56 protein-coding genes and 1 tRNA gene (2 of these 57 running past the window's edge) are annotated in these 56,669 nt (G+C 61.2%); 31 read left to right on the top strand and 26 right to left on the bottom strand.

The genetic code is table 11. The annotated features are described in order from the left end of the window. On the bottom strand, positions 1-159 hold the start of the coding sequence (locus E4S61_RS14070) for a DUF7527 domain-containing protein (RefSeq protein ID WP_135304559.1). It extends 2,241 nt beyond the left edge of the window; only the first 159 of its 2,400 coding nucleotides appear in the window; its start codon is at positions 157-159; its stop codon lies beyond the left edge, outside the window. Between the two features lie 143 nt (positions 160-302). Between E4S61_RS14070 and E4S61_RS14065 the strand changes: the two genes are divergently transcribed. The 4 genes from E4S61_RS14065 to E4S61_RS14050 all read left to right on the top strand — a co-directional run bounded on the left by E4S61_RS14065 (position 303) and on the right by E4S61_RS14050 (position 3,444). Next, positions 303-698 (top strand): DUF7541 family protein, encoded by a 396-nt coding sequence (locus E4S61_RS14065; protein WP_135304558.1) that lies wholly within the window; start codon positions 303-305, stop codon positions 696-698. 48 nt (positions 699-746) lie between these two features. Then, positions 747-1,091, top strand: coding sequence for a DUF6684 family protein (locus E4S61_RS14060; RefSeq protein ID WP_135304557.1), 345 nt, complete (start codon positions 747-749; stop codon positions 1,089-1,091). A gap of 68 nt (positions 1,092-1,159) precedes the next feature. Next, complete coding sequence (locus E4S61_RS14055; RefSeq protein WP_135304556.1) at positions 1,160-2,959, top strand: cbb3-type cytochrome c oxidase subunit I; 1,800 nt, start codon at positions 1,160-1,162, stop codon at positions 2,957-2,959. A 203-nt stretch (positions 2,960-3,162) separates the two neighbouring features. Further along, positions 3,163-3,444 carry a DUF7520 family protein gene (locus E4S61_RS14050; RefSeq protein ID WP_135304555.1) on the top strand — a complete coding sequence of 94 codons (282 nt, stop codon included), beginning with the start codon at positions 3,163-3,165 and terminating at the stop codon, positions 3,442-3,444. Position 3,445: 1 nt separating this feature from the next. Here E4S61_RS14050 and E4S61_RS14045 read toward each other — a convergent pair whose 3' ends face one another. The 8 genes from E4S61_RS14045 to E4S61_RS14010 form a co-directional block, all read right to left on the bottom strand. Beyond that, the gene (locus tag E4S61_RS14045; RefSeq protein ID WP_135304554.1) at positions 3,446-5,149 is read right to left on the bottom strand and encodes a methylmalonyl-CoA mutase family protein; all 1,704 of its coding nucleotides are present in this window, start codon (positions 5,147-5,149) and stop codon (positions 3,446-3,448) included. A gap of 72 nt (positions 5,150-5,221) precedes the next feature. Beyond that, positions 5,222-6,019, bottom strand: a complete 798-nt coding sequence (locus E4S61_RS14040; protein WP_135304553.1) for a CBS domain-containing protein — start codon at positions 6,017-6,019, stop codon at positions 5,222-5,224. Positions 6,020-6,056: 37 nt separating this feature from the next. After that, the gene (locus tag E4S61_RS14035; protein ID WP_135304552.1) at positions 6,057-7,586 is read right to left on the bottom strand and encodes a DHH family phosphoesterase; all 1,530 of its coding nucleotides are present in this window, start codon (positions 7,584-7,586) and stop codon (positions 6,057-6,059) included. Positions 7,587-7,621: 35 nt separating this feature from the next. Further along, positions 7,622-8,050, bottom strand: coding sequence for an HTH-type transcriptional regulator LrpA1 (lrpA1, locus tag E4S61_RS14030; RefSeq protein WP_135304551.1), 429 nt, complete (start codon positions 8,048-8,050; stop codon positions 7,622-7,624). A 93-nt stretch (positions 8,051-8,143) separates the two neighbouring features. Next, the gene (locus E4S61_RS14025; protein ID WP_135304550.1) at positions 8,144-9,082 is read right to left on the bottom strand and encodes a thiamine pyrophosphate-dependent enzyme; all 939 of its coding nucleotides are present in this window, start codon (positions 9,080-9,082) and stop codon (positions 8,144-8,146) included. A gap of 2 nt (positions 9,083-9,084) precedes the next feature. Then, on the bottom strand, positions 9,085-10,983 hold the full coding sequence (locus tag E4S61_RS14020) for a 2-oxoacid:acceptor oxidoreductase subunit alpha (protein ID WP_135304549.1): 1,899 nt from the start codon (positions 10,981-10,983) through the stop codon (positions 9,085-9,087). A gap of 207 nt (positions 10,984-11,190) precedes the next feature. Then, a complete protein-coding gene (locus E4S61_RS14015; RefSeq protein ID WP_135304548.1) occupies positions 11,191-11,979 on the bottom strand; it encodes an N-acyl homoserine lactonase family protein in 789 nt (262 codons plus the stop codon). 92 nt (positions 11,980-12,071) lie between these two features. Further along, a complete protein-coding gene (locus E4S61_RS14010) occupies positions 12,072-13,226 on the bottom strand; it encodes an acyl-CoA dehydrogenase family protein (RefSeq protein ID WP_135304547.1) in 1,155 nt (384 codons plus the stop codon). Positions 13,227-13,353: 127 nt separating this feature from the next. Between E4S61_RS14010 and E4S61_RS14005 the strand changes: the two genes are divergently transcribed. After that, positions 13,354-14,130: a hypothetical protein gene (locus E4S61_RS14005; protein WP_135304546.1), complete on the top strand. Its 777-nt coding sequence runs from the start codon at positions 13,354-13,356 to the stop codon at positions 14,128-14,130. A gap of 20 nt (positions 14,131-14,150) precedes the next feature. Here E4S61_RS14005 and E4S61_RS14000 read toward each other — a convergent pair whose 3' ends face one another. The 5 genes from E4S61_RS14000 to E4S61_RS13980 form a co-directional block, all read right to left on the bottom strand. Continuing rightward, positions 14,151-15,803, bottom strand: coding sequence for a long-chain fatty acid--CoA ligase (locus E4S61_RS14000; protein WP_135304545.1), 1,653 nt, complete (start codon positions 15,801-15,803; stop codon positions 14,151-14,153). Positions 15,804-15,876: 73 nt separating this feature from the next. Then, on the bottom strand, positions 15,877-16,479 hold the full coding sequence (locus E4S61_RS13995) for a chemotaxis protein CheC (RefSeq protein ID WP_135304544.1): 603 nt from the start codon (positions 16,477-16,479) through the stop codon (positions 15,877-15,879). 80 nt (positions 16,480-16,559) lie between these two features. Next, entirely contained in the window at positions 16,560-16,943 is a 384-nt protein-coding gene (locus E4S61_RS13990) for a hypothetical protein (protein ID WP_135304543.1), read from the bottom strand. 66 nt (positions 16,944-17,009) lie between these two features. After that, positions 17,010-17,678, bottom strand: coding sequence for an O-methyltransferase (locus E4S61_RS13985; protein WP_135304542.1), 669 nt, complete (start codon positions 17,676-17,678; stop codon positions 17,010-17,012). A 44-nt stretch (positions 17,679-17,722) separates the two neighbouring features. Then, positions 17,723-18,673 carry a mechanosensitive ion channel family protein gene (locus tag E4S61_RS13980; RefSeq protein ID WP_135304541.1) on the bottom strand — a complete coding sequence of 317 codons (951 nt, stop codon included), beginning with the start codon at positions 18,671-18,673 and terminating at the stop codon, positions 17,723-17,725. A gap of 79 nt (positions 18,674-18,752) precedes the next feature. Between E4S61_RS13980 and E4S61_RS13975 the strand changes: the two genes are divergently transcribed. The 3 genes from E4S61_RS13975 to E4S61_RS13965 are packed head-to-tail and all read left to right on the top strand — an operon-like array spanning position 18,753 to position 21,259. Continuing rightward, positions 18,753-19,091, top strand: coding sequence for an HPr family phosphocarrier protein (locus E4S61_RS13975; protein WP_135304540.1), 339 nt, complete (start codon positions 18,753-18,755; stop codon positions 19,089-19,091). Then, entirely contained in the window at positions 19,088-20,785 is a 1,698-nt protein-coding gene (gene ptsP, locus E4S61_RS13970; RefSeq protein WP_135304539.1) for a phosphoenolpyruvate--protein phosphotransferase, read from the top strand. Before E4S61_RS13975 ends, ptsP begins: the two co-directional genes overlap by 4 nt. 33 nt (positions 20,786-20,818) lie before the next feature. Continuing rightward, on the top strand, positions 20,819-21,259 hold the full coding sequence (locus E4S61_RS13965) for a pyridoxamine 5'-phosphate oxidase family protein (protein ID WP_135304538.1): 441 nt from the start codon (positions 20,819-20,821) through the stop codon (positions 21,257-21,259). A gap of 6 nt (positions 21,260-21,265) precedes the next feature. Here the strand turns inward: E4S61_RS13965 and dhaM are convergent, their stop codons facing one another. From dhaM to E4S61_RS13935, 6 genes are all read right to left on the bottom strand, one after another. Then, positions 21,266-21,646, bottom strand: a complete 381-nt coding sequence (dhaM, locus tag E4S61_RS13960) for a dihydroxyacetone kinase phosphoryl donor subunit DhaM (protein ID WP_135304537.1) — start codon at positions 21,644-21,646, stop codon at positions 21,266-21,268. Then, positions 21,646-22,350, bottom strand: a complete 705-nt coding sequence (dhaL, locus tag E4S61_RS13955) for a dihydroxyacetone kinase subunit DhaL (protein WP_135304536.1) — start codon at positions 22,348-22,350, stop codon at positions 21,646-21,648. The genes dhaM and dhaL overlap by 1 nt, the downstream gene beginning before the upstream one ends. Continuing rightward, positions 22,347-23,345 (bottom strand): dihydroxyacetone kinase subunit DhaK, encoded by a 999-nt coding sequence (gene dhaK, locus E4S61_RS13950; RefSeq protein WP_135304535.1) that lies wholly within the window; start codon positions 23,343-23,345, stop codon positions 22,347-22,349. The genes dhaL and dhaK overlap by 4 nt, the downstream gene beginning before the upstream one ends. A gap of 77 nt (positions 23,346-23,422) precedes the next feature. Beyond that, positions 23,423-24,013: a thioredoxin family protein gene (locus E4S61_RS13945; RefSeq protein ID WP_135304534.1), complete on the bottom strand. Its 591-nt coding sequence runs from the start codon at positions 24,011-24,013 to the stop codon at positions 23,423-23,425. 128 nt (positions 24,014-24,141) lie between these two features. Beyond that, the gene (locus E4S61_RS13940) at positions 24,142-25,434 is read right to left on the bottom strand and encodes an MFS transporter (RefSeq protein ID WP_209309491.1); all 1,293 of its coding nucleotides are present in this window, start codon (positions 25,432-25,434) and stop codon (positions 24,142-24,144) included. Between the two features lie 54 nt (positions 25,435-25,488). Beyond that, positions 25,489-25,821 (bottom strand): hypothetical protein, encoded by a 333-nt coding sequence (locus E4S61_RS13935; protein ID WP_135304533.1) that lies wholly within the window; start codon positions 25,819-25,821, stop codon positions 25,489-25,491. A gap of 118 nt (positions 25,822-25,939) precedes the next feature. On the opposite strand from E4S61_RS13935, the gene E4S61_RS13930 reads away from it, so the two are divergent. The 9 genes from E4S61_RS13930 (at position 25,940) to E4S61_RS13890 (ending at position 35,665) form a co-directional block, all read left to right on the top strand. Beyond that, positions 25,940-26,434: an Lrp/AsnC family transcriptional regulator gene (locus tag E4S61_RS13930; RefSeq protein ID WP_135304532.1), complete on the top strand. Its 495-nt coding sequence runs from the start codon at positions 25,940-25,942 to the stop codon at positions 26,432-26,434. Next, complete coding sequence (locus E4S61_RS13925) at positions 26,431-27,576, top strand: pyridoxal phosphate-dependent aminotransferase (protein ID WP_135304531.1); 1,146 nt, start codon at positions 26,431-26,433, stop codon at positions 27,574-27,576. The genes E4S61_RS13930 and E4S61_RS13925 overlap by 4 nt, the downstream gene beginning before the upstream one ends. A 187-nt stretch (positions 27,577-27,763) precedes the next feature. After that, a complete protein-coding gene (locus E4S61_RS13920; RefSeq protein WP_135304530.1) occupies positions 27,764-30,283 on the top strand; it encodes a type II/IV secretion system ATPase subunit in 2,520 nt (839 codons plus the stop codon). Further along, positions 30,280-32,319 carry a type II secretion system F family protein gene (locus E4S61_RS13915; RefSeq protein WP_135304529.1) on the top strand — a complete coding sequence of 680 codons (2,040 nt, stop codon included), beginning with the start codon at positions 30,280-30,282 and terminating at the stop codon, positions 32,317-32,319. Before E4S61_RS13920 ends, E4S61_RS13915 begins: the two co-directional genes overlap by 4 nt. Positions 32,320-32,438: 119 nt before the next feature. Further along, positions 32,439-32,984: a DUF7287 family protein gene (locus E4S61_RS13910; protein WP_245180730.1), complete on the top strand. Its 546-nt coding sequence runs from the start codon at positions 32,439-32,441 to the stop codon at positions 32,982-32,984. Then, entirely contained in the window at positions 32,978-33,580 is a 603-nt protein-coding gene (locus tag E4S61_RS13905) for a DUF7288 family protein (RefSeq protein ID WP_135304528.1), read from the top strand. Before E4S61_RS13910 ends, E4S61_RS13905 begins: the two co-directional genes overlap by 7 nt. After that, the gene (locus E4S61_RS13900; RefSeq protein WP_135304527.1) at positions 33,574-34,473 is read left to right on the top strand and encodes a DUF7261 family protein; all 900 of its coding nucleotides are present in this window, start codon (positions 33,574-33,576) and stop codon (positions 34,471-34,473) included. Before E4S61_RS13905 ends, E4S61_RS13900 begins: the two co-directional genes overlap by 7 nt. Further along, positions 34,470-34,925 (top strand): DUF7266 family protein, encoded by a 456-nt coding sequence (locus E4S61_RS13895; RefSeq protein ID WP_135304526.1) that lies wholly within the window; start codon positions 34,470-34,472, stop codon positions 34,923-34,925. The genes E4S61_RS13900 and E4S61_RS13895 overlap by 4 nt, the downstream gene beginning before the upstream one ends. After that, positions 34,922-35,665 (top strand): DUF7289 family protein, encoded by a 744-nt coding sequence (locus E4S61_RS13890; protein WP_135304525.1) that lies wholly within the window; start codon positions 34,922-34,924, stop codon positions 35,663-35,665. The genes E4S61_RS13895 and E4S61_RS13890 overlap by 4 nt, the downstream gene beginning before the upstream one ends. Positions 35,666-35,747: 82 nt before the next feature. Here E4S61_RS13890 and E4S61_RS13885 read toward each other — a convergent pair whose 3' ends face one another. After that, entirely contained in the window at positions 35,748-39,581 is a 3,834-nt protein-coding gene (locus E4S61_RS13885) for a DUF7289 family protein (protein ID WP_135304524.1), read from the bottom strand. A 299-nt stretch (positions 39,582-39,880) separates the two neighbouring features. Then, positions 39,881-40,012 carry a hypothetical protein gene (locus E4S61_RS26545; RefSeq protein WP_280663810.1) on the bottom strand — a complete coding sequence of 44 codons (132 nt, stop codon included), beginning with the start codon at positions 40,010-40,012 and terminating at the stop codon, positions 39,881-39,883. Between the two features lie 285 nt (positions 40,013-40,297). Here E4S61_RS26545 and E4S61_RS13880 point away from each other — a divergent pair, with 285 nt between their 5' ends. The 8 genes from E4S61_RS13880 (at position 40,298) to E4S61_RS13845 (ending at position 47,987) form a co-directional block, all read left to right on the top strand. Continuing rightward, positions 40,298-41,299, top strand: coding sequence for a tyrosine-type recombinase/integrase (locus E4S61_RS13880; RefSeq protein ID WP_135304523.1), 1,002 nt, complete (start codon positions 40,298-40,300; stop codon positions 41,297-41,299). Positions 41,300-41,392: 93 nt separating this feature from the next. Then, positions 41,393-41,980, top strand: coding sequence for a hypothetical protein (locus E4S61_RS13875; RefSeq protein ID WP_135304522.1), 588 nt, complete (start codon positions 41,393-41,395; stop codon positions 41,978-41,980). Positions 41,981-42,020: 40 nt separating this feature from the next. Then, positions 42,021-42,656 carry an IS6 family transposase gene (locus tag E4S61_RS13870; protein WP_135304521.1) on the top strand — a complete coding sequence of 212 codons (636 nt, stop codon included), beginning with the start codon at positions 42,021-42,023 and terminating at the stop codon, positions 42,654-42,656. A gap of 115 nt (positions 42,657-42,771) precedes the next feature. Then, positions 42,772-43,215, top strand: a complete 444-nt coding sequence (locus E4S61_RS13865) for a hypothetical protein (protein ID WP_209309490.1) — start codon at positions 42,772-42,774, stop codon at positions 43,213-43,215. Between the two features lie 720 nt (positions 43,216-43,935). After that, the gene (locus E4S61_RS13860) at positions 43,936-44,943 is read left to right on the top strand and encodes a tyrosine-type recombinase/integrase (RefSeq protein ID WP_167768503.1); all 1,008 of its coding nucleotides are present in this window, start codon (positions 43,936-43,938) and stop codon (positions 44,941-44,943) included. A gap of 188 nt (positions 44,944-45,131) precedes the next feature. After that, complete coding sequence (locus E4S61_RS13855) at positions 45,132-46,988, top strand: helix-turn-helix domain-containing protein (protein WP_209309489.1); 1,857 nt, start codon at positions 45,132-45,134, stop codon at positions 46,986-46,988. Beyond that, positions 46,940-47,434 (top strand): AAA-associated domain-containing protein, encoded by a 495-nt coding sequence (locus tag E4S61_RS26650; protein ID WP_135304518.1) that lies wholly within the window; start codon positions 46,940-46,942, stop codon positions 47,432-47,434. The genes E4S61_RS13855 and E4S61_RS26650 overlap by 49 nt, the downstream gene beginning before the upstream one ends. Positions 47,435-47,495: 61 nt before the next feature. After that, complete coding sequence (locus tag E4S61_RS13845; RefSeq protein WP_167768501.1) at positions 47,496-47,987, top strand: hypothetical protein; 492 nt, start codon at positions 47,496-47,498, stop codon at positions 47,985-47,987. Between the two features lie 402 nt (positions 47,988-48,389). Here E4S61_RS13845 and E4S61_RS13840 read toward each other — a convergent pair. Continuing rightward, positions 48,390-48,461, bottom strand: a tRNA-Ala gene (locus E4S61_RS13840). A gap of 245 nt (positions 48,462-48,706) precedes the next feature. On the opposite strand from E4S61_RS13840, the gene E4S61_RS13835 reads away from it, so the two are divergent. Genes E4S61_RS13835 through E4S61_RS13815 form a run of 5 tightly spaced genes read left to right on the top strand, consistent with a single transcriptional unit; the run spans position 48,707 to position 52,032 of the window. Then, positions 48,707-49,252: a DUF7287 family protein gene (locus tag E4S61_RS13835; protein ID WP_135304516.1), complete on the top strand. Its 546-nt coding sequence runs from the start codon at positions 48,707-48,709 to the stop codon at positions 49,250-49,252. 1 nt (position 49,253) lies between these two features. Beyond that, complete coding sequence (locus E4S61_RS13830; protein ID WP_135304515.1) at positions 49,254-49,841, top strand: DUF7288 family protein; 588 nt, start codon at positions 49,254-49,256, stop codon at positions 49,839-49,841. Further along, on the top strand, positions 49,829-50,860 hold the full coding sequence (locus tag E4S61_RS13825; RefSeq protein ID WP_135304514.1) for a DUF7261 family protein: 1,032 nt from the start codon (positions 49,829-49,831) through the stop codon (positions 50,858-50,860). Before E4S61_RS13830 ends, E4S61_RS13825 begins: the two co-directional genes overlap by 13 nt. Then, on the top strand, positions 50,853-51,296 hold the full coding sequence (locus E4S61_RS13820) for a DUF7266 family protein (protein ID WP_135304513.1): 444 nt from the start codon (positions 50,853-50,855) through the stop codon (positions 51,294-51,296). The genes E4S61_RS13825 and E4S61_RS13820 overlap by 8 nt, the downstream gene beginning before the upstream one ends. Next, positions 51,289-52,032 carry a DUF7289 family protein gene (locus E4S61_RS13815; RefSeq protein WP_135304512.1) on the top strand — a complete coding sequence of 248 codons (744 nt, stop codon included), beginning with the start codon at positions 51,289-51,291 and terminating at the stop codon, positions 52,030-52,032. The genes E4S61_RS13820 and E4S61_RS13815 overlap by 8 nt, the downstream gene beginning before the upstream one ends. A gap of 29 nt (positions 52,033-52,061) precedes the next feature. On the opposite strand, the gene E4S61_RS13810 is transcribed toward E4S61_RS13815, so the two are convergent. The 3 genes from E4S61_RS13810 to E4S61_RS13800 all read right to left on the bottom strand — a co-directional run bounded on the left by E4S61_RS13810 (position 52,062) and on the right by E4S61_RS13800 (position 56,389). Then, positions 52,062-53,900, bottom strand: a complete 1,839-nt coding sequence (locus E4S61_RS13810; RefSeq protein ID WP_135304511.1) for a DUF7289 family protein — start codon at positions 53,898-53,900, stop codon at positions 52,062-52,064. Between the two features lie 111 nt (positions 53,901-54,011). After that, positions 54,012-55,757, bottom strand: a complete 1,746-nt coding sequence (locus E4S61_RS13805) for a DUF7289 family protein (protein ID WP_135304510.1) — start codon at positions 55,755-55,757, stop codon at positions 54,012-54,014. Between the two features lie 89 nt (positions 55,758-55,846). Continuing rightward, positions 55,847-56,389: a DUF4382 domain-containing protein gene (locus E4S61_RS13800; protein ID WP_135304509.1), complete on the bottom strand. Its 543-nt coding sequence runs from the start codon at positions 56,387-56,389 to the stop codon at positions 55,847-55,849. 224 nt (positions 56,390-56,613) lie between these two features. Between E4S61_RS13800 and E4S61_RS13795 the strand changes: the two genes are divergently transcribed. Next, positions 56,614-56,669, top strand: partial view of a 30S ribosomal protein S15 gene (locus E4S61_RS13795; protein WP_135304508.1) — the beginning only. The gene runs 415 nt beyond the window's last position; 56 of the gene's 471 nt are visible here — the first part of the coding sequence; the start codon lies at positions 56,614-56,616; its stop codon lies beyond the right edge, outside the window.

The raw sequence follows: 56,669 nt of genomic DNA, 5'->3' as shown, positions 1-56,669 counted from the left end.
GATGCCGACGACCGTGCCGCGCAACATGAACAGCCGTGTCGGCCCGCTGATGACGGCACCGGAGAACTCCTCGTCGGCGAGAGCCTGAAGCCCCGCGTACCCGCCCTCGAAGGGCACCGACTCCCACTCTGAAACCAGTTCTACCGTGCGCGTGCTCATTACCTTCATCAAACCGTATGGCAGACAAATAGTTTGTGCCCCTGTCAGACACGTGGCAAGGGGCGACCGCTCCGCTGGCTCGCGCTCGTCCCGTGGTCGCAGGACTCCGATGGGCATATGTCGCCGCGTTTCCAATCTCGGGTATGGAAGAGCAACCGGGGTTGAGCGACCAGTATCGGACGGCCAGTCCGTGGCCGGTGTTCGTCGCCCTCGGACTGACACTCTCGGAGATCGGCGTCTTCATCGGCCTGTTCCCGGTCGCGGTGTTCGGTCTCATCCTCTTCGGCGGAAGTATCGCCGGCATCCTCACCGAGTCGGGCTACGCCGCACGACCGTGGCCGACACTGCTTGCCGTCGGCGGGATTCTGGCCGTCCTCGCGCTCGTGATCGGCGTCCTCCAACTGCCGATGTCGGCGTTCACGGTGGCGAACATCGGCGAAGGACCGCTGTTCACCCGACTCGTGGCCGTCGTCGTCGCCGGCGTCGTGATGGTGGCGATGGGCGGCGTCGGGTCGGTCCTCGAACAGACCAAAGTCTGAGCGAAACCAACAGTCTATTTACCGGCCTGCGCTAACCCGGAGACATACATGGCACTGTTCGGGTTCGAAAAGGACACCCTGCTTGACCTCACTGTCAACGTCATCCCGCTGGGCATCCTCCTCTTCTTCGTGGGGGTATTCGCAGTCGTGCCCGCGTTCGGTACCGATCCGGTTTTCACCGGACTCCAGTTCACGCTGATGCTCTCGACGTTCTTCCTGCTAGCCGTCCTGACCTACTACGCCGGTCGGGCCATCGAGAACGCCGAGAAACAAGAGAGAAACGCCCAGCAAGCCAGTGCGACCAACGAACCGGAAGGCGAAGTGACGGGTCTCGACGACACCGGCGTCGAGGACGAACGCGCCCTCGAAGACGGCAAGAGCGACGACAACTAATCGAGGGCAGTCGAGCGAACCGCGGCGGAACCGCCCCTTTCATTATCGCCCAGTTCTGAGGTGCCATTATGGCAGCAGGAGATCTAGTGTTGACGGGGTTGATGGCCTTCCTCCTCGTCGCCGTCGCCGCGCTACTCACGCGCATCGAGAACTGGCGGTCCTATACGCCACTCGCGGGCGGCGGAACCGCGACGGGTGAAACCGTCGTGCATCGGGAGAAACCCACAGGAATCATTCGCTGGCTAACCACGGTCGACCACAAGGACATCGGACTGCTGTACGGACTGTACGGCATCATCGCCTTCTCGGTCGGTGGCATTATGGCGATGGCGATTCGCCTCCAACTGGTCACGCCGGGTGGTGCGCTACTGGGGACGAGCGCGTACAACTCCATTATGACCAGTCACGGCATCACGATGCTGTTCCTGTTCGGGACGCCGATTATCGCGGCGTTCGCGAACTACTTCATCCCGCTACTCATCGGGGCCGACGACATGGCGTTCCCGCGCATTAACGCCATCGCGTTCTGGTTGCTCCCCCCGGCGGCACTCCTCATCTGGGCCGGGTTCTTCCTCGCACCGGTCACCGAGAACATGATAGAGCCCGCCCAGACCGCCTGGACGATGTACACGCCGCTATCCGCCGAGCAGGCAAACCCTGGCGTGGACCTGATGTTGCTCGGGCTGCACCTCTCCGGTGTCGCCGCCACGATGGGTGCGATCAACTTCATCGCCACTATCTTCACCGAGCGTGATACCGAGGTGAGCTGGGCGACCCTCGATATCTTCTCGTGGACCATCCTGACCCAGTCGGCGCTCATCCTCTTTGCGTTCCCGCTGCTCGGAAGCGCCATCGTCATGCTGTTGCTCGACCGGAACCTCGGGACGGCGTTCTTCGCCGTCGAGGGTGGCGGTCCGCTACTGTGGCAACACCTGTTCTGGTTCTTCGGCCATCCCGAGGTGTACATCCTCGTCCTCCCGCCGATGGGACTGGTGAGCCTCATCCTGCCGAAGTTCTCGGGCCGGAAACTGTTCGGCTTCAAGTTCGTCGTCTACTCGACGCTCGCAATCGGCGTCCTCTCCTTCGGCGTCTGGGCCCACCACATGTTCTCGACGGGCATGGACCCGCGCCTGCGAGCCTCGTTCATGGCCGTCTCGCTGGCGATCGCCATACCGAGCGCGGTCAAGACGTTCAACTGGATCACGACGATGTGGAACGGCCGCCTCCGCCTGAACACGCCGATGCTGTTCTGTATCGGGTTCGTCTCTAACTTCATCATCGGCGGCGTCACCGGCATCTTCCTCGCCGCCATCCCCGTCGATATGGTGCTTCACGACACCTACTACGTCGTCGGCCACTTCCACTACATCGTGATGGGCGCTATCGGCTTTGCAGCCTTCGCCGGCATCTACTACTGGTTCCCCATCTTCACCGGCCGGATGTACCAGCGCACCCTCGGGAAAGCGCACTTCTGGCTCTCGATGATCGGAACTAACCTTACGTTCTTCGCCATGCTGGCGCTGGGTTACCTCGGAATGCCGCGCCGGTACGCGACCTACGAGTTCAACGGTGCAATCGCGCCGCTGGCACAGGTCGAGACGTTCCACATCCTGGCCTCTGTCGGCGCGGTGATCCTCTTCATCGGCCAGCTGTTCTTCGTCTGGAACGTCGTTCAGTCCTGGCTCGAAGCGCCGAAAGTCCAGGACGGCGACCCGTGGAACCTCGAACGCGACGACATGCTCGACCGCGAGTTCCAGTGGTTCGACCGGAAGCTCCAGACCGCCGTCACGGACGGCGGTGAAGACGAAGAAGAGCAGTCGATGCTGACCGACGGCGGGCAGCCGGAAGACGACGGCGACGACAACTGACGACAGCGACGCTCGACGATTTTTTCGCGTACGATCGTTCGACCGGTGAGGTCACGCCGCACCCGAGACGAGGACGATCGCCGTCACGAACATCATCAACGCGATCCCGGCGAGAACGACGAACAGCAGTTCCTTCTGTGACATAGCGGGACTACGGGACCGAAGTGAAAAAGGCTAATCGTCTCGCTCGCCTACGAACCGATATGACTGAACAGCCTGCGGGGACGCCCGGCGAGAAGGTCGTCGCCCAGTTGTACGTCATCATCGTCGCGCTGGCTGGCGTGATGGGATTCGTGCTGGGAACCATCCGGCCCGCGGACCTCGACCCGCAACTGTTCGGAGTCATCCAACTCCCGCCGACGCCGTTCGGCGTCGCGCTCTACGGCGTCGGAACTGTCGGGGCCGGTCTGGGAATACTGTTGGCACTGGTCGTCTACGTTTCCCGTCACACCGAGGGAACGTCCCGGGAACGCGACCCGCAGTAACTCACGCCACGCCTGCCGTCTCGCGATAGCTCCCGTACTTCGCTTCGAACACCGCCATTATCTCGCCCATTGTCGCGTACGCTTTGACGGCCTCGACGACGGCGGGCATCACGTTCTCGTCCGCCTCGACCCGGGCTCTGAGGCCGTCGAGCGCGGCCTCGACCTCGCTCTCGTCCCGGTCGGCTTTGACCTCGGCTAACCGTTCGCGCTGGTGGTCCTGTACCGCTTCGTCCACTTTCAGTACCTCGGGTTCGGTCTCCTCCTCGACCGCGTAGGCGTTGACGCCGACGACGACTTCCGCCTCACGTTCGACGCGTTCCTGGTACTCGTAGGCCGAGTCCTGTATCTCCCGCTGGAAGTAGCCTTCTTCGATGCCCGCTAGGACACCCTCTCTCACTGACCCATCGCCCAGTTCTTCGCGGACGTGGTCGATGTGGGCCATCGCCTTCTCCTCCATCTCGTCGGTCAGCGCCTCGACGGCGAAACTGCCGCCAAGCGGGTCGACGATGTCGGCCGCACCCGACTCCTCACCGATTATCTGCTGGGTGCGGAGCGCGACCCGAACGGCCTCCTCGCTCGGGAGTGCCAGCGCCTCGTCGAAGCTGTTGGTGTGGAGGCTCTGTGTGCCGCCCAGTACGCCAGCGAGCGCCTGAATCGTCACGCGAACGATATTGTTGAGCGGTTGTTGGGCGGTCAGCGACTGACCGGCGGTCTGAGTGTGGAACTTCAGTTGCTTGCTCGCGTCGGTCTCAGCCCCGTACCACTCGTCCATCGCGCGCGCGTAGATGCGCCGGGCCGCGCGGAACTTCGCCACTTCCTCGAAGATGGAGTTGTGCGAGTTGAAGAAAAAGGAGAGCTGGGGCGCGAACGCGTCGACGTCGAGGCCGCGCTCGATGCAGTCTTCGACGTAGGCGAAGCCGTCCGCAAGCGTAAAAGCGAGTTCCTCGACGGCGGTCGATCCGGCCTCGCGGATGTGATAGCCCGAGACGGAGACGGGCTTGAACTTCGGCGTCTCCCGACAGGCGAACTCGATGACGTCCGTGACGAGTTTCAGCGAGGGTTCCGGCGGGACAACCCACTCCTTCTGGGCGATGAACTCCTTGAACATGTCGTTCTGGAGTGTGCCCCGGAGTTCCTCGCGCGGGACGTCTTGCTGGTCGGCCAGCGCGAGGTACATCGCGTAGATGACTGGGGCACTCGGATTGATGGTGAACGAGGTGGAGACCTCGCCCACGTCGATTCCGTCGAAGAGGCGCTCCATATCCGCGAGCGTATCGACGGCGACCCCTTCCTTGCCCACCTCGCCGTCGGCCATCGCGTCGTCGGAGTCGATTCCCATCAGGGTCGGCATGTCGAAAGCCGTCGAGAGCCCCGTCTGCCCCTCGTCGATGAGGTAGTGAAACCGCTCGTTAGTTTCGGCAGCGGTGCCGAACCCGGCGAACTGACGCATCGTCCACTGGCGACCACGGTGCATCGTCGGGTAGACGCCGCGCGTGTACGGTTCCTCGCCTGGGAACCCGATGTCGTCCTCGTAGTCGATACTGCTTACGTCCAGTGGGGTGTACAGGCGGTCTACTTCGAGGTTGGAGACGGTGGCGAACCGGTCACTTCGTTCGCCGTAGGCTGAGAGGGCAGGGTCGAGCGTCTCGGCTTCCCACTCGGCCTTCGACTCTCGAATCGACTGGAGGTCCTCCTCGTCGAACATACCACGCAATTTGTCACCAGTTAGCAAGAGTGTTCGGGCGACCGAGACTGCACGCACGCGCCGCCGGGGAGTTCACTCCTCGTCCTGTAACCGCTGTGTCGTCTCGACGAGCGGATGTCTTGCGTAATCGACCACTTCGATGTCGTCGATGCGTTCGAGGTCTGAGTCGGCGGCCGTCTCGGCCATCCCCAGTTCGACCGGTTCGTCGAGGACGATGACGTAGGCGTCCATCTCCTCGACATCTAGCCGGGCCGCCGCCTTCACGCGGTGGTGTCCGTCGGCCAACAGAAGGTCCCCGTCGTTGTCGATGACGACGAGCGGTTCGGCCAGTCCGCGTTCGAGTTCGTAGACTCGTCCCTCTAGTTCGTCCGCGTACACGGTCGTCTGCGTCGGCGTCAGGTCCGAAAGTGTCACCTTCCGGTGGTCTTCGTGGGACGTGATATCGTGGATGTTCTCTAAGGTTCGGCCGAGTTTGTCGACTTTGTCCGGCGTGGCTCGCTCGATGTGTGACCGAATCACGTCGGCGTTCGAGATGATGCCGACGAGATGGCCCGCGTCGTCGACCACCGGAAGCTTCTGGATGCCCGACCGGAGGATGACCCGGGCGGCGTCTTGAACGGCCATGTCCGGGTGGGCAACGAGGATATTCTCGCTCATCACTCGAAACATTGGCTCGTGGTCGGCCGCGAGCAAGAGGTCACGGGCGCTGACGAACCCCTCGACGCGTCGGCCGTCCGTGACCGGAAAGCCGCTGAAGTCATCACTCTCGGCGATTCGTTTCGCCACCTCGGCGACGGTGTCGTCGAGTTCGACAGTCGCCACGTCACGGGTCATGTACTCCCCGACTGTCGGACGACTCGGTTCTTCCATCGCTCCGAGTACTCCACCGAGCGAGAAAAAGCCTCGGCTACTCCTCTTCGGTGTCGGCATCCTCGATCAGCGTCGCGTCCACGTCGCTCGTGACCTCCGCGTACGTCTCCGGACCGAACTCCGCGGCGGTGTAGACGCTCCCGAGCAGGCGGTGTGACCGGGACTGCACGGCGTCGAGGAACCGGTCGTTGACGACCGAGCGGACGATATCTTCGAGCGACTCCTCGCGGTCCTCGACGGAATCGAGGACGCCGAGCGTGATCTGTGCCCCGGCCATGTCTGCGTGGCCGCCCGCCGACCCGATCTGGCCGAACGCGTCGCGCATCGCCTCGCCGAGGTCGATGTCGGCCCCGCGCGCCCGAGCAGAGGCGAAGATGGTACCGTCGAGGACGCCATACACCATCGTCGCCTGTACGTCTTCGAGGTCGAGCAATCGGTCTGCGGCCTGTGCCAGCGCGTCCCGATCGGAGAGTTCGCCGACGCAACTCAACAGCACCGACCCCTCCTGTTCGCGGTTGTCGATGGCACGACCGATTATCGAGAGCGTCTCGGCGCTGACGCTCGGGTCTTCGATGCGCTGGAGCGCTCCCATGTCGGCCCGCGAGACCAGGTGAGCGGCGGCCTCGAAGTCCTCGGCCGAGACCTCTCGCCGGAAGTCCTTGGTGTCGACCCGGATACCAAAGAGTAGTCCCGTGGCGATGGGTTCTGGAATCTCGATCTCGAAGCGTTGAAAGTAATCCACGAGGAGGGTACTCGTCGCTCCGGCCGCGCTCCGCAAATCGACGTACCGGGCTTCGACGGGGAACCGGGGCGGATGGTGGTCGATGACGACATCGACGTCTAAGTCCTCCGGTAACTGATCGTTGACGCCGGGGCGGGAATGGTCGACGAGCGCAAACCCGTCGTAGGGGTCGAGAACGTCGGGGTCCTCGGCATCTAGGTTCACGAGGTCGTACTCCAGGAGGTTGACGAACGCGCGGTTCTCCTGGTGAGAGATCGAACCGTAGTAACAGACCGAGACGGTACAGCCGACCCGTTCGGCCAGCTTCCCGAGGGCAACGGCACTGGCGATGGCGTCGGGGTCCGGGTTGTCGTGCGTGACGATAGCGAGGTGACCCTCGACGTCTCGGAGCGCGCGCTGGAGCTGTCGGGCGCGGGTCCCGTCGGTCCCGACCGTCCGACTGAGTCGCTCGGTAATGATACTCGACGGATCGACGACCCTGTCGGCGTTCGCCTCGATCTCGGCCCGCTGTTCCAGTGATACGTCGTAGCCGGTATAACACAGGCAGAAGGCCTCGGAGAATAGGTCGCCGACGACGACCGATGCGGCGGCGTTGTCCGCGGCGTCCTCGGTGGCGACGATGACCGTCTCCGGGACGACGTCGAGTCCGTCGAGGACAGCACGGTCTGCAGTGTCGCCGACGGTGACGGCGGTCCCCTCGGTTCGCAGTGTCTCGGCACGGTGCTCGTCGGCGGTCACGACGTGAATCGATCCGTTGTCGTCACTGAGAGCGTCGACGAGGGCGAGTGCGGTGGATCCGGCTCCCAGTACCAACCGAGACGGCATAGCTCTCTGTCGGCGTTGGAGTCCCTAAAAACCCGTTACTTCAATCGCTCCTGCAGGAACGATGGATGCGCGGCGGTAACACCGTCTAGCGTGAGTATCTCTTCTTCGATGACGGCGGCCAGGGAATCACCGTCGTCTGCCCGGACCTCCGCCATCAGCATGTGGTCACCACTCGACGTGTACAGCGCCTCGACGGCGGGAACGTCTTTGAGCTTGCGCGTCGCCTCCACATAGCGTTCGCTGGCGACGTCCATGCCGACCATCGCGATCGACTGTCCGGCGAGTTTCTTCGGGTCGATATCTGCAGAGTACCCGACGATGACGCCCTCGTCTTCGAGTTTCTTGATGTACTTTCGGACCGTCGGCTTCGAGACGTTGGCCCGGTCGGCGATCTCCGCGTATGATGCCTGTGCGTCCTCTTCGAGGACAGACAGGATCCGACGCTCCGTAGACTCGGCACTCATGGACCAATATTTACGATGCAAGAAAAAATATCTTCCGAACCAGAAACCGGGATTCTGGCCGCCGAAGATGCGTCGTTCTGACCGCGACAGCGCTTACTTGTGGTGTTCGAGCAGGTTGTCGTAGGTCCGCTCCCACTCGGCGTCCTCGTCGAAGTACCGCTCTGCGAGCGGTTCATCGGGCATTTCACCGATCTGGCGCTTCTCCTGTCCGTAGGAGGGGCGGCCGTCCTCGACGTAGTAGCGGCCGGTCAGCACTTCGCCCTCGTGGAGCTTGTTCTCCGTCTCGAACATCATCTCGGAGGCCTCCTTCCGATTGGAGACGTCGAAGTCGTAGTCGTCGGACTGCTGAATGTCCGTGTAAGGGACGTACTGCTTGGCGTCCTTGTTCCAGGTCGGACACTGGGTCAGGAAGTCGATGTGCGCGAAGCCGTCGTGTTCGATGGCTTCGGCGATGATCTCCTTCGCCTGGTTCGGGTTGACGGCGGCGGTGCGGGCGATGTAGGTCGCGCCCGCGTTGAGCGACTGCGACAGCGGCCGGATCGGCGTCTTGGCCGACCCGTGGGGCTGCGTCTTGGACTTGTGGCCCTTCGGCGACGTCGGAGACGTCTGTCCCTTCGTCAGGCCGAAGATCTCGTTGTTGAACACGATGTACGTCATGTCGTGGTTCTCACGAGCGGTGTGGATGAAGTGGTTCCCACCGATACCGTAGCCGTCACCGTCGCCGCCGGCGGCGATGACTTCGACTTCGGGGTTGGCCAGTTTCGCGGCCCGGGCGACGGGCAGCGACCGGCCGTGGATGGTGTGGAAGCCGTAGCTGTTGAAGTAGCTGTTCAGTTTGCCCGAACAGCCGATACCGGTAAACAGCGCGACCTCGTCGGGGTTGCGCCCGACTTCCGGCATGGCCTGTTTCAGCGCCTTGAGGACGCCGAAGTCGCCACAGCCCGGACACCAGGTCGCCTGCGGTTCGATTCCCGGTGTGAACTCGTCTCTATCGATCTCGCGGTCGTCGCCGATTGCGCTGAATGCACTCATAGTTAGTCACCCGCTGCGGGGAGGTACTTCATGTTGCTCGCGGCGAGGTCCTCGCCGTTGATGCTGGTCTCGAAGCCCTCGACGATCTCTTCGGGTTCGAAGGGGTTGCCGTTGTACTTGAGCAAGCTCGACAGCTTGTCGCCGTACTTGCCGATCTCCTTCTGCGTGAGCCCGCGGAACTGCGCCGAGGCGTTCATCTCGACGACCAGCGCCTCGTCGACGGAGTCGAGCCAGTCGCTGACTTCCTCGACGGGGTAGGGCATCATGTCGGAGACGCCCAGCGCCTTCACGGAGTGACCGTTCTCGTTGAGTCGGTCGACCGACTCGAAGACGGTGTCCTGCTGGCTCCCCCAGACGAGGATACCGTGGTCGGCGTCTTCCGGCCCGTGGTAGGTCTGGTGGCTCGTGTTCTCGTCGAGGTCAGACCGGATGTCGTCGAGTTTGTTCATCCGACGCTCCATCTGGGCGATGCGGTTCTCGGGGTCCTCGCTGATGTGGCCCGACGGGTTGTGCTCGTTCCCGGTCGCGAGATAGCGGCCGTCCTTCTGGCCGGGGACCGAGCGCGGACTGACGTTCGAGCCGTCCGCCGGTTCGTGGAGGAACCGCTGGAACTTGCCCGAGGCGTGGTGGGCCGCGTCCTGAATCTCGTCTTCGGTCAGCACGGACCCAGGGTCGGCGTTTGGCTCCTCGTCGAAGTGACTGGCCGGCATGTTCCGGAGCTCGCCCTGGATCTTCTGGTCGTAGACGACGATGACCGGAATCTGGTACTCGTAGGCGATTCGGAACGCCGAGCGCGTCTGCGTGTAACACTCACGGATGTTCGCAGGCGCGAAGACGACGCGCGCGGAGTCACCCTGTGAAGTGTACAGGACGTGCTCTAAGTCGGCCTGTTCGGGCTTGGTCGGCATCCCGGTCGAGGGACCGGCACGCATCGCTTCGACCAGCACGAGCGGCGTCTCGGTCATCTCTGCGAGACCGAGCGGTTCTGACATCAGTGCGAAGCCACCGCCGGACGACCCGGACATGGACTTGACGCCCATGTGCGAGGCCCCCAGTGCCAGCGCTGCCGCGGCGATCTCGTCCTCGACCTGTTCGGAGATTCCGCCGAACTCCGGCAGGTGCTGGGACATGATGGTGAAGACGTCGGTCCACGGGGTCATCGGGTACCCGGAGATGAACCGACAGCCCTCGTCGAGCGCACCGTAGGAGATGGCGTTCGAACCGGAGAGGATGACCTGTTCCTCGTCGTGAGAGTTCTCGGGGACCTCGATATCGTGGTCGATGTCGAGTTCCGAGGCCGCTTCGTAGGCGTCCTCCAGGACGTTGAGATTGGCCTCCTGCATGTCCCCGCTCATGTTCTGCTCGATGAGTTGCTCGAACTCCGAGGTGTCGATGTCGAGGATAGCGGCGGTCGCACCGATACCCGCCGTGTTCCGCATGATCTCGCGTCCGTGTTCCTTGGCGAGGCCACGGAGGTCCATCGGGACGAGGTGCCAGCCGTTCTCCTCGGCGTGTTCTTCGAGTTCTATCTCCTCGACGTCCGACTCGTCGAGCAGCCCCTCGTCGTAGAGCAGAACGCCGCCCTCTCGGAGTTCGTCGAAGTTCTCGTACAGGGGTTTCAGTTCCTCTTTGCCGTAGTAGGCTTCGTCCTGCGGGTTCCGGGCGAAGGAGTCGCCCAGCGCCAGCAGGAAGTTATAGCCGTCGCCGCGCGACTGGACGGGTTCGTCCTTTGCGCGTACCTCTACGTACGTGTGGCCGCCCCGGATGCGCGACGGGTAGTGACGATGTGTGAAAACGTGAAGTCCCGAACGCATCAGGGCCTTCGCGAAGTTCTGGCTGGTCGAGTCGATTCCGTCACCGGAACCGCCAGCGATTCGCCAGATTAGTTCGTTGTCTGTCATGGTGAAATCCTCGGCCCCAGCTGTGGTGCCGTACCGGGAGATTGGGGGGCCACGACTAAAGATTTTCCACTATATTAGGGTCCATTAATTGTTATCAATAGCCCGAGGGCTCCTGATTTAACGATTTTAAGAGTGGGGTGTGCTTACTCTTCGCATAGCGGCCGTCGAGCGGTGCTACCGCTGAAGACTTACGACCGAGTCGGGCGATTAGTCTGTCAACCGTTCGAAGACAGTGAGGTCGTGACCCAGTATAATTTCGGCGTCAGTCTCTCGCTGGACGTCCCGACAGCGCTCCAGGCTCTCCTTCCACGCGCCATTGTTCCAGAGGAGACTGGTCGCCATCGGCTGTCCCTCGTAGTTGGTTTCGACATAGGCTTCGTCGCCGACCACTAACAGCGGTGAATCCGGTCGATCGACGAGCGCACCGAGCAGTCCCGGCGTGTGTCCGGGCAAATGAAGCAGCTCGACGCCGGGAGCGAGATGATACTCGTCGCCGTGGACGACCTGCCAGTTCAGGTCTCGGTCGAAGTCGCGCTGGAGGTACGCGATAGACCCCTCGTCCGTGTTCGCGCTGAAGTACGCGAAAGGGAGTTCCTCGCGGTGGACGTATATCGGCACATCGGTACCCTCGAAGGCATAGAGACCGCCGGCGTGGTCGAGGTGGAGGTGGCTCATCACCACGGCGTCGATGTCGTCGAGCCTGTAGCCGGCGGCTTCGAGGTCTGTTTCGAGGGGGTGGTCGGCCGCGTCGACATGAGCGAACGCCTCGTACAGCGGGTCAGGCCAGTAGCCGTCGCCGGCGTCCGGATGGGAGCCAGTGTCCCAGAGAATCGTCAGTTCGGGCGTTTCGATCACGAGGTTCCAGACGACGTACGTCTCGTAGTCGTGGGTCGGCTCCCGGTTCGACGCCGTCGCGACGCTGTGCCCGTCGACGACGAAGTTCCGGTCGGCTTTCACGCGCCCGCGGTCGACGAACGTGACAGTGAGGTCGTCCATGCGCAGTGTAGGTCGGCTGACGAGAAAAGCGCGGCGTGCGGGTAGTTCGCATGGTTAGCTGGGGCCGCTCCGAGCGGAGAGAACGCTCGGGTCTACTGCGGGGCCTGTCGGTAGATGAGGTTGCGCTGGATGTCGTTCGCTCCCTCGTAGATGACCGGGATGCGAACGTCTCGATAGACGCGGGCGATGCGGTTCTCGGTCAGGACCGACCGACCGCCGTGAAGTTGCATCCCCTTCTCGGCGCAGTCGGTCGCGGCCTCGGTCGCCTTCGTTTTAGCGAGGGCCGCCCAGTAGCCCGCGTTCTCCTGATTTGCGACGCGGTCCGCGGCGTCCCACGTGAGCGACCGAGCGGACTGGAAAGCCATCTGCATGTCGGCGAGTTTGTGCTGGACCGCCTGGAACTCGTCGACCGTCTTCCCGAACGCCTCGCGGTCGTGGACGAACTCCCAGGCCTCCTCGATGGCCGCCGCAGCCATCCCGAGGCCATGTCCGGCGACGATGACGCGCCCGTGGTTGAAGAACTCCGCGAGCATGTAGAAGCCAGCGCCCTCGACGCCGACGAGGTTCTCCTCGGGGATGCGGCAGTCGTCGAAGACGATGTGACCCTGTTTGGAGGCACGGAAGCCCATCTTCTCGGGGATGTGCTCGGCGTCGTAGCCGTCGGTGTCCGTCGGGACGATGAACATCGAGAAGTTGCCGTACCGGTTGTTCGGGTCGTCGCCGGTCTTGGCATAGACGGTGAGCCAGTCGGCCTCGACGGCGTTGCCGACCCAGTACTTCTCCCCGTTCAGGACCCACTCGTCGCCGTCTTTCTCGGCGCTGGTAGTCATCCCGGCGAGGTCGCTGCCAGTCTGCGGTTCGGAGACGGCGAGGCCGGTGATCTGCTCGTTTTCGGCGACCGGACGGAGGTACTCCTCGTGCTGGTCCTCGCTTCCGTGTTCTTCGACGATCTCCGCGCCGAAACTCGCCAGTTGCAGTGTGAGCGCGATACCGGCGTCGGCCCGATAGAACTCCTCTGCGATGGCGAGCACCTGGTGTAAGTCCAGGCCGCGCCCGCCCAGTTCCTCGCCGAGGTCCTGTGCAACGAGGTTCGCGTCCATCCCCGCTTCGAGAATCTCCCACGGATACTCTCCGGAAGCGTAGTACTCGGCGGCGTTGGGCGCGATATGCTCTTGGGCGAACTCACGGGCCTCCTGTTTGACCTCGTGGGCACGTTCGGGCACGGGATACTCAGACAGTAACTCCATGAAGGCAATGATGAATTGTGACAACATATACCTCGTGAAACTCGCAAAAACACCGGACGAGTTGTTTTCTCGAAAACTCTGATAATTAGAACAGTACGTTTTTCTGAGATACCACCAACCGAAGCGTATGAATCGTCGTGACTACCTCACAGCGGGATTAGGCGTCGGCGCTGCCACACTGAGTGGCTGTTCATCCTTCTTGGCGGCCGCGGAGACACCGCGACCCGTCGTCCCGGAAAAGCGCCTCGACGCTGCTGGCTGGGAAGAGACCGGAGACGACAGCGGAACGGTCCTAGACGAGAGCTACGGGCCGGTGACGCTCGAAGCGGTCCAGCACACGCTCCAGTTTCAGGACGCCGCGCTCAGGAAGAGCGTCAGCGAGCGCACGCTCGGGCAGGTTGACACCGCGCTATCGATATTTTTCGCGTCCCGGGTCGACTTCAGTCCGAACCTCGACAACCTCCCGGCGGGTGTCGGGCAGGCCGAAATCGTCGATCAGGTGCAGGCCAACGCCCGCGAGCAGTTCGAACAGCAGATGGAAAACCAGGGACTGACGAACATCGAGGAGGCCGGCACAGGCACCATTGACGTCGACACCGGCGAAACGGCCGAAACGGTGAATCTCTCCGCAGTCTTTCCCTTCGAGGGTATCAGCTTCGACGTGAGCGAGGGTCAGAGCGTCGAGGTGCCACCGAAAGACATCGCCATCGACGCCTTCCTCGCGGTGTGGCATCACGGGGACTACGTCCTCATCTCCGGCGGGGCACACCCCGCGGAGAACTTCAAGCAGACCATCGAGAACGACCTGAGTGCGGGTATCAGCGTCTCGGTCGATATCGATCTCGGGCTCCAACCCGAGGCGTACCGAACGGAGACTCGCTCGCTCGTCGCGGGCGTCCAGTAACGACGGTCACTCGGGGACGGCTACTCGGGTGCCGCGTCTTCCGGGACGCGGCCCTCGACCATCGATTTATCGCCGTACTCCTCCCGGAGCGTCTGTTTGTCGAACTTGCCGGTCGCCGTCTTCGGCACTTCGTCGATGACGACGACGCTGTCGGGGACCCACCACTTCGGATACGAGTCGAGGACGTGTTCGCGCAGTTCCTCGGCCAACGAGTCGGTGTCGGCATCCTCGGTCGGGACGACGAGCGCGAGCGGTCGTTCCTGCCAGCGCTCGTGGGGAACGCCGATGACCGCCGCCTCCGAGACGTTCTCGTGGGCCATCAGTTCGTTCTCCAGTTCCTGTGAGGAGATCCACTCGCCGCCGCTCTTGATGACATCTTTCGAGCGGTCGACGATCTTGATATAGCCGTCTTCGTCGACCGAGACCACGTCGCCGGTCTTGAGATAGCCGTCGGTGAACTCGTGTTCGGTCGCTTCCGGACGGGCGAAGTACTCCGTCGTCACCCACGGCCCGCGGACGAGGAGTTCGCCGTAGGCCTCGCCGTCGTGGGGGACCGCCTCGCCCTCGTCGTCTACGACTTCGAACTCCAGGCCGGGGACGATGAGTCCCTGTTTCGAGCGCTTTTCCAGTTGCGTCTCGTAGTCGGCGTCTTCGAGGCTGTGCTTGAGATGCGAGACAGCGCCGACCGGGGCCGTCTCGGTCATCCCCCACGCGTGGGTGAGTTCGACGTCGTGGTCGTCGAAGAAGCGAATCATCGCCTCCGGCGCGGCGCTCCCGCCGACGACGAGGCGCTCTAACTGCGAGAGGTCCACGTCGTTCTCCTTGACGTAGTCCATCAGCCCCAGCCACACTGTTGGGACGCCCGCGGTGATGGTGACGCCCTCCGACTCGATGAGGTGAGCGAGGTCCGCGGGTTCCGGTTGCGGGCCGGGGTAGACGTGTTTTGCCCCGCCCGCCGTCGCGGAGAACGGCAGACCCCACGCGTTGACGTGGAACATCGGGACGACGGGCATCACCACGTCGTCCTCGGCCAGCGGGAGGCCCTGTGGTGTCTGGAGCGCCATCGTGTGTGACCAGAGCATCTGCTGGGTGTACTCGACACCCTTCGGTCGGCCGGTCGTTCCCGACGTATAACAGAGGCCAGCGGGCCGCTCTTCCTCTAGTTCGGGCCAGTCGTATGTCGTCGAGTGGCCCTCGATGAACGAGTCGTAGGCGACGGCGTCGAGGTCAGTCTCAGGCACCGACTCGCCCATGACCACGAACCGCTCGACGGCATCGAACGGGTCGGGGTCGTCCGCGACCGCGCCCTCCAGTTTCGGGAGGAGCGACTGGTCGACGAAGATGGTCTGGTCCTGTGCGTTCTCGACGATGTACTGGACGTGTTTATCGGGTAGTAAGGGGTTGATCGTGTGGAGTTGTGCGCCTACCCCTGGGACGCCGAAGTACGTCTCGAAGTGCCGATGGTGGTTCCAGCAGAAGGTCCCGAGGCGCTCGCCGTCGCCGTACCCCGCCGCATCGAGGGCGTTGGCGAGTTGGGCTACCCGGTCGGCGTAGGTGCCGTAATCGTATCGAGTAATTCCTTCGTGGGTGCGGGAGACGACTTCGGTCTCCGGGTACAGTTGGGCCGCACGCCACAGGAACGGTCGAAGCGTCTGGGGTGAACCTCCCGGCATACCTTGTGACTAGTGCCCACCCTACAAGAGGCTATTTGAATTAATCGTGAAGGAACTACAGTTTCCGCCTGGCTCAAACCTCTATTTGTTGCATGAGACTGACGAGTTCTTCGAGCTCCGGGAACGTATAGACCTTCACGTTGATGTCCGAGTCCAGTGCGTGGACCCGCGAGTCGAACATCAGCGCCATCTCGTTACCGCGGTCGCCGACCAGTTTGTCGACCATCCCGCTGCCCGGCCCGAACGTAAAGTTCGGCGTCGAGATGTCGATGGTCGTATCCAGCACGTTCGCCCACCCGTCGATGAATCCGCTGGTCATGATGTTGCCAATCTCCTGAATGGCAGAGCGCTCCATGTCGGTAAAGCCCTCGCCGTCGGGGTTCGTCTCGCCCATGTCGCCGATCATGCCCTGTGCGAGGTCCTTCGCGCTCCGAGCGTTGAACAGAAAGAGGATGTAGCCGTGGGGTTTCTCGACCATCTCGATGCTGATGCCGATCTGCTTCTCGTCGCCGATGTGGGTCTTGATGTCCGGGATGTCGATGAAGTTGATCTTCGTGATCTCCATCTCCGTCTCCATCCCCGTCATCTGGCTCAGGTGGTCGGCCACGGTGTTTCCCCCCTCCTTGGCCATCTGGTTGAACAGGCCGAGTTTCCGGATATCTATCATCAGACTCATGCGTAGTCAGTCGGACCCGACTTGCCGGCCCTCCCACATAAGCTATGCACCCCCATTTTCGCAGGCGAGAATCGGGCGCTCTAGAACTGTTCGGCGGTATCGATGCCGACGACGAGGCCGCACTCGTCGGTGTCGAAGTCGTCGTCGCCCTGGACGGCGTCGGCAAAGAGCAGCTCAGCCTGTTCGGTGTGTGCGAGTTTGACCGCTGCCGTGACCTCCTCGCCGAAGTCGAAATCGGCGAGCAACTCATCGACGGCAGACTCCGAAACTCGGTAGGCTCGCGTCCCGTCGACGGTGACGTACGGTTCGCTCTCGAACTCGGAGTGTCGCCCGAGTAACTCGGGATGGAAGACGACGAGCGCGTCCGCCAGCGCTCCTCGGTCGACGCCAACCGTCTCGGCCGCGTGGTCGATTCTTGCCTCGTTGATGGCAACTTCGTTCGCGGTCGTATCGTCGGGAGTCATCGTTCGCTTCCGAGTTCGTCGCCGCCCCCTTTCGTTCTTCTGGCAGGCACCTCGGGCTGAGCGCACTCACGCAATGCGGACGCTGACGGCGACGCCCTCACCGAGGGGGAGGAGTCCGGTCTCGAAGTCGGGGTCGTCCCGAACGCGTTCGAGGTACGCGGCGATGCCGCGACTCATCTCGTTGGCGTCTACGTCCTCGCCATCGAGCAACGCCCGAACGTCGTCGAAATCAAGCGGGCCGGCCTCGATGGCGTTGTCCGCGGCGACGACGCCACCGACGGGCACCTTCTCGCGGACTGCCTCGAACGCCTCGGCGTAGCGGTCCTTCTCGTTGTCGATGAGCACCACGTCGAAGGGGCCGTCGTACTCACTGACGATTTCGATGGCGTCGCCGTGTTCGAACGCCGCCCGGTCGGCGTAGTCGCCCCGTGAGAGGAACTCGCGGGCCTCGTCGAGTTCGTCGGCGTCGATCTCGGTCAGCACGATTTCGCCGTCCTCGGGGAGCGCCGGGGCCATCCAGTACGCCGAATAGCCGAATCCCGACCCGAACTCGAAGACGCGCTCGGCGTCGGTCAGGCGCGCGAGCATTCGTAGCCACCCGCCGACGGCGGGTCCGACCGTCGGGAACCCCTCCCGGTCGGCCTTGTCGTCCATCTCTTCGATGACGTCGTCTGGGTCCGGCGAGAGTGTCCGGGCGAACTGTTCGGTGACATCGGGCAGCGGGTCCTCGCTCATGTATCGAGCGGTCGAGGGGCGCGGACAAAAAGCACCCGCGTCGGTCACCGGTTCCGGCTGACCGGGAACTTCACCTGGTCGGGGTGCTCGTTGAACGCGGCGAGGATGCGTCGGTACAGTTCGTTTCGCACCCGCTGTCCCCGCCGTGGATGGACGAGGTAGCGCAGGCGGAAGGCGACCCACGACTCCTCCTGAACGACGTTGACCGTCGGTCGGTCCTGCACTTCGAGTTCCACTGGCGTCTCTGCGAGTCGCTCACGGTAGCGCTCGATACGGGCGGCCATCTCGTCGCCGAGATAGTCGTCGGCGACGGTTCGCATCGTCCCCGTGGCGAACTCGAAGTCCGTCTCGTAGGCCACCTGTACCGTCAGTTCGTTCCAGACGTAGGGGAACTCCTCGCGGGTGTAGTTCTTGACGTGCGAGGAGAGGACGACGCTATTGGGGAGCGTGATGCTGCGGCCCGAGGGCTGGTTCGAGGAGACGAGGTCGCCGTTTATCTCCCACAGCGTCGTCACGAGAAAGGAGACTGCCACGACGTCGCCCTTCGAGTCCTCGATGGCGACACGGTCGCCCACCTGGTAGGGTCGCTTGACCATGATGTAGAGCCACCCGATGAGCGAGAACAGCGGTTGCTGGAGCGCAAAGGTCACCGCGAACCCGACGACGCCGAGCGAGAACAGGAGGCCGACCCACTGTTCGGTGAGGACGCCGAGGGCGGCGACGGTCCCGGCCACGCCGAAACTGAGGCGAAAGAGGTTCTTCGCGTCGTGGCGGCGGCGCTTGTCCGCCGTCCGCTGGTCATAGACGCCGAGGGCGATTCGATAACAGCCGTAGGTGGCGAACGCGACGGCGAGCAGGGAGAGAGACTTGACGAGGAGGAACCAGACGGCGACTCCCTGCACTGACCCCTCGATGGTCACTCGCTGGACGAGTGCGACCCCACCGGCACAGACGAACGCGAACACGAGCGACAGATACCCGACTGGACGGCTCACACCGTGGTCGATGTGAGGCGACCACTAAACCATTGTGAGTACCCCACACGGTGATGGTTGTCCCGACCCATGATTCGGCATGGATCGAACTGTCGAAATCGTCCCGGAAGCGGGACTCCACGCCCGTCCCGCCTCGAAGCTCGTACAGACCGCCAACGCATACGACGCGACGGTGCAGATCGGCCACGCGGGTGCCGACGACGAGGAGTTGGTAGCCGCCAACAGCATGCTCGCGGTCACCGGACTGAACGCGCAGCAGGGCGACGAGGTTGTGCTCGTCGCGGAGGGCGACGACGCGGAAGCGGCACTCGACGCCCTCGAAGCGGTGCTGACGACGCCAGTCGAGGAGGAGGACGGCTCGACGGAGGGCGCGGAGGACCACGAGACCGAAACGGAAGACGCGGAGGGCGGCCCGTGACGACGCTCACCGGAACCGGGAGCACGCCGCTCGCCGGCGTCGGCACCGCACGCTGGTTCCGCCCGGACAGCCTCGAACTCCCTGACCGGCCGGACCCGGAGACGGTCGATACGGCCAACCAGCGAGAGCGATTCGAGGACGCCCGCGACGCGGCCCGCGGGGCCATCCGACGGGCCCGTGATCGGGCCGCAGAGCGCGTCGGCGAGGACGAGGCCGCCGTCTTCGACGCCCACGAGCAGTTCCTCGACGACCCACAACTGGTCGGCGACGTCGAAGATGCTATCGACCACGGAACGACCGCCGAACACGCCGTCTCGGACGCCTACGGCGACGCCGTCTCGCAGTTCGAGAGAATGGAGGGCCGGATGGCCGAACGCGCGGACGACCTGCGAGACGTGCGCGACCGCCTCCTGCGCGAACTGCTGGACGTCGAGACGGCCGACCTCGGCTCGCTCCCCGACGGAACGGTCCTGCTTGCCGAACGCCTGACTCCCAGCGACACCGCCGAACTGGACCCCGAGGCGGTCGCGGGCATCGCCACCGTTACCGGCGGTCGCACGTCGCACGCGGCCATCATCGCCCGCTCGCTGGCAATTCCCGCCGTCGTCGGCGTCGGCGAAGGACTGCTGGACGTCGCCGAGGGTGCGATGGTCCTCGTAGATGGGGAGGCAGGCGAGGTTGTCCTCGACCCGGACGACCAGCGCCGCGAATCCGCTTCGGGACTCGACGCCCCGGTCGTGACCGAGCGCGTCTCGACCGCCGACGGTCGCGAAATCGAGGTCGCCGCAAACGTCGGCCGGCCCGCCGAACTCGACCCCGCAGTCGCCCGCGGCGCGGACGGTATCGGTCTCTTTCGCACGGAGTTTCTCTTTCTCGACCGGGATGCCGCTCCCGACGAGGGCGAGCAGTTCGAGGCCGTCACGGCGGCGCTCGACGCGTTCCCCGAGAACCGCGTCGTCGTTCGGACGCTGGACGTGGGCGGCGACAAGCAGGTCCCGTATCTCGACCTGCCCAGCGAACCGAACCCGTTCCTCGGTCGCCGCGGCGTTCGCCTCTCGCTATCGACCCACGCCGACCTTTTCGAGACGCAGTTGCGGGCGCTGCTCCGCGCGGCGGCGACCGACGGCGGCGAAGACCTCGCCGTGATGGTGCCGATGGTCGCTCGCGTCGAAGAGGTCGAAGACGTGCTGGAGCGGGTCAAGCACGTCGCCGCCGGTCTCGAACGCGACGGGGTCGCCCACGCAATCCCCGACCTCGGCGCGATGGTCGAGACACCCGCTGCGACGAATATGGCCGAGTCGCTGGCCGAGCGACTCGACTTCCTCTCTATCGGGACGAACGACCTCACGCAGTACGTGATGGCCGCCGACCGCGAGAACGACGCTGTCGCCGACCTTCACGATCCGCTTCATCCCGCAGTCCTCCGGGCCATCGACCGGACGGTGCGAGCCGGTCACGACGGCGGCGCATGGGTCGGGATGTGCGGCGAGATGGCGGGCGACCCCGATCTGACGCAGTTACTCGTCGGCCTCGAACTGGACGAACTCTCGATGAGCGCCGTGACCGTTCCGGCGGTCAAACAGCGTGTCCGAGACATCGACACCGAGACAGCGCGTGTCCTCGCAGACGAGGCGCTGGCCTGCGAGACGCGGGCGGCCGTCCAGTCCGTACTGAGCGAGCGAAAATCTTACTAATCCTATATTTGTCTCGGCGTCCTACGACTACGTATGGCTCGCACCGACATGGACGCCATCGAGATAGCCGACTTCCTCAGGGACCAGCGAACCGGCGTGTTGTGTCTCGGACACAACGACGACAGCTACGGCGTGCCGCTGTCGTTCACCTACCGCGACGACGATTCGAGCATCTACTTCCGGATGGGCTACGGCCCCGGCAGTCAGAAGCGAAAGTTCCTCGATGCCGCGGACCATGTCACGTTCGTCGTCTACGACCAGACCGACGAGGGGTGGACCAGCGTCGTCGCTGAAGGGACCCTCGAAGTGCTGACCGGAGACAACGTCGACTCTGCCATCGAGGAGGCCACGAAAGCGCTCGACATCCCGTATTACGAGGTCCACGACAGACCCGTCGAAGACCTGGAGTTCAACATCGTCCGCCTCCAAATCACGCAGCTCAGCGGCATCGTCGAAGGCCACGAAGGGCGATAGTGGCCCTCAGAGTTTGTCGATGTCGCGGGCGGCCTCGGCCTGTTCGCGGACCGAATCGCGTGTCGCTTTCGGACTCGTCGCGGCGACGGCGGCGTTGACCGCGCCTTCGAGCACCGGCGCGTCCGCGATGACCGCGTCTGCGTCGCTCATCTCGATGGCAACGTCGGCGTTCATCACGGCGCTCCCGAGGTCCACGAGGACGACGACGCCGTCGCCATTGTCGACCGCGGACAGCGCGTCCTCGATGTCGTCCGGGACGGTGCCGATGCCGCCCTGCCCGTCGCCGCCGACGGGTTCGATGCGGGTGTCGCCACCCATCTCTGTCGCGACTTCGGCGATGCCCTCAGCGGCCTTCCGACTGTGCGAGACGACGACGAGACCGACCATCAATCCTCCGTGGCCTCCTCGCCGTCCGGCACTGTCGGCGACGCGGCGTCGACGGCCGGTTCCTCGACGCCCAGTTGCTCCTGTGCGACCGACAACAGTTCCTCCATGATGTACAGCGTGCTCGTCGCGCCGGGGTCCTGATGGCCGACGGAGCGCCAGCCGAGATACGATGCCCGTCCCTTCGATGCGCGGATGGGAACGGTGAAGTCGACGCCGCGTTTGGCCGCCGCCACGGCCTTCGCCAGCGCCTCGACCGGCGGAAGGTCGTCCGTCTCGACGGACTTCTTGAACGTGTGAACTGCCGGCACCAGCGCATCGACCATCGTCTTATCGCCCACCTTCGCGTCGCCGCGGTCCTGCACCTTCTCTAAGTAGGTCTCGGCGAACGCCACCGCGCTCTCGGCGGTGATACCGTCTTCGAATTCGGCGCTGGCAAAGACGAGCGAACCGCCGTAGAGCGGTCCGGACGCGCCGCCGACTTCGGACATGAGCGTCTTCCCGGTGGTCTTGACCACCGTCGCCGGGTCCGGGTCGTTGAGCCCCGCGACTTCCTCGGCGGCGGCGTTCCAGCCGCGAGCCATGTTCCCGCCGTGGTCGGCGTCGCCGATGGCCGAGTCGAGTTCGGTGAGGTAGCTCCGCTCGGCTTCGAGGCGCTCGGCGACCGCTTCCACGGCCGCGACGACCGCCTGTCCCTCGTCGCTCATTTCACGGTCAGCGCCGGGGTGTCGGCCGGCGCGCCGAGTAAATCCTTCAGCTCGTCGTCGACGGCACAGACGGTGATGGAACACCCTTCCATATCCAGCGACGTCATGTAGTCGCCGACCCACGCGTCCCACGTCTCTAAGTCGTGGCCGTCGAGCAGTTCCTGTAGCTTGCGGTTGACGACGAACAGTTCCATCATCGGCGTCCCGCCCATCCCGTTGACGATGGTGACGACTTCCTGCCCCGAGTCGAGGTCCAAATCTTCGAGGACCGACGCGGTCAGTTCCTCGGTGATAGCGTCGGCGTCCATCATGTCGGTGCGCTCGACGCCCGGTTCGCCGTGGATGCCGATGCCCAACTCGATCTCGTCCTCGCCTAAATCGAACGTCGGTTCGCCCTTCTCCGGCGTCACACAGGATGTGAGCGCCATCCCCATCGTGCCGACGTTGTCGACCACCTTCTGGGCGACCCGCTGGACTTCGTCTAACTCCGCGCCTTCGGCGGCTTTCGCGCCTGCCGCCTTGTGGACGAGGATGGTCCCACAGACGCCCCGTCGCCCCGAGGTGTACAGCGAGTCCTCGACGGCCACGTCGTCGTCGACGACGACTTCTGCCACGTTGCCGCCTTCCATTTCGACCATCTCGCCAGCCGTCTCGAAGTTCATCACGTCGCCCTCGTAGTTCTTGACGACCATCAGCACCCCCTCGCCGCTGTCGGCCACGTCGACCAGATGCTCTAGTTCGTCGGCCGTCGGCGAAGTGAACACTTCACCCGCCGCCGCCCCGTCGAGCATCCCGTCACCGATGTAGCCCGCATGTGTCGGCTCGTGGCCGCTCCCGCCGCCGCTGACGATGCCGACTTTTCCGTTAACCGGCGCGTCAGAGCGTACCAATACGTTCGTATCCGGCAGCCGACGGACTCGGTCGGGATAGGCCGCGACCATCCCGTCGAGCATCTCGTCGACCACGTCGCCCGGGTCGTTGATGAGTTTCTTCATGAGTCGTGTTGACAGAGGGCTCACTCCCTGATAAAGTTGAGCGAGTGATACGTCGAGACGGCCAAAATTATCTCCGCCTACGCGTTCCAGTAGTCCGGCTCGTTACCGCCCTTCCACTTGATGGAACAGCCCCGCGAGGGCTTCTCGGTGGCGTTGATCTCCCCGCCGGACAGTAGCGTCTCGACGTGTCCGGCCATCTCTCGTTCGGTCGGGTCGTCGTCGGGATTTGGTGCGTCGTCGATGCGTCCGTGGTAGGCCAGTCGGAACGTCTCGTCATCGTTGTCGAAGAGGAACGGGTCCGGCGTACAGCGCGCGCCGTAGGCCGCCGCGACAGTCTGGTCCGCGTCGCGGAGGTAGGCGTCGTAGGCGACGTCACCGGACGTTACCAGTTCCTGCATCCGCTCGAAGGAGTCGTCGGGGTACTCCTCCTCGTCGTTGGAGTTGATGCCCACGACGGCGAGGTCGTCGTACTCCGCGGCGAGACGGTTCAGTTCGTCTATCTTGGCCTTCGCGTACGGGCAGTGATTACAGGTGAACACGACGAGCAAGGCGTCGTAGTCGGCGAAGTCCGATAGCGCGTACGTCTCGCCGTCGGCACCCGGCAGTTCGAACGACGGTGCGGCGTCTCCGCGCTGCAGAACGTCGGACTCTGAGTCCATCGAAACCATTGTAGCTGGCGGTACGTCGCGGGACGGCAAAAGCGCACGGACGCGTCATACGGACTACTGTAGTTCGGTGCCGGACCGACCGCACGACGCCGTGTGGTCGGTTCGAAAAATAGCGACAGCAGTCCGTATCAGTCGCCGGGTTGTGCGGTGCCGAGCGCTTGGCGGCCACCGACAGCCAACACGACAGCCGTCAGCGCCATAGCGAGGACGCCGATGCCCGCGACGGCCCAAAACGCTGCCGCGACGCCGGCCCGCGAGACGAGGACGGCCAGCACCGGCGGCGCGACGGCGGCCCCGCCGGAGATGCCGATAGTGAGGAGGCCGAAGTTCTTCCCCGCCGAGTCGTCGGTCGAGAAGGCGTCGGCGAGTGACGCGCGGGCCGGTCTGCTTCCGTCGACGGTGGCCGAGAGGACGAGGACCAGCGCCAGCGCGCCGACGACGGGGAGCGTGCCGAGCGCGAGCGTCCCGGCGACGACGACCAGCGCCGCGTAGCCGCCGACGAGTACCGGTCCCGGCGAGTAGCGGTCGGTGAGCCACCCGCCCGCGAAGATGAGTACCGCGCCGGTGACGAGCATCGCCGAGACGGCGAAGTTCGCGGTGGCGTCAGGAATCGAGTAGCCCGAAGAGAGCAGCGCCGCTGTGTACTGCTTGATGCCCCACCCGGCCATCGACGAGACGAACCAGAGGACGGTGAGCGCGACGATGGGCGGTGAGGAAACGACTGTCCGAAGTTCGCGTCGAATCCGCGTCGCCAGCGACGCGTCGGTCGCGTCGGCAGCGGTTTCGGTGTCGCCGTCAGCGCCAGCGGTTGCCGTCTCACCACCGGGGCTCGACGGATGCGTGATGTCTTCGCGCACGAGTCGGTCGAACGCCAGCAGACACACGACGCCGTAGACGGCCCCGACGGCGGCGATAGCGCCAATGGCGACACGCCAGTCCAGCCCGAGCGTGCTGGCCGTCGCCACGAGGGCCGGCGGTGTGGCGAGCCCGAGCGCCCCGGTGAATCCGTGGACGCTGTAGGCCCGCCCGCGGGTGTCTGCCGTCGTCGCCGCACCGATGAGTGGGTAGTGCGCCGGGTGGTGGCCCGCGATACCGACGCCAGTGACGACACTGGCGGCCAACAGCCACGCGTAGCTCTGTGCCGTCGCCGTGAGAACCGCCCCGATTGCGCCGAAGGTCAGCGAGATAGCCAATACCGACGTCCGACTTCGCGAATCCGAGAGCGACCCGAACGGCAACTGAAGCGCCGTCACGACGACGCCAACGGTCCCGAGTGCGATACCCAACTGGGCGTCGGTGAGCCCGAGGTCTGACTGCAACGGCCCGAAAATCGGCGGCAGCAACATGAAGTAGGCGTGGTTCACGAGGTGTGAGCCGCCAACCAGACCGACGACGAGTCGGGACTGCGCATCAGAGACCACTGTACCGTCGTGTCACGGGCTAGCGCAAAGAGCGTCGCGGTTCCCCCGCCTCAGTCACTTTTCAGTCGTCAATCGCTCCTTGACGGCGTCGTCGAACGCCGCCGCCGCGCCGTACACCTCGCTGTCGGCCGCGACGGCGAACAGCGTTTCCTCGCCCTCGGTCTCCTCTTTCTCCAGGATGCCCATCGCGGCGAGGTGGTCGAGCGTCCCGTCGAGATACAGCGTCTTCAGCGCGACGCCGGCTTCCTCGCTCAGTTCCGTCTTGGTGTACCGTTCTTCGGGGTCGAGTCGAAGCAGCGTGTCGATGACGGCGGGTGCGCCGTCGTAGCTAGCGATGGTGCTCCACCCAGCAGTAGGCTCCTCGTCTCGGGCGGCGTCCTCGAACATTAGCCGGGCCGAGGCATCCCACTGCAATAAAGCTCGCGACGGTTTCACTCGACAGCGGTGCGTCACACTGTCTCACCATTGAGCAAGGCTTTTGTCCGCCACCGTCCGCCTCCACAGTATGAGCAGTCGCCGAGAGATTCTTGACCTGTTACGGGAGAACGCCCGCTACACCACGGAGGACTTAGCCCACCTTACGGACTTCTCCGAGAGCGAAGTCGAGTCGATCATCGAGGAGTTCGAGGCAGCCGGCGTCATCTGTGGCTATCAGGCCGTCGTCGACTGGGGTGCCGTCGAGACGGACGAAGAGCGAGTCCGGGCGGTCGTCGAACTCAACGTCGCGCTGGACCGTGAGACCAACTACGGCGACATCGCCGACCGTATCGCCCGCTTCCCCGAGGTCACGTCGCTCCGCCTCGTCAGCGGCGACTACGACTTCGACCTCGCAGTCGAGGGCGACTCCATGCGGGAAGTCTCCCATTTCATCAGCGACAAGATCGCGCCGATCCCCGAGATAACCCAGACGGTCACTCACTACATCATGGAGTCCTACAAGGAACAGGGGATGACGTTCGACGACCACGACGATGACGACCGGCTCTCTGTCTCCCCATGACGTTCGAACCCGCCGACCGCGTCGACGCGGTGCCGCCATCGGGTATCCGGCGGTTCTTCGAGCTGGCCGAGGAGATGGACGACATCATCTCGCTGGGCGTCGGCGAGCCCGACTTCTCCGCGCCGTGGGCCGCCCGCGAGGCCGCGATCACCTCGCTCGAACGCGGGCAGACTTCCTACACGGCCAACCGGGGGAAGCGAGAGTTGCGCGAGCGCATCGCCCGCTACGAGTCAGATGTCCACGACCTCTCGTACGACGCCGAAGACGAGATTCTGGTGACCGCCGGCGCGAGCGAAGCGCTGGATCTGGCGTTTCGCGCGCTCCTCGACCCCGGCGATAGCCTCGCCGTCGTCCAGCCGTGTTACGTCTCCTACGTCCCCGGCGCGACGTTCGCCGGCGTCGACGTCATCGACGTTCCGACGCGCGTCGAAGACGAGTTCAAACTCACTCGCGAGGTCTTAGAGGAGTCCGGGGCCGCAGAAGCCGACGCGCTGGTCTATTGCTACCCGAACAACCCGACGGGCGCGACGATGACCGGCGACGAACTGGTCGAGGTGGCATCCTTCTGTCGCGAGAACGACCTCGTGGTGTTCGCCGACGAGATTTACGCCGACCTGACCTACGAACACGACCACACTTCCATCGCCACGCTGCCGGGGATGCGCGAACGGACCGTCGTCTTCAACGGCTTCTCGAAGGCCTTCGCGATGACCGGGTTCCGCCTCGGCTACGCGATGGGTCCGTCGGAGGCCATCACGGCGATGAACCGGGTCCATCAGTACACGATGCTGTCGGCCCCGACGACCGCGCAGCACGCGGCCATCGAGGCACTGGACAACTGCCGTGAGGAAGTCACCGACATGGCCACGCAGTACGACCGCCGCCGGAAGTACGTCCTCTCGCAGTTCGAGGAGATGGGCCTCTCTTGTTTCCCCGCCGCCGGTGCGTTCTACGCGTTCCCCGAATGTCCGTGGGACGACGCCAGTGAGTTCGCCGAGGCGTTGCTCCAGTCGAAGAGCGTCGCTGTCGTCCCGGGAACGGCCTTCGGTGAGGGCGGTGCCGGCCACCTCCGCATCTCCTACGCGACGGGGCTGGAGGACTTGAAAGAGGCGATGACGCGGATCTCCGATTTCGTCCAGTAACCGCGCTCGATACCGAGGTCTCGATTCTGATAGTTAGTTATCAATCCTAATAGCCGCGCCGAAAGTTTCAGTACGGGGCCTGCTGTATCACGTCTAAACTGTGTTGGACCGTGGCGTACTATCAGGTGGACTGTGGTGGGGACTGACGCCGAAAAGGTTTTTCACACGAACCAAGAGATGAAACACAATGGCAATTGATGATAAAACGGGGGGCAATTCGGAACAAGTCGCCAGTGGGGGGGACGGCGACGACCGGCCGGCGACGGTCGGAGAGTACACGTGGGACGACCTCAGACGGGAGTTCCACAGCGGGGGGCGCTTCGACCGAAGCGAGTACCTCGGCTTCGAGCCACGCGACCTCGAAGACAGACTGGAGACCGCTGCGAGTACGGCACTGACGCTTTCGCAGCCGTTCGAGGAGTATCTCGATCCGACGACGACGCCGGTCACGAAGGGCGTCTACACGTGGGAACATTTCAAACAGGAGTTCTACTACGACGAAGACGGAGACCAACCGCGCGACGGCGAAGGCGAGGTCGTCCCCTTCGAACCCGAAGATCACCTCGGGTTCGACCCGGACCACGTCGAGAACAAGCTCTCGCTGGGCGAGAATCTGGCGGCGGAACTCGACGAATTCGTCGACGAGAACACCGTCGACGTTGACCCCGATGTAGATGAAGACGTGTTCTTCTCGACGCGGGAGGGCCACACCACCGTCGTCAACCGCTACGACTTAGAGAAGGCCGTCCCGGAGAGCAAGAAATCACACTTCCAAGAGACCGAACGCTACTGGGTCAACAAACCGTACGCCTGCGTCGTCATCTTTCACTCTCGGAAGGAGAACGAACGGAAGTACTACGTCGTCGAACCGTATCTCAACCCGATCGAAGACGACCTCAAGAGCTTCCTCTCGGGGAAGCTCAAGACCGCGATCAAGTACTCCGAAGACGACGTCATCGTCAAGGGCTCGAACGCCGACCGAGCGTCGGTCATCCAACGCGAGGCCGAGCAGCTGCTCTCCCGGTACGACCTCTACGACGGGTCGGTCACTGGCGGGACAACCAGCGGCGGGTTGCTCGACCAGGTGAAAGACCTCTTCGACATCGGTGAGGAGACCGAAACAGAGTCGCTGGGGCAACTGAACGGAATCATGGCCCGCCCCGAGCCGGCCATCATTGAGGACGACCCCGCGACACTGAACGAGTATCAGGTCGAGAAACTGCTGTACATGCTAAAGCGGGACTTCGTCGGGTACGCCCGCATCGACCCGGTGAAACACGATATCAACGTCGAGGACATCTCCTGTGACGGCTACAACTCCCGCGTGTTCGTCTACCACACCGACTACGAACAGATCATCACCAACGTCGAACACCGCGAGAGCGAACTGGACGACTTCGTCGTCAAACTCGCCCAGCGTTCCGGAAAGGGGATCTCCAAACGCCAGCCACAGGTCGACGCGACGCTCCCGGACGGGTCGCGTGCGCAGTTGACGCTCGGACGAGAAGTGTCGGACCACGGGACGAACTACACCATCCGTCAGTTCAAGGACGTGCCGTTCACCCCAATCGACCTCATCAATTGGAACACGTTCTCGCTCGACGAGATGGCGTTCCTCTGGCTCTGTATCGAGAACAACAAGAGCCTCATCTTCGCCGGTGGTACGGCGTCCGGGAAGACCACCTCACTGAACGCCGTCTCGCTGTTCATCCCCTCGAACTCCAAAATCGTCTCCATCGAGGACACCCGCGAAGTGGAGCTACCCCAGCGAAACTGGGTCGCGAGCGTGACTCGCCCCTCCTTCGGCGAGGACGACAAGGGCGACGTCGACGAGTTCGACTTACTGGAGGCCGCACTCCGCCAACGCCCGGACTACATCGTCATGGGCGAGATTCGCGGTGAGGAGGGACGGACCCTCTTCCAGGTTATGTCGACCGGACACACGACCTACACTACGTTCCACGCCGACTCAGTCGGCGAGGTCATCAAGCGCTTTACCACCGAGCCGATCAACGTCTCGAAGACGCTCTTTACCGCGCTCGATCTGGTCTCGATTCAGACCCAGACTCGCGTGGACGGCAGCAAAGTCCGTCGGAACAAGTCCCTGACCGAGATCAACGAGTACTCCGCCGAGAACGACGAGATCAACGTCCGGGACGTCTACGAGTGGCGCGCCGAGACGGACGAGTACATCCAGATGGGTAACTCCAACACCCTCGAAGAGATCAAGTTCGACCGCGGGTGGACACAGGAGAAACTCGACGAAGAGCTGTTCAAGCGGAAAGTCGTCTTAGCCTATCTCATCGAGCAGGGGCTGAACACCTACACGCAGGTCGCCGCGACGATTCAGGCGTTCGTCAACGACCCCGATACCATCCTCACGCTCATCGCCAACGACCAACTCGAACGGTCGCTCGAAGACCTCCGGGAGATGGAGTCGGTCAAGATAGATATCGACCCCGAAAAAGAGGAGATGGTCCCGCGGCCGGACGCCCCGCCGGCGATGGTCGAGGAGACGAAATCCATCCTCGACAACGCCGGGCCGCTGTTCGAGCAGTTCAAACAGGGTGATACGCCGGATATCGTCGCTGCACTGATGGAAGGCGACGCACTAGCAGGAGACGTAGAAGACGAAGAGGAAGAGGAAGATGTCGGCGGCTTCGGCCAGTTCGTCCCAAAGGCCGGAAAGGAGGCAGATAGCGGATGAGCCTCGATACGAAGGGCCAGCAACAACTCGGGAGCGGCGGCGCTCTGGGCGATGCGTTCTATCCGGCCTATCGGAAACTGTTCGACGACGAGGGTGATTTCGTCGACAGCGTCGGGACGAAACTCGCACAGGCCCGGATGGCCGACAACGTCGAGATGTTCCTCGCGCGGGCGCTAGCCGTCGGCGTCATCGCGGGGGCGACCCTGTGGCTCGTCGGGACGTTTCTTGGCTACCTGCTCGTCACGCTCCTCTTTTCCGGAACCGAGGGGCCAACGTTCATCGGCGTCGCCATCCAGAACGAAGCGGTGCTGGCCGTCATCGACGCGCTGAAACTCCCCTTCCTGATTCTCATCACCGGACTGGTGTTCGGGGCGATCGGTTTCGGGATCGGCTTCGGCTCACTCGTCTCGATCCCGTACTTCCGGGCCAGCGCGCGCGAACGCGAGATCAACATCCTTCTCTCGGACGCTATTTCGTTCATGTACGCCCTCTCGGTGGGCGGATTGAACCAGCTCGAAATTCTCCACGCGATGGGGAAAGCCGACGACACGTACGGCGAAGCCGCAAAGGAGTTTCAGTCCATCGTCTTAGAGACGGAGTATTTCGATACGGACTACCGGTCTGCGGTTCGCAACCAGGCCATCGAGACGCCCTCAGACGAGCTCTCGCAGTTTCTGACCGACATGCTCTCGATCATCAACTCGGGGGGAGACATGACATCCTTCTTAGAAGATCAGAAGGAAAAGCACATGCGAACCGCTCGGCAGGAGCAGGAGAAGATGCTGGAGACGCTGGAGTTGTTCGGCGAGATGTACATGACGCTCTCGCTGTTCCCGCTCTTGCTCATCATCATCCTCGTCATCATGTCGATGATGGGCAACGCCCAGCAGCGACTCATCTACGGCACTGTCTACGGCCTCATTCCGCTGACCGGGACGGCCTTCCTGGTGCTCGTCTCGACGGTCACCCAGGACGCCATCGGCGACGGCTACCTCCGGCCGGCCGCCGACGAGGAGAACGTCGTCGTCGACGAGGGTGTCGGCGTGTTCAACCTCGGCCTCGTCGAGCAGTACACGGGGGCCTACGGCGTCTTCGACCGCATCAAGAGCCGCGAGGGGACCTACGAACTCGTCCAAATACTGAAACGGCCGGACCTCTTCTTCCGCGACCATCCGATTCTGGTCCTCGGGCTGACCGTCCCGCTCTCGATTCTCGCGCTGGTCGTCGCCGTCGTCCTCGGGTGGGCACCCCTCTCGCTCGACGGGATGCGAGCCAATCCCGTCTCGGGAACGTTCTTCTGGGTGTACGTTCCGATGTACATCAACTTCCTCCCGCTGACGATATTCTACGAGTGGAACCTCCGCTCGCGGAAGGCCATCATCGGCAATCTCTCGGAAAACCTCCGGAAACTCGCCTCGGCCAACGACACGGGGATGACGCTACTCGAATCGATCAAAGTGGTTTCGGAGACCTCGGCGGGGAAACTCTCCGACGAGTTCGAGACGATGCACGCGAAGGTCAACTACGGAACCAGTCTCAAGGAGGCCCTGCGGGAGTTCAACAACAAGTACCACGTCCCGCGACTGGCCCGGACGGTGAAACTCATCGCCGAGGCACAGGAGGCGTCCAGCCAGATTCAGGACGTGCTTTCGACGGCGGCACAGGCCTCCGAAAATCAGGACGACATCGAGCGGGAACGAAAATCCCGCACTCGGATGCAGACGGTCATCATCATCATGACCTACCTCACGCTGCTTGGCGTGATGGCGCTGTTGAAGACGCAGTTCCTGGACGTGATGTCCGGACTGTCGACGCAGGCGTCGGGAGCCAGCAGTTCCGGCGCGCCGGGCGGGAGCTTCGGCGGCAACGTCGATACGGAACTGCTGTCGATGCTGTTCTTCCACGCGGTGACGCTACAGGCGCTGCTCTCGTCGTTCATCGCGGGATATATTCGGGAAGTGAAGTTGATGGCCGGCGTGAAGTTCGCCGTCATCCTCTCGACGATCGCGCTCGTGGTGTGGATGGCCGTAGGGTGATGGGTAGGACCATCGATATCAGTAAATGAGTGATGGCGTAGATATTTAATAATGGTGCGACAGAGGTTATACGATAGTCGAACGCGGTAGGATATAGCGAGCGACAGAGGAGTGCGGTGATGGACGACAGCGGAATAATAGGAATGGACGACAGGGGACAGACGGCACAGGATTTCGCTATCGGGACGAGCATCCTGTTAGTTACGATTATCGGGGCGTTCGTCTTCATCCAGGGCGGCGCGCTCTCGGTGTACGAGGACTCGGCGACGCCGATAGAGCAGCCACAAGCCGACCGCGTCGCCTCGTACCTCGTCGAGAATTACAGCGTCGACGGGAAGCCGAACTCCCTCCGGTACAATCAACCCGATGGCATCGATCAGTCACTGGCGGCAGATACGGACCTCTCAGAGTTGAAAGCCCGCGCTGGCGTCAACGTCTCGTCAACCCGCCGGACGAACCCAGACCTGAACGTCAGCATCGTCGACAGTTCGTCGCTGGAAAACGGGAGTCGAGTACCCGCCCGCGACGGGAGCGGAACAGCGCTCGCGTGGGGCGAAGACTACCGGGACCAACCGTCCGTCACCTCGACACGGGTCGTTCGGCTGGCGAACGATGTCGATACGCAGTGCGATCCGACCTGTTGGCTGGTGGTTCGCGCATGGTGAGCGGCGATCGAGGGCAGGCCTACACGCTCGAAGGAGTCCTCGCTGCGATCCTCATCGTCTCGGCGACGGTGTACGGACTGCAAGCTATCGATACGCGCGCGTGGGAGGACGGGACGCGCCAGGAGACACGACAGCTGAGCCAGCGCGCGAACGACCTGTTGACCGTCGCCAGCGAGACTGGCGCGCTACGGAACGCGACGCTCTGTTACAGCGCCGGTAAGACGCGACTCAACGGGAAACAGGAAACGAAACCCGCCCGGTTCGAGCGGATGCTCAATCAGACCTTCGACGCACAGGGCGACCAGTACAACCTCTATTTCAGTTACTGGAACGTTACGAGCGACGAACGAGAGACGCAGATCGTCTCTGAGCGCTCCGAAGAGACGCTCAATCGGCCACCAGCCAGTGCAACGGTGGCGACGACGACGGTGACGCTGACCGATACTATGGCGATTCGCATCAATGGACCCGGACCGGACGGCTGTACCGAAACTGGGCCATCGCTGGAGGAAGATATCTCGACGTACTATCTGCAGGACGTCGACGAACAGGCAGAGCTGTACAACGTCGTGGAGGTGCGACTGACCGTATGGTAGCCGACGACCGCGGACAGTTGCTGCTTTTCGGCGGCATCACTGTCGCCGTCGTGTTCCTAGTCACGATTGCGCTGACCAACAGCCTCATCGTGACCCAAAACGTGGCGACCCCGGACAACGCCGACCGTATCGAACAGGTCGCCGACCGGGAAGCCGCCGTCGAGCGAGACTTACAGGCAATCGTGACGCGAACCCGCGCGGCCAACGACACCGACGAGTTCACCGACGCACTCAATCGGAGCCTCGCGAATTACTCGACCTACCAGACCCGCGTGAGCGGTGCACGGACGGGCTCGTACGTCGACGTGACGCTGAATAAGAGCAGTTCGAGGGGGAATCGGACCACCAGCTCCGGCGACTTCCAGCGCCCCGATCCCAGCGGACCGGGAAACGCTAACGACTGGCCGGTCGTCGAAGACGCGGACACCGTTACGGCATTCAACATGACCGTAACCACGGTCAACGGCGGGCCGTCGAACGCGTTCACAATCATCGTCGAGGGAGAAGGGGGCAACAGGTGGCGGCTGCGGGTACTCGACCCAGTCGGCCCGGTCGAACGGGCCGTCAGAGTCGAGCATTCGGGAACGAGTTCGACGGTCTGTAGCACGCCCACCGACACGCAGGATGTCCGTCTGAACGTCACTACTGGCGAGTGTACAATCGCTGGGACGACGACGACATTCCAGTCGTTCGAGGACGTCCTCGATAGCTCCTTCGACGTCCGGTTCGAGAACGGAAACAGGGCGGGTGGACAGTACGTCTTCGCGTCAACGGGAACGTTCCCCGATGGCAGCTACGACTCGGGCGATTACAGTTCCTACCCCGCTGTCCCCGCAATCGATGTCACCTACACCAACTACGAACGCACCATCCTCATCAACGAAACGTCATGATTCGGGATACACGCGCCGTCTCACCGGCGATTACGCAGGCGTTGGCCATCGGAATCTCGACGATTCTGGTGACTGGACTGCTCATCGGCGGGGCGCAACTGGTCACCGACCAGCGAGAGTCCGTCGCTCGGGAGGGGCTGGTCGACGTTGGGTCGGGTATCACGAGCGACCTCGTCCGTCTCGACCAGTTCGACACCGCTCGACTGACGAGCAATCTCTCCTTCCAATCGCACTATCCCGAACGTATCGCCGGCGAGCAGTACAGAATCGTCGTCGATCCCGGGCCGGATCGAACCACAATCTACGTCAACATGACGAGTCGTGACCTCTCGACGCAGGTCCGGTTCGACAACGAGACCGAACCCGGTATCTGCCCGAGTATCGTCAACGGCGGCCCGGTCGCCGTCGCGTACAACGCCACGGAGCCGTGTCTGGAGGTACGCAACGGATGAGAGAGATGGCGACCCGTGGCGTCTCCGATCTGGTCGCGTTTACGCTAGTGTTCAGCGTCATTATCTCGATGATCGGGCTCATGACCATCGGCGGCGTCGGTGCCTTAGACGACGTGCGAGAAGGGACCGAGACCAACGTCGCGGAGGCGACGATGCTTGGCTACGCCGAGACGCTCTCCGACCAGCGAGCCAGTGACGCGCCGCGCCGGTCGACGACGATAAAACTGCAAGGTCACGGGCTCAAGCGGACGAACTCAAATATCTCTGTCACCGTCGACAACGGGTCGGGTCAGCCGATTGACGAAGAGCCGCTCTCCACCAGTGCCTTCGTCCGGACGACCGACACCGGAACCGAGTTAGTGTACAGCAGCGGTGCGCTGTTTCGCGTAGAAGAAAACGGCTTCGTCGTCGTGCGACTCCCGCCGATACGCTGCGATTCTAACAGCGCCGACCTCCCGCTGACAGCCGTTCAGGGCTCGGTCAACGTCTCCGCGGAGAACCGCGTGACGCTTCGCAGCGAGGTAACCAACCGCTCGCTCGTCTACCCCGTGGATGCCTCGGATGCGAGCGCTGACTACGTCGAAGTGGACGTGGGGAACACGACCTACAGCGAGGCGTGGGAGCGAGTGTTCGAAGAGCGACTTCCGAACTGGAAGGAACAGAGTAGCGGCGTCTACCGCTGTGACACCGGCCGCGCCGTCGTCCACCAGACGACGATCGACATCACGGTCGTCAACTGATACGGATTGTCGTAGTCTCGTACCGGTATCGTCAACCCCAGTGTGACGATTACTGGTAAACAGCTACAACAGTCCGTATAACTCAGCCGCTTTTGACCGTTATCGTCGAAGAGTCCACCGAGATGGGCGAATCTTCCGTGTTGCTATCGCCGCTGTCTACCGCTTGGAGGAACAGCTCACCGGTGATGGTATCGTCCTTATTTCCGGAGGACTTCGTGTCGCTGTAGACGGTTATCTCGTAGGTGTAGTAGCCGGGGTCGAGGTCGCTGTCGAAGCCGACGTACGCCGGAACCGGGCCCTCACCGGCTAAGTTCCCCGAACCGACCCGCTTGCTGACCGTCTTGTCTACGGCTGTCGCACCCGTGTTCTTGTTCTCGATGGTCAACTGTACTTCACGTTCGTCGCCGACGGTGCCACTGTTTTCCACTTTGACGTTCATCCGCGAGATACCACCGCGCCGCTCGATTATCTCTTCCGTGTCGTAATCTGACGTGCCGATGTTGATGCTCGTATCTCGGACCACCGAGACATCCGATTCGCCGACGAACAATTGACGATTCGAAGCGGTGACGTCCTCGGTCTCGACGTAGTACGTATAGTTGCTCTTCGCCGTTGGGAGGTCGAACGCCCGCGTCTTCGAGTTCCCGCTCGCGAGAGTGACGGACTTGCTCGCGACCTCGGTAAACCCGCCGCCGGCGTCGTCGTCGCGGACGAACAGCTTCACGTCCTGCGTGTCGCTGGCTCCGCCGGTGTTGTAAATTTTCACCGTCGCCTCCGGCGCGTCGTCGACGTCAGCAGTGGCCGGACCGCTGACGCTGACGAGGAAGTTCGCGGTCGGCGGGTCACCGATGGTAACGAAGCCAGAACGCTCACTCGCAGACGTGCTAGACGCCGTCGCGTTGGTCGTCCACTCGTACGTGCCCGGAGGATGTGTCGTATCGAGGTCGAACGTGACCGTTTCTGACTCGCCGGAATCGAGGTCATCTACGGTCCGCGCCCCTTCGTCGATACCCGCGAACGTCGCCCGAACGGGGGTGCTTCCCGACTTCCCCCCGACGTTGGTGATGGTGACTTCGAGGTCCGTGTCCTCGCCCTGGTTGACTTTGCTGGGTACGTCGACATCGGTGATTCTGAACTTCGCGGGTTCCTGTATCGTTCGCTCCAGCGAGACGACACGGAACGTCGCCACGGCGTCGTTGTAGTCCGGGTCGTCGTCCTTGTAGGCGTTAGCTGGATCCGCATCCTTCTGTGAGAGTTCGTAGAGGAACACGCGTTCGTCGTCTGCCAGCTGGAGTCTGCCGTCGTCGCTCACTCTCCCGCCCAGCATGTCGTCGATACCCAACTGTGCGACCCCCGCCTGCTGATAGGCGGGCAACGTCTCGTCATCCCCGAGGATGACGACGTTCTCCGAGTTGGAATCGCCGTCGATAGCGATTCGTTCGGATCCCCACCTCGTACATTCTACGCCCGGAACGTCGTACAGTCGTCCGTTGTCGTATATGTCTACGTCCTCGTGGACGACGCCGTTGTACTCCCTGTTTCTGCAGGAATACGACCGAGAAAACAGCGAGACCGTGGAGTTAGGGGAGAGGACCAGTTCCTCGGTGTAGACATCTGGATAATCGTCATTTCTCATTCGCCGCTCTGCTTCGGGGTGGTTGACGTTACCGTAGTTGTAATCCCCCCAGAGCAACCGACTATACTCGCCCGTGTCGTTCTCGACGAGCAGTCGCATCCGAACCGGATCACTTACGATATACCGGTAATCATCGGTGTCAACGAACCCTTCTAACTCCGCGCCGTTCATCTCTATCTCTGCACGGACGCCTTCTTTGACAGTGATCTTCCCGTCGTCGCTGTCGATAGGGTCCCACCCGTCGTGGACTTTGAGGTTCTGATACAGCGAGGTGTTCGCGGTCGAAATTGTGAGTTTGTTGTTTCCGTAATCGAACTCCTCGTCGGTCACTGTCACTGTCCACGTCGCGGTCCGGTCCGCGTTCGGCGCGAGCGTCATGGTCTCGGCAGCCAAAACATTCCCCGTCGAGGCGTTTGTGATACGGACGGTCTGTGTCCCCGAACTCGATCCGGTGTTGTTCACGCGAACGTCGAAGGTCGTCTGGTTGCCCATCGCAACCGGGTTCTTCGAGATCGACGACCCCGTGATGACGAAGTTCGCTTCTGGTGACGGGCCGACGTAGAAGCTCCCGGTCTGTGTCTCGTTCGGCGTCTCGACGGTGTAGGTGTACAAGCCGTTCGTGTTCGAGCCGAACGTATGACTCAGCGTCGCTGTTTGGCTCTCGGGTGACCCCGCGAGGTTGCCGTCTAAGTCCATCGTCGTCGTCGACTCCGCGACGAGCGCCCCGGTCGACTCGTTCTCGATGCGAACGCTAACGTCGTCCTCGACGGTCTGTCCACCGGTGTTTTTCACGTTTGCATCGATGGTGACAGCGTCGCCCTCGTCGACGTTCATTGGCGGCGACACCGATTGGATGCTGAAGTATCCCGCCTCGCCGACGGTGAAGGGGTCTACCGCCTCAGTATTCGATGCGAGGTCCCCGCTGAACTCCAACCGGTAGGTTCCGGTGTTGCTCGTCGGCAGTTCCTCACCGACGCTCACCGTCGTCGTCCCCTCCGGTGGCACTGAGACGTTCCACGTCGCTCGTGGCGTCCCGTCGACCGTCATCGTGAGCGTCTCGATGGCAGTCATGTCGCCGGCATCGCCCGAGCCGCTGTTTTCGAGCGTCACGGTCGCACTCGACGGATTGGCCCCCAGACTGACACCGCTCGGAACGGATACAGACGATATTCGAGTGTCCGGATGCCCACCCGGACTGTCGAACGCGACTTTCTGGTGTGCCGAATCGTCGGCTATCACGCTCAAGTTATGTGGGTCTCCGTCCGCGACGACCTGACTGTTCGGGAGCGAGTAGGTGACAGTCGTGCTCTCCCCACCGCCGAGCGTCACCGATTTGCTATCCGTGTACGTTCCGTTGTGGTAATCGAATTCTACTGGTCTTGTCGACCGTAATCCCCCGGTGTTAGTGACTGTTGCTGTCACTTGTGGCTGGTTTCCAGGGCTCCGCGTGATACCGACGTTCGAGACGGAGTACTGGGGGTCGGAAACGTCACCGAGCTGGAAGGTGATCTCGACAGTATCACCGGGATTGACCGTCCCGGTCGGACTGACAGAGACGCGCCGGTCGTCGTAGTTGTTCCGCGCCCAGTTGGCCCAACCGCGCGCGTAGAGACTGTCCTCTATCTTCAGCGTCGCATTCTGAACTCTCGACGGCTTACAGACGAAACCGATACGACCGCTCGGCGGCGGCGCGGTGTACGTGCCGTTAGTGTAGAGGGCACGGCTCATATTCCGCTGTTGAATCTGCTGTGCGGTGACGTTCCGCTGTGCCTGAATCTCGCCCGACGACGTAATCTGTCCGGAGACGTTCACGAATGCAACCGACAGCGACCCGTTGTCGTAGGTTACGTCCGGCGGCGAGGACATCGTCGTACCGGCTTCGGTCAATCGCCAGACACCGCCGCCCTCATAGCCGACGTTCTTCCCCTTCTCTTCGTAGCGGATGCTACTGAGATTGCGTGAACCGCTAGAACACGTCGCGTTCTCGTTCAGTGTGAGGTTGTACGTCGGGTCGTGTGAGACCGACACCTTCCCATCTACCTCGTCGGGGATATCGAACGACGTGTTGCCACCGCTCGACTGCTGGAACACGCTGTCTATTTTGAGCAACGACTCTTCTGCAATCTCAGTGTTCGCATCTTGATTCACGTCGCTAATCGTCGTCCACCCAGCGACGAGAACGACGACTACCCCCACCATCGTGATACCGATCAGTAAGACGACAGCCAAGACGTTGGAGACGCCACGCTCCCCCTCGACTGACCGGTCTCCCCCAATCATTCTATGCAACCACGCTATCGACTGACAAAAACCCTCCGGTGAAAATCAAATCCAAACGATACCGGAAGTAAGCACGTCTTACCGCCCGATATATGGCGAGTGATTAGTCCCTTCAAAAGACTCGTTCGACGAAATCGGCCTATTATTCATAGACAACGCTCCTGCGCCGGGGATACCCGCAATAGGGATACCGATGACTCAGAGAAAGTCGGTGTCGTTCAACGCCAGCCTCTTCGAGTCGGGAGGCAGTTGCTCCACGTCAGAGATTGACTGGCAGATGGGCGAGATACTACGAACGATCACAGCGCCGGTTTCCCACTCTCGGTGGCGACCAGCATCTGCTGGTAGTCTGAGCGGTCGGTATTCGTCCCGGTCGACGTGTTCCGGTAGAGTCGGAACTCGCCGAGGTTGGCATCGAACTCGCTTTCCACGAACCTCTATGTCGATTGACAGAGAGAACTCAGACGGACTCGCTGGAATTGAGCGAACGTAGTGAGCGAAGAAAGTGGACTCGCCGGGATTTTTACCTCGGGCCCGTCTCCCATGCCTCGGTCGCTCCGCTCCCTCAGGGAGACCGCACCGCGCGGCACCCGGCTCGTCCACGCCCGCCGCTCGTTTCACTCGCTCTGGGCACCCGCACCGCACCGACACCTGGCTGGCGCTCAGCGAACACGCACGAGATCGTCTCCGTCTACTGGGGTTGTGCTTCGCAACCCATGCTGGAATCAATCACACCAGAAGAAGCTGTAGAAGCGTACCTGAAAGAACGCGAAAGCGAGCTCTTGGAATCGTCACTCCAGAATCAAGGATACCGTCTCGGCCAATTCGTCGAGTGGTGCGAGGAGGTCGGCTTAGAGGACATGAACAACATCACCGGGCGCAAACTCCACGACTACAAGATGTGGCGCTCGGAGGGCATCAAGCCGATCACACTCAAGAGTCAGCTCGACACGCTCCGGATGTTCCTCCGGTTCTGTGAACGAATCGAGGCGGCCCCGAAGCACGTTCACGAGCGCGTGTCGTCTCCGACTATCACCGGAAATGGCGACCAGAATGACGACATCCTCAAGCCGGAAGCGGTTGACCAGATTTTCGCCTACCTGGAGAAATGGGAGTACGCGAGCTTCCGCCACGTTGCCTTCTACCTACTCTGGCATACCGGAATGCGGTCAGGGTCCGCACGAGCTATCGATGTTGACGATTACAATAGCGAGGAGGGATACGTCGAAATCAAGCACCGACCCGACACAGAAACCCCTCTGAAAAACAAGGAACACGGAGAGCGGCACGTCAATCTCAACCGCGAGCTCTGTGACGTGATTGACGACTTCCTCAAATTCAACCACAAGAAGGTAGCCGACGACTACGGCCGGATGCCACTATTCTGTACTTCGAGAGGACGAGCGGCGCTTTCGACGATCCGGAGGGGTGTCTACCAATTAACTCGACCTTGCGTGTATACTGACAAGTGTCCTCACGACCGCGTCATCGAAGACTGTGAAGCGACGAAAAAAGACCACGAAAGCAAGTGTCCATCGAGCGTAGCTCCTCACGCAATCCGCCGGGGTGCCATCACCTATCACCTGAACTCTGGTGTACCAAAGGAAATTGTCTCGGATCGGATGAACGTCTCTGACGAGGTTCTTGAGAAGCACTACGACGAACGGACAGCGGGTGAACGTCGGAGTCAGAGACAGTCGTACCTTGACCACATCTGACTTCTGATCTAAATTGGTCAACTGAGTATTGAAGCTTTATCGTCAATGTTGACAGACAGAAAGTGGTTAATTGTTAGCATGTAATTTTGCCATATGGAGTCTTTACTTGGACTCGTCGTCGGCTTCATACTCTTGTTGACCCTTATGAACTGGAAATTGGCGGTATTCTTTACGATACCTACTCTTTTACTTGTATATTTTGTTGGTGCGTCCATCACACTCACAATCGTTTCTAGTTTTATTGGACTTCTCGTGTTTTTCAAACTCCCAACTACTCTCTTACTGGGGAGTGTTCTTCTTCTCCTATCTTGGCTGATCGGATTGGAAGCCGCACTTGGAATCGTAGCCGTCCTACTACTCGGTCTTCTTATTATTCTCACAATCGCGTTCATATCTTTCAGGGATTCATATTATGTCGGATTGAGAGACACGGGAACGATTGTCCTTGGCGGTATATTACGTGTTTTTTCGAACTTGATTAACAGAATAGAACTTATTGGGACGCTCTCTTCACCAAACGAGCTAATCGAAGCTGTATTCTCTCACTATCCTGGTACAAAGTTTGCTGAGGAAAGAAGAGATGATTTCGTTAAACGTGGCACAGAGTATGTCCATGAGGGGCTTGTAGACGTAGATAAGTCCGCGAAAGAATTAGCTCAAGATACTCGAGGCGGTGTTTAGTTAAGCGTGAAAAGTGAGGCGGACGGATTTCTTGGTGTCCATGCCAGAAATCAGCCGCCTCAGTGGGAATAGAGACTGGATTGATTTGGACTTTGTGGAGCGCGAGCGGACACCCGAACCAGCGATGAAGATTGGTATTCAGTCGCACGTTGCGGGGCTCTCTCTATCGAATACCGTCGAATTACTCGACTCGTTGGGTGTCCAACGCAGTCGAAAAGCCGTCCACGATTGGGTGCAGAAAGCCGATTTACAGCCGGAATCCGGTAAATCACCGAATCAGATTGCGCTCGACGAAACAGTGATTCGCATCAACGATCAGCAATTCTGGCTGTACGCCGCCGCCGAGCCGCAGTCGAACGAACTGCTTCACATCCGGTTGTTTTCGACGACTACGACCACCCTCACGGAAATTTTCTTGCGCGAACTTCGGCAAAAGCACGATGTCGAAGCCGCCGTCTTTCTCGTTGATGGCGCGAAACACCTCCAAACTGCACTGCAACGAGCTGGGCTCCGATTTCAGAAGTGTCGTCACGGAAATCGAAATGCTGTCGAACGGATTTTTCGAGAGCTAAAACGACGAACCTCGTCGTTTTCGAACTGCTTCAGCCACGTCGAACCGGAAACAGCCGAAAACTGGCTGCAGAGTTTCGCTCGTTGGCTCAATGCTACTAACTAAACACGACCATACTCGAAGGGCATACAATAATGCCGGTAGGTTCTTATCGAATGGGGAAGCAAATATCGCGCTCGCTCTTGTCTTTGTGAGCTTCCTACAAATTCTTTCAGACCAGATGAATCTACCATCTTGGCTAATACCGCCAAATTGGATTGGAGGGGTTCTTTCACTTGTTCTCATCTTCGCCGTAGGTCTCCGTCTTGTCGCGCTTGATGCGGTAATGTATCAAGACGTATCCGAGGAGGAAGACCCTGAAAAACTCCTCGTGATGTCTAGTTGGAACCAATCAATGTCGAATGGAACTCAAATAGTAAAAACACTGGCCGAGCTCAAGGCAATAAGAGCAATCAGTGAGACAGCCTATGATTTTTATCTTGGATGGGCCTTGGAGGAATCTCTAAAACAGGATGGGGTTAGTACGTTTGACCTCCTCCAGCATTGGAAAAAATTTGTTTGCTTCGTAATGGCCGATCTCAAACAAACTTCTCCAATTGAAGCCAGTCAATCATTGTTTGGTAGAAATATATTTGAGAGCTCAAATTATACCGAATATATATGATAGTGGAGTGAATATTATCGATATTAATACGAGACGAGATGGAGAACAAGCGGGTACAGTATACCCTTGATGAGTTCTTTGAAGCTCCGGTTCTGAGATGACAGACGAGCCGAGACCAATCCGTTGATAGAACCTTAGGCATCGTATTCACACCCCTGTTCACACAGCTTGAAGTGACTCAGCCAATCATGGTTGATGGCATTCCGTCGTTCTTCTCGAATCAATGAAACTCCCAGAAGACAGCGACCCGCGTTCATTCACATCTCCCTCATCTCGTCTTATTCTTCGACTTCGGCCATACGGTTCCCATCGAGAAGTATTACTGGATATGCGCGCGACAAGGCAATTGCTCGAATCAGTGAAAACGCCAGCAAGCGGGGGGCCCGTTAGAGGAGTGACTCGACTCTATTCAGACAAACAATTAGTCATCTGTCGGGGGTTGAGAGAAGACTAACAACGGGGATAGAGAAGTGACGTAAAACGAAAAAATCCAGCGAGAGAGCCGGAGACGCCGGCCGCCGGGACGGTCGCGCCAAAGGCGCTCCCTCGCGAATCCCGGACTCAACCATCCTCAATCACTCGCTTCGCTCGTTCACTCGGATGGACTCGCCGGGATTTGAACCCGGGGCCTGCGCTCACGGCCGCTACGCGCCCTCCGCGCGGGGAGTATGCCACTCTGGGCGCATCTATCTGGGTATATGCATCCGTCAGCATCCACCCATGAGCCTCGAACCATACGCACCACAGGAAGCCGTCACGGACTTCCTCAGCGACCAGAAAGAGGGACAGGCAAAGAACACCGTACAGAACTACAAGTACGCGCTACGGCCATTCGTAGACTTCTGCCACGAAAACCAGATAGAGAATCTCAACGATCTCACTGGTCGACGACTCAAGGAGTTCAAAACGTGGCGGGGCAAACAGGTGAGTCTCACCACGCTCCGAAACCAGATGTGGACGCTCAAGAAGTTCATGCGGTTCTGCCAGGCTATCGAAGCTGTACCTCACGGACTTCCGATGAAGGTGGAAAGCCTCGTGCCACAGAAGGACGGTAACGACTCGCGGGATGAGTTCATCGAGGCGGAGACAGCTGACGTGATTCTCGACTACCTCGAAAAGTACGAGTATGCCTCACTCCGACACGTCACCTTCCTGCTCCTGTGGCGAACAGCCGCACGTCAGGGGAGTATCCACGCTCTCGATGTGGACGATCTCGTGGAAGACCCACCGATGCTGAAGATACGGCACCGGCCAGATACCGGAACGCCGCTGAAGAACAAATCCCACGGTGAGCGTAACGTTCCGCTCTCGAAGGAAGACGTGGAAGTTGTGCAGGACTACCTCGAAATGAACCATCCCGGCGGAACGGACAAGCACGGACGAGAACCCCTGTTGATGGGCCGGTCGGTTCGTGCGCAAAAGACCACGATTCAGCGGAACGTCTACACGCTCACGCGCCCCTGTCACTACGGGCAAGAGTGTCCCCACGACCGCGACCCCGACGAGTGCGAAGCCACGACCTACAACACTGCCAGTAAGTGTCCATCGAGCGTGAGTCCCCACTCGATTCGGAAGGGACGAATCATGTATCTCCTCGATAACGACGTATCCATCGAGAACATTTCTGATCTCGTGAACAGTGGCTATGACACAATCAAGCAGTACTACGACAAGCGGTCGAAGACGGAGAAATCCGAGCAGATACGACAGACCATGCCAGACTGTTAGCCTGTTTTCTTTAAGCAGGGTTTCGGCACCTGACCCCCAGGGTTTGACCTGGGAGATTAGACTGTAATTTTCAAAAGAATCGGCCGCTGTCTGTCGGTTTTCGGTAGTTATATCCAACTGCATCCCGTTATGTACTGTAGAGGCTTTTCCTGTCGCCACATCCGAGTAGTGGTGCAGGTGGAATTATCATGACTACAGCTACAGCTACATCTACAGCAGCAGGACTATCGCAGAACCCCACTCTCGAACAAATCCAATCCTGCCTTGGCGACGTGATACGGGAAGCATTCGAACACCCACAAACAGCACTCATCGAGGCGCTACCGGCTTCAGGCAAGAGTTACGGTGTGCTCAAATGGGCGGCTGAAACAAGCAACCAGATCACCGTCTTCGCTCCACGGCACGAACTCATGGACGAATACGAGGACTGGTGTGCGGAAGACGACCTCGATCTTTCGGTTTCGCGGCTTCCGTCCTTCCACCGCGACTGTGAAAGCGTTTCACTCGACGAGAAGGGAAACCCGGCAGATGAACTGACGGAGAAGCTACTCTCGATATACCGAAAGGGAATCAAAGGCGAAGCAATCCATCAGAATGCCAGCAGACTTCTCGGGGAACAGCTGCCCTGTCTGGAGCACGGAGAATGTCCGTTCATCGAGGGGCTTAATATCGACCCCGAGTCGTACGATGTTCTTCTCGGACACTATCTCCACGCCTACCAGCCTGACTGGACAGAGGAACGCTACGTTGCTATCGATGAGTTCCCCGGAGACGCTTTCGTCCAAGAGTACACCGGGAAAGTACCACCAGCAGTGACCGCTTATGTTGAGGAGCAGGACTCGCTTCCCTTCCGTGACTACGAGGAGCTGCTTGAACGCCAGTCAGAGTTTCAGGAAGAAGTCAAGCTGTGGAAGCAAGAGCTTTGTTGGCACCACGATGCCAATCACGTACTCCAGGCCAAGAACTCGTCTGCACACGCTCTTGGGCCGCTAATGACGCTCGCCAATCTGGAGAAAGATCGACTGGATAACCGTTGGCGACACGCTGAACTGGGGGATGGGAAAGTAGCGGCCCGGAATACCGAACACGAATGGTCCTTCCTCCTTCCGCCGAACCTTGGGAAAGCAGAGAGTGTCGTGGCTCTCGATGGAACACCAGTACTCGAACTGTGGGAACTCGTGATGGGGACGGAGATTGAACGGTTTCCGCTCCTCGATGACGATGACAGGCAGCCATATCTTGAGGATGTTCTCGGGCTGGAAATCGTGCAGACTACCGAGAACTGGAACGCCTATCAGGGTGGAGATGGGGTTTCTCCGACGGTCGATATTCCCGTTGTGGAGAAATTGGGCGATCTCCACGACTCTACCCCGGGGGTAATCACCTCGAAGGAGGGACTCAAACAGTACGAAGGTCGTGGACTGAACTCCTTGGCATCGAGGACGGAAAACTACGGGAACCTCAAGGGTAGCAACCGTTTCGGGACCATACGACTCGGCATCGTACTTGGGAACCCCCATCCCGGAGACGACGTCGTGAAGAAGTGGGGCGCTCTCGCCGGTTATTCCGTTGAGCGACAGGATGGGACCTCAGGGGAAGATACCGACTACGGATACTTCGGGAACTGTGTCAAAGAGGCGCTGATTCAGAACGAAGTCCTTCAAGCAGTGATGCGATTCGGACGGAAGGAGATGGATGGCGAAAAGGGTGCGACCGTGTATGTCCACACGTCAGCGCTACCGGATTGGGTGGAGCCAGAGAAGCGAATCGTCTCCGTTGACTCGTGGATGACACAAGAAGACGGCATGAAGCAGGTGATTGACGCTATACTTGGACTCGACGCGTGGGATAGTCGGGAATGGAAGACTGGAGACATAGCCGAGAGAGTCTCGATCTCCGCACGGTACGCCCGAGAGCATCTGAAGAATCTCGTCGAACAGGGGTATCTCGAAAGCTGGCAGGGTGGGCGTGGGAATGCTCTCCACTTCTCGAATGTATGTGTCGAGGAAGCGTCCGAGTACGGCCACGTCGAATTCACCGAGTAGTTTCGGAAGGGAGGCTATTGTGTATTATAGCAGAGGGCTATGACTTCTCGGAGAATCATGTCAATAAGCTACTGAGCACTCTCTATTCTCTTAATTTGGCTTATAGAAACTCAACAGTGAAATTGACTGATCTCGGAGAAAGGGTCAAAGATGCACCGGAGGAAGAACGAAAAAAGCTGATCCGTGACTCCTTATTAGATCTCACTCTGGTCAAAAAATACTGCGAATTAGCTCCTGAAGGTCCGTTTAAGAATCAGGAACTAATGGGGCAAGTCGGTAGAAGCCTTGATCGAGACTGGAGCGAAACTACCCGGTCGACTAATGCTAAAAGAATCTACCAATGGCTATTGTACTCCGAGCTGTTTAGGGAAGTGAAAAGAGGGACATTAGCCCCTACAGCTACGGCGAACCGAAAGGGTGTAGCATCTTTGGAGGATTATGAGTAATTCTGAATCGGGCGTTTGGAGTCTAATTAAAGCTATTCTCATACCGGTAGATTTGGAGGCGATGAAAGATGCAACCGAGGAAATTCAGGAGGATTTAAAGACCACTTCTTGGTTACAGCTCTTCTATAGGTTAGAGGGGGTTTCCATGCTCATACTCATTCCTGGTACTGTTATTTTGAGCGGTATATTTGCATATCAAAGCGGAATAGGTCTGTCCGAGGCTCAGACAATTGGTTTCCAATATGCATTAGGTCTGATAATCATAGTATCTTTTATTATAGCCAAAATGATTGTGTGGACAGTCAATAGCGTAAATGATGGGCGCTCGATATATGGTGATTTGGGAGATAGAGTCCCTCTCCGTCTGATTATTTCATCACTCTTGATTTCAATGCCTGTCTATCTTCTTTATACAATTAGTCCGTCTTTAAAGACATTAGTCATAATTTCAATAATTTCTTGTGTCCTTTTGGGATCAACCATTGCTGGTCTTTGCGGAATATTTTCATCTGCGATTTTGCTTAAGAGCGAGTATGTAGATGAAATGAACTGATTTCATTATGACTTGCTGAAATATTTCTCTCCTCCTCGATGAACACTTTCCCGGAAATCCGTCCCCAAAATCAGAAAAATTCGCGCGCGGAGCTACATACCAACTTCGCGCACGCACTGTGCAATGTTCCAACCGGGGTAGGAATCCATCGAGCCGATTAGGACTCCACTCCTCGATGCGTTGTTACTCCCCCTTTCGGAACCGCGTCTATACTCACCACTACGCTGCCTTCCGAAACTCGATTGTACAAAACCCAGGTACGTCGTAGGGATGGAGAGGTAACGGTGGGAGGCCACAAGGGACGATTTTGGCGGGTAAAAGCGGCATGACAGACGCTCAACGGTGTTGTGGGTTTATAAAGAGGCCGCGCCTTCTGTCGATTGTTGACGGAGAGAACTTGGATGGACTCGCCGGGATTTGAACCCGGGGCCTCTCCCATGCCAAGGGAGTGATCTACCGCTGATCTACGAGCCCGCGCTGCATGTTTGAGTATCCGATGCCTTTTCTTAAACCCATCGAAGCGACGGAGTCGTGCGAGCCGGTGGCGTAGCGCACTCCCGGGTGAAAAGCGCCGCAACGGATAAGAGTATCCAGTACGACACACTGTCAGGTACCACCGACCGTGGTGGCGGCAAGGGATTCATGTACGGCAAGCGTAGTGTGATAGAGCGGCCACATGGCCGATGGCAGCGTGACTACAGACCGGAGCGGCGAGACTGATGCGGGGGCAGACGACGCTCGATTTCGCCATCGGGATGAGTCTCTTTCTCGCCGTGTTGCTGTTCGTCTTTCTGTTCATTCCCGGCATCTTAGCGCCGTTTACCGAGGGGACACAGGAGGAGACGGTCGTCTCGAACAGGGTGGCCGACCAACTCACCAAGAGCGTCTTGGCCGACCCCAGTGAGCCGTTCGTACTGGAGGAGTACTGTACCGTGGCTTTCTTCGAGGGTAACAGCCCGGGACAGTGCAGCTACGGTTCAGGGCCGGTCGAGTCACAGCTAGGGCTCGACGAGAAGAGACAGAATCTGAACGTCACTGTACGGGGGAACGTCTCGGCGGCGGGGTCAGGCAACGACGTGCTCTGCTGGGACCGAGACGAGCCGGATACGGGCATCGTCGAGGCTAGAGGGGGTGCGTGTGACAGCAGCGACGTGGTTCTCACGCGTGGCGACGCACCACCGAGAGCCAACGACGCGTCGGTGACGGCGGTACGCGTCGTCGCCCTCGACGGGAGCGACGTGACCGTCTACGTGGGGGTGTGGTGAGATGCGAGGGCAAGCACACACGCTGGAGGCGACCGTCGCGGCGTTGTTGTTGCTGACGAGCCTTATCTTCGCGTTACAGATGACCGCCGTGACGCCGCTATCGGCCAGCACCTCGAGTCAACATATCGAGAACCAACAGCAGGCTATCGGGCAGGGGGTGCTCGCAACGGCGGCACGGACCGACTCGCTGAAACCGGCGGTTCTCTACTGGAACAACAGCACCAGAGAATTCCACGGTGCGAACGAGAACTTGGGATACTATACGAGTGCGCCGCCGAACAACACCTTCGGGGGGATGCTAGAGCGGTCGTTCAACGACGAGGGCATCGCCTACAACGTCTACCTGCGATTTCAGAACCTCGACGGCGAGTCAATTACGCGCAGGTACATCTACAACGGCGTGCCGAGCGACAACGCCGTGACCGCGACGCGGACGATAACGCTCGTGGACTCGGATCCGCTCTACGACGAGGACGGGAATCCGACCACGACGAGTTTGCAAACGGAGAACGTGACATACCCGATACCGGATACCGGTGATAATCTGCACAATACCGTCAGAGTGGAGGTGGTCGCGTGGCGGATCTAAGACGGCGAGAGCGCGGGCAGATACTCCTCGTCGCGGCGCTCGCTCTCGCGGTCATATTCGTCGCATTGGCGCTCATCGTCAACTCCGCCATCTTCTCTGAGAACCTGGCGAGTCGCGGCGAGACAGCCGGGAGCGACGACGCCTTGGAGATGCGCGGGATGGTCGAGACGAACGTCGGCGACGCAGTCAGGATAGCCAACCGTCGGAATTACAGCAGCCCCAGCGAGTTGAACGGAGCCGTCGAGGACGCCGTAGCGAACACGAGCGGGCAGACTGAATACCAGGAGGTCCGACGCGGTCGGTTGGTAAATGTCACCGTACAGAGCACTACAGAGGGGGTGCGTATCGTCCAGAACGACTCCAGTTCGTTCGCAGACGACAGCGGTGCGACGAACTACGAGGTCGTCGGCGGCGTGAAGCGAGTCACCGACGACAACGGCACCCGCGCGTTTCGCATCGACGCGACGAGCATCGACGCCGGGAGTGGGACGCCGTTCGAGGTGAAGGTCAACGAGACGGCGGTGACCGGCAACGGCAACGCGAATAGCTGGCGGATGCAAATTTGGACGACCGCAGCGGGTGGCGACACCGTCCACGTCCGGACGCTACGGAACGTCAGCGGCTCGACCACGCAGGAGGCCTGTGAGGTCACCGTCGATAGCGACAGTCCGACCTACCGCATCGACGTGACCCGTGGAACTATCGACGACGAACCCTGCGACGCGCTCGGAACCGCGTCGGGCGGCGAGAACTTCCACTTCGGGTCGGGCACCGGGGTCGGCACGAGCGACGAGTACGACGTCTACTTCCGGAACGCCAGCCAGATACAGGGGAACTTCTCGATGGTCGTCCACGACGACGGGGGACTAGACCTCCCGCTCGTCGGCGGACTTCCCGGGAGCGATCAACCGTACGAGACCGACGCGCTCTACGATGTGACGGTGAGATACGAGTACAGTACGGCGAATATGCGCTACGAGACGGATATTAGGGTCGCACCGGGTGAACCTGATGTCTGATACGCGTGCCGTCTCGACGGCGCTCGGGTACACGCTCACGATGGCAATCGCGGCCATCCTCGTCTCAGGTCTCCTCATCGCGGGCGGCGACTACGTCGACGACCGGCGCGAGCAGGTCATCAGGAACGAACTCACGGTCATCGGCCAGCAGGTGGTCTCGGACCTTCACCGAACCGACCGCCTCGTCGTGGCTGGCCGCGGTTCGGTGACCGCGAGCGTCGAACAGACGTTCCCGGAGCGAGTGGCGGGGAGTACCTACCGGCTCGAACTCGACCCGGGCGGCCCGGCTGTCATCCTTCGGTCGACGAATCCGGTGATCGAGGTGACCGTCGACGTACAGACGGAGACGCCCCTCGCGGCATCTACCTCCGACGGCGGCGTCGTCGAGATCCATTACGACGACAGCTCCGGCGAACTGGAGGTGCGAGATGACTGATCGAGCCGTGAGCGAAGTGCTCAGCTACACGCTCATCTTCGGGATCGTCGTCACCTCCATCGCGCTGGTGTCGGTGACAGGCGTCGGAGCCTTACAGGACACGCGCAACGCCGAACAGGTGGACAACGCAGAGCGCGCCTTCGACGTGCTCGCGGACAACGTCGCCGACATTCACCGACATGGTGCGCCGAGCCGAGCGACCGAGGTGAGCCTCGGCGAGGGGCAGTTGGTGGTCGCCGACAACGTGACCGTCAGTGTCAGCGTCGACGAAGGGAGTGGGTTCAACACGGTCGGTAGCTGGACGGTTCGCCCAGTCGAGTACGGCGGCGTCGACGACCAGACGCTCGCCTACGAGGCCGGCGGCGTGTTCAGGACGACCCGCGACGGCGGCGTCCGCGTGCGGAAGCCGCCCTTTGTCGTCTCCAACGAGCGGGTCCTGCTCCCGGTTGTCGGTCTCAACCGACCGACCACGCAGAGTCTCGGCGGGTCGACAGTTCTCGTCCGCACGAAGGAGGAACGGACGGATGTCGTGTACGCGGACACGAGCAGCACCGTCGACGGCGTACGGATAACGATAGCGAACTCGCCGCGACAGTCGCTCTGGGAGGAATACTTCGTGGACCAAGGATTCACCTGTAGTCCCGGGGGCAGTAGTCTCCAGTGTGAGTATGCCCCCGGGTCGATAAACCGCGTCTACGTCGTCTATCACGACATCTCGGTCGAAATCGACCAGTAGCCGGGCCGCGGGCGAGAGACCGACCCCGCTCAGGCGCTCGTGACGTTGACCTCGTTGACCGACGCGTGGATGTACGTAACCTTCACGACGGAGTCACTCCGCTCTAAGACGCGTTCGGTTCGCAGCGCCTCGTCGTAGTGGATGCTCCCGCCGTTTCCGCCGTCGATAGTGGTGGTCCCCGTGAGAATCCCGCCGAAGACCTCGCCGCCGTCGAGCGTGACGCTCCCGGTGCCGGCGTTCCCCGGCGGGGCGTAGATGACGCCGACGTATTTCGCGAGGTTCCCGCCGGACCCGCTCCCTAACTGTGCGGTGAAATTGTCCTTCCCGTACATCCGGAACTGCGGCGCGTCGTCGCCCGCGTTCGTGATGGCGCTGTTCGACCCCATGTAGAAGTGCCGACCGCTACCGTCCGTTCCGGTCCCGCCCACGTAGACGCTGGCCTTGCCGTCGCCGACGACCGTGATCTCAGCTTGGTCGTGGAGGTAGACGTTCTCCTCGACGACGAGGACGACGTCGCCGTCGGTCGTATTGAGGACGACTTCGTTGTCACTAGGAACGGTGAGGTCGTCGAGGTAGTAGACACCCGCGGCGAGTTCGGCCGTATCGGCCGCCCCGGCGTTACCGAAGTCAAGCGTACCCGCGGAGACGTTCCCCGTCGTCCCGTTGTCGTTGTCGGCCGCGGCCGCGGCCTCCTCGACACGAGTCCGGATGACGCCGTTGACCGCCGGTGCCTCTTCGACACCGCTGATCTGTTTCAGACTACCACCGCCGTACGTGATGCGGTCCCGACAGTGTGCGAGGCTTCGCTCGCAGTTGTCGGTGTAGCTGATGTTACCGTAGACGTACGGTTTCCCGCCGCCGTTGCCGACGTAGACGGTGCCACCAGAGACGACGTCGCCGCGGATGTCGTCGCCGCCAGCCCCGTTACTAATGTCCACGTCGCCACCGTAAACGATATCTCCGGCGTGGCCCGGCGTCTGCGCGCAGTAGTCGTTGGTAGTCCCGCTGGAGTTGTAGCTGTTCGTGTAGACGCTCGGACTACAACGGGTGTTCGTCCCGCCGTTGATCGTAAACGAGCCGCTGGCGGCCAGACTCGCCGTTGCAGAGGTAATCCGGGTATTCTGGAGTGGTGTCACGAGCGTCAGCGTGACTCGGTCGTTCGGGTGGTCGTACTGGACCATCCCATCGGTCCGCGTCTCGAAGTACTGTCCCCAGGCGCGGTAGTACGTACTCGTCACCGTGACCTGCACCTTGCCGTTCTCCATCGGGTTGGTGAACTCGCTGTCGATGCGCTTGTTCGGGAAGTATCGCATCGAGTTATTGTGCGTGATAACCGCCCGCCCGTCTACGCGCTCGTCGCCGTCGACTGTCACGAGCGGGAGCGTCAGCGTGGCCTCGCGGTAGTGGAACTCCGGCGGCGAGACCATCACTGAGTTACGCCCGTCGTCTGACCGCCAGACGCCGCCACCCTGATACGCGACTGTCGACCCATCCGAGAGCTCGTAGACGACCGCGCCCATCTCCGTCGAAAACACTGTTCGCTGTGCTCCTGTCGTCGTGTTTTCGTAGGAGAGCGTCAACTGGCCGGCGTTGCCGTCGACCAGATACCCCTGCCTGCCGGGCGCGCTGATGTCGACTTGCTGGACCGCTGAGTCCCCTAACGCGACGAGCGCCGCCTGCGAGTCCAGTTGCGTCATCGTCTTCTCCGTCCGTTCGCTATCGAGACGGTCCTGCGTGTCCGTGATGGCCGTCGCTCCGAACGCCACCAACGCCGTCGTCGAGGCGATGACCAGCGCGAAAACGAGGACGAGCCCGAGCGGTCCCGTCTGCCCTCGCGGCGTCTCGGGCGTCCCCAACCCTCTGTTCATTACACCCCACTTACTTATCACTCGTGATAAACTCGTCGGCGAAGCTATCGAATCTGGTACACAGAGCGGAGTCAGCGCACTCGGGATCGGAGAGAATAACCGAACGCACCGCTATCCGGCGGCGATGGTAACGTCGTTCGTCGAGGCGTGGACGTACGTGACCGCGGGCACCCGCGAGGTCCGCTGGACGGTCTCGGTGTTCGAGAGCGCTTCGTCGTAGTAGACGTCGAAGTTGTTTATCGTCGCCGCGTCGCCCACGAACGCGCCGTAGATTCTGCTGCCGGAGGACGCCGACGTGAAGGTCAGTTCGGCCCCTTGCTCGGTCCCGCGCCCCGGCCCGTAGATGACACCTGTGTAGCTGACTTGGCTGCCGAACTCGGCCGTCGCGTCGGGGTTCATGTACACCCAGAACTGTGTCGCGTTCTCGCCGCCAGTGCCGACCTCTCGACTCCCGTGTTTCCCCTCGATAGAGAGGTCTTCTTGCAGATAGACGTTCACTCGACCGTCGCCGATAACCGCTATCTCACCGCGGTCTATCGCCATCTCGCCGTCGACGTAGATGTCGATGTCGCCCTCACTCGTATCCAACACCAGCGTCTGACCGTTGCCGACGACGAGGTCGTCCAGAGAGTACGCTCCCGCCGAGAGCGCCGCCCTCTCTGCCGGACCCGCCGCGCTGTACACGACGCGCCCGGCGCTCACGTTGGCCGTCGTCGCGTTGTCGTTCGCGTCCATCGCCAGTGCGCTCCTCCGTTCGTCGATGAGCCCCTCAACCGACTCCGGCCCCTCGACGCTGGCGTTAGCCGCCCGCCAGTTGTTCGAACCGGCGTTCCAGTTGTTCCCCGGCGGGTTCGGTGAGAGTCCATCGCCGTAGGAGATGTTCCCCCCGTGGAGGCGACCGTTCGGGTGGGTGAACCGAACGGTTCCGCCGACCTCGACGTCGCCGTAGATATCGCTCTTCTCGATAATCAGGTCGCCCGCGACCAGTAACTTCGTGGCGCCTCCGGACGGCGACGGACCGCGATACCCGCCAGTCGAGGAGTTGTAACTGTCCATGACGACCTTGTTCTCGATGGTCACCGTCGACCTCGGCGATCCGGAGATGACACCGGCGGTTATCGCGGGGTAGTCCGCCGGAACGGTCAGTAGGAGCGTCACCCGGTCGTTCGCGTGCTCGTACGTGACGTCTCCGCTCGTGCGCGTCTCGAAGTACTCGCCCCACGCGCGGTAGTACTCGCTCTGGACAGTGACAGTCACCGTTCCATCGTCCAGCGGGTTCGTCGCCGTCGCGGTCGGATAGTGTCGCGTCGTACCGTCGTGCCTGATGACCGCCCGGTCGTCTATCGAATCGCCTCCGCTCACAGTCACGAGCGGAATCGTCAACGTCGCGTTCCGGTAGTGGAGTTCGGGTGGCGAGACCATCACCGCTCGTCCATCATCGCTGGTCCGCCAGACACCGCCACCCTGATAGGCCACCCGACTCCCGTCCCCTTCGTAGACGAACGCCCCCATCGTCTCGTTGAACACTGTCGTCCGTGTTCCCGCCGTCGTATTCTCGTAGGAGACGTTCATCCACCCTGCTGTCCCCTCGACTATGTACTCTCCCCGCCCCGCCCGCTGGAGATTGACAGACTGGACATCGGATCCGCCGAGTATGACGAGTTCGGCCTGCGAATCCAGCTGCGTCATCGCCCTCGCGGACTGCTCGGCCCCCAACTGCGACTGCGTCGTAGTGATCGCACTCCCACCGATAGAGACCACCGCGATCACCGTAACGGCGACTACCGCCAACAGCAGTACGAAACCGATGACCGGACTCTGTCCCCTGTTTCCAGTCTCTGCCCACCCAACCGACATGACAGGTATCGTTTGGTTCGCTCCAATATAAGAGACGCCGCACTATATCGAACGCCGAAAACCCGCTCGCGCTCGAACCGCAAGCAACGCTACTCGTAACTCACAGTCGTCTCCGACGCTACTGGTCGGAGGAGGTATCGGCCGCGGTCACTGCCCGGAACCGGCGCGAAGTCTGCAGTGAATCGCGTCCGTTCGCCGGCCCGGATCTCGAAGGGATGGTCGAACTTCAGTGCGGCGTCGCCGGGAGTCGAAACCATCGCCGTCTCGCCGTCGTCGAGGGTCGCTTCGACCGATGAGACGCCGAGTTTCAGATAGGCGTACTCGCCGACCGCCAGTTTCCGTTCCCCCGCGAGCGCCGCCGTCGCGCCCGTCAGCTCGACGAGATTCACCGCGATGTCGTCGAGTTTGAACACCAGTTCCGAACCCGTGTGTTCTTCGGTGCCGGTCGTCTCGTCGGCCGGGAGGACGCGGAGTTCGCTCAGAGAGACGACACAGGCGGTAAAATCTCCGATCGCGCCCGGTCGGTCGCTGACGTAGGTAGCGAGCGTTCCAGTCGGCGTGTCACTGCCACACCCGGCGACGGAGACACCGGCCACAGCGACACCGCTGCGGAGGAACGCGCGTCGATTCATGACCCGTCCTGTGTTAGCCCGATGCAAAATACTACCGCCTCGACGAGATGGAAACGGTTTAGTCGCGCCACCGACGACGGGGAGATGGGAACAGCGCGACCGCAAATCTGACACGTCGTGGGATTCCACGACTCGGGATTGCGGCCGTGTTCGGCATCTGACGATGCCAATACGCCTCGCTACCGGCAGCGACGAGCGGTTCGTGCGGTTCCAATTTCACAACTATGGCACGAATGCACACCCGCCGTCGTGGCTCGTCCGGCTCGGACAAGCCCGCGGC

It is taken from the genome of Haloarcula amylovorans (genome assembly GCF_004681185.1).
GTDB classification, from domain to species: Archaea; Halobacteriota; Halobacteria; order Halobacteriales; family Haloarculaceae; genus Haloarcula; species Haloarcula amylovorans.
The sequence above is the reverse complement of the archived record's forward strand: the minus strand, read 5'-3'. Positions and strand labels throughout refer to the sequence as shown.

Coding starts and splice junctions, on each gene's coding strand:
- E4S61_RS14065 (WP_135304558.1), top strand. CDS start 303: ATGGAAGAGCAACCGGGGTTGAGCGACCAGTATCGGACGGCCAGTCCG.
- E4S61_RS14060 (WP_135304557.1), top strand. CDS start 747: ATGGCACTGTTCGGGTTCGAAAAGGACACCCTGCTTGACCTCACTGTC.
- E4S61_RS14055 (WP_135304556.1), top strand. CDS start 1,160: ATGGCAGCAGGAGATCTAGTGTTGACGGGGTTGATGGCCTTCCTCCTC.
- E4S61_RS14050 (WP_135304555.1), top strand. CDS start 3,163: ATGACTGAACAGCCTGCGGGGACGCCCGGCGAGAAGGTCGTCGCCCAG.
- E4S61_RS14045 (WP_135304554.1), bottom strand. CDS start 5,149: ATGTTCGACGAGGAGGACCTCCAGTCGATTCGAGAGTCGAAGGCCGAG.
- E4S61_RS14040 (WP_135304553.1), bottom strand. CDS start 6,019: ATGGAAGAACCGAGTCGTCCGACAGTCGGGGAGTACATGACCCGTGAC.
- E4S61_RS14035 (WP_135304552.1), bottom strand. CDS start 7,586: ATGCCGTCTCGGTTGGTACTGGGAGCCGGATCCACCGCACTCGCCCTC.
- lrpA1 (WP_135304551.1), bottom strand. CDS start 8,050: ATGAGTGCCGAGTCTACGGAGCGTCGGATCCTGTCTGTCCTCGAAGAG.
- E4S61_RS14025 (WP_135304550.1), bottom strand. CDS start 9,082: ATGAGTGCATTCAGCGCAATCGGCGACGACCGCGAGATCGATAGAGAC.
- E4S61_RS14020 (WP_135304549.1), bottom strand. CDS start 10,983: ATGACAGACAACGAACTAATCTGGCGAATCGCTGGCGGTTCCGGTGAC.
- E4S61_RS14015 (WP_135304548.1), bottom strand. CDS start 11,979: ATGGACGACCTCACTGTCACGTTCGTCGACCGCGGGCGCGTGAAAGCC.
- E4S61_RS14010 (WP_135304547.1), bottom strand. CDS start 13,226: ATGGAGTTACTGTCTGAGTATCCCGTGCCCGAACGTGCCCACGAGGTC.
- E4S61_RS14005 (WP_135304546.1), top strand. CDS start 13,354: ATGAATCGTCGTGACTACCTCACAGCGGGATTAGGCGTCGGCGCTGCC.
- E4S61_RS14000 (WP_135304545.1), bottom strand. CDS start 15,803: ATGCCGGGAGGTTCACCCCAGACGCTTCGACCGTTCCTGTGGCGTGCG.
- E4S61_RS13995 (WP_135304544.1), bottom strand. CDS start 16,479: ATGAGTCTGATGATAGATATCCGGAAACTCGGCCTGTTCAACCAGATG.
- E4S61_RS13990 (WP_135304543.1), bottom strand. CDS start 16,943: ATGACTCCCGACGATACGACCGCGAACGAAGTTGCCATCAACGAGGCA.
- E4S61_RS13985 (WP_135304542.1), bottom strand. CDS start 17,678: ATGAGCGAGGACCCGCTGCCCGATGTCACCGAACAGTTCGCCCGGACA.
- E4S61_RS13975 (WP_135304540.1), top strand. CDS start 18,753: ATGGATCGAACTGTCGAAATCGTCCCGGAAGCGGGACTCCACGCCCGT.
- E4S61_RS13965 (WP_135304538.1), top strand. CDS start 20,819: ATGGCTCGCACCGACATGGACGCCATCGAGATAGCCGACTTCCTCAGG.
- dhaM (WP_135304537.1), bottom strand. CDS start 21,646: ATGGTCGGTCTCGTCGTCGTCTCGCACAGTCGGAAGGCCGCTGAGGGC.
- dhaL (WP_135304536.1), bottom strand. CDS start 22,350: ATGAGCGACGAGGGACAGGCGGTCGTCGCGGCCGTGGAAGCGGTCGCC.
- dhaK (WP_135304535.1), bottom strand. CDS start 23,345: ATGAAGAAACTCATCAACGACCCGGGCGACGTGGTCGACGAGATGCTC.
- E4S61_RS13945 (WP_135304534.1), bottom strand. CDS start 24,013: ATGGTTTCGATGGACTCAGAGTCCGACGTTCTGCAGCGCGGAGACGCC.
- E4S61_RS13935 (WP_135304533.1), bottom strand. CDS start 25,821: ATGTTCGAGGACGCCGCCCGAGACGAGGAGCCTACTGCTGGGTGGAGC.
- E4S61_RS13930 (WP_135304532.1), top strand. CDS start 25,940: ATGAGCAGTCGCCGAGAGATTCTTGACCTGTTACGGGAGAACGCCCGC.
- E4S61_RS13925 (WP_135304531.1), top strand. CDS start 26,431: ATGACGTTCGAACCCGCCGACCGCGTCGACGCGGTGCCGCCATCGGGT.
- E4S61_RS13920 (WP_135304530.1), top strand. CDS start 27,764: ATGGCAATTGATGATAAAACGGGGGGCAATTCGGAACAAGTCGCCAGT.
- E4S61_RS13915 (WP_135304529.1), top strand. CDS start 30,280: ATGAGCCTCGATACGAAGGGCCAGCAACAACTCGGGAGCGGCGGCGCT.
- E4S61_RS13910 (WP_245180730.1), top strand. CDS start 32,439: ATGGACGACAGCGGAATAATAGGAATGGACGACAGGGGACAGACGGCA.
- E4S61_RS13905 (WP_135304528.1), top strand. CDS start 32,978: ATGGTGAGCGGCGATCGAGGGCAGGCCTACACGCTCGAAGGAGTCCTC.
- E4S61_RS13900 (WP_135304527.1), top strand. CDS start 33,574: ATGGTAGCCGACGACCGCGGACAGTTGCTGCTTTTCGGCGGCATCACT.
- E4S61_RS13895 (WP_135304526.1), top strand. CDS start 34,470: ATGATTCGGGATACACGCGCCGTCTCACCGGCGATTACGCAGGCGTTG.
- E4S61_RS13890 (WP_135304525.1), top strand. CDS start 34,922: ATGAGAGAGATGGCGACCCGTGGCGTCTCCGATCTGGTCGCGTTTACG.
- E4S61_RS13885 (WP_135304524.1), bottom strand. CDS start 39,581: ATGATTGGGGGAGACCGGTCAGTCGAGGGGGAGCGTGGCGTCTCCAAC.
- E4S61_RS13880 (WP_135304523.1), top strand. CDS start 40,298: ATGCTGGAATCAATCACACCAGAAGAAGCTGTAGAAGCGTACCTGAAA.
- E4S61_RS13875 (WP_135304522.1), top strand. CDS start 41,393: ATGGAGTCTTTACTTGGACTCGTCGTCGGCTTCATACTCTTGTTGACC.
- E4S61_RS13870 (WP_135304521.1), top strand. CDS start 42,021: ATGCCAGAAATCAGCCGCCTCAGTGGGAATAGAGACTGGATTGATTTG.
- E4S61_RS13865 (WP_209309490.1), top strand. CDS start 42,772: ATGAATCTACCATCTTGGCTAATACCGCCAAATTGGATTGGAGGGGTT.
- E4S61_RS13860 (WP_167768503.1), top strand. CDS start 43,936: ATGAGCCTCGAACCATACGCACCACAGGAAGCCGTCACGGACTTCCTC.
- E4S61_RS13855 (WP_209309489.1), top strand. CDS start 45,132: ATGACTACAGCTACAGCTACATCTACAGCAGCAGGACTATCGCAGAAC.
- E4S61_RS26650 (WP_135304518.1), top strand. CDS start 46,940: ATGTGTCGAGGAAGCGTCCGAGTACGGCCACGTCGAATTCACCGAGTA.
- E4S61_RS13845 (WP_167768501.1), top strand. CDS start 47,496: ATGAAAGATGCAACCGAGGAAATTCAGGAGGATTTAAAGACCACTTCT.
- E4S61_RS13835 (WP_135304516.1), top strand. CDS start 48,707: ATGCGGGGGCAGACGACGCTCGATTTCGCCATCGGGATGAGTCTCTTT.
- E4S61_RS13830 (WP_135304515.1), top strand. CDS start 49,254: ATGCGAGGGCAAGCACACACGCTGGAGGCGACCGTCGCGGCGTTGTTG.
- E4S61_RS13820 (WP_135304513.1), top strand. CDS start 50,853: ATGTCTGATACGCGTGCCGTCTCGACGGCGCTCGGGTACACGCTCACG.
- E4S61_RS13815 (WP_135304512.1), top strand. CDS start 51,289: ATGACTGATCGAGCCGTGAGCGAAGTGCTCAGCTACACGCTCATCTTC.
- E4S61_RS13810 (WP_135304511.1), bottom strand. CDS start 53,900: ATGAACAGAGGGTTGGGGACGCCCGAGACGCCGCGAGGGCAGACGGGA.
- E4S61_RS13805 (WP_135304510.1), bottom strand. CDS start 55,757: ATGTCGGTTGGGTGGGCAGAGACTGGAAACAGGGGACAGAGTCCGGTC.
- E4S61_RS13800 (WP_135304509.1), bottom strand. CDS start 56,389: ATGAATCGACGCGCGTTCCTCCGCAGCGGTGTCGCTGTGGCCGGTGTC.